Genomic DNA, 57671 nt, shown 5'->3' on the forward strand with positions numbered 1-57671 from the left:
GCTCGGACGAACCGGACGAACCGGGCGAACCGGGCGAGCGACCGCGCGCGGCCGGCGTGCGCTTGGGCGCCGGCGCGGTGCCAGCGGGCGCCGCTGCGTCGTCCGGCGTGCCCGGCTCGAGCGCCAGGCGAACGCCGAGCACGTTCAGCACCTTGAAAAGACGTTCGATACTGACCGCGGACGGATTGGCTTCGAGCTGCGCGTACGACTGTTGCGTCACGCCGAGGCGGGCAGCGAGCTGCGCCTGCGTGAACCCCGCCGACTTCCGGAAGCCGACGAGGATCGGGCGCAACTGGCTCAAGGTCTGGACAGGGAATGCCATGGGCTCTCCGCGCAATGACAGGCGATCGTTTGTAATCGGAAAATACAGTCTATGGTATGTATCGTCAAAATACAAACCCGAGACTGTATTTCATAAAAACAAACGATAGCCTGTCAAGCGGCAACCCGTGGGGCGGTGCCAGGACGCGCGGCACGCGCCTGTCAGCCCGGCATCATCACGCCGCCCGCAGCGGGCTCGCATCGGCGGAGCGCGCGCTTTCCGGATCGTCGTCGCCGAGCGGGATGAACGCCATGATTTCCAGGTCGTGCCCCGACAGCGCCGGCAGCCGGAACGGACTCGACAGCACATTCAGCCGCCGCACGCCGAGCTCACGCAGGATCTGCGAGCCGATTCCCGTCACGCGGCCGTCGCGGCGTGCGTGGCCGGCCGGCGTTCGCATCGCGTCGCCGCGCATGTCGCAGTCGAGCAGCACCGCGACGCCGCAACCGGCCGCGTCGATCCGTTGCAGCGCCGCGTGCAGCGGCCACGAATGCGCGGACGGTTCCGCGTCGAGCAGGTCGAGCAGCGAATGGCATTCATGCACGCGCGTCAGCACGGGTGTCGACGGATCGGGCTCGCCGCGCACCAGCGCAAGATGCGGCGCACCGTGCACGGAGTCGCGATACTCGATCGCGCGGAACCGGCCCCACGGCGTATGCAGCGGCCGTTCGCCGACACGCTCGACGAGCGACTCGTGCTCGCGGCGGTAATGGATCAGGTCCGCGATCGTGCCGATCTTCAGCCCGTGATGCGCGGCGAACGTCCGCAGCTCGGGCAGCCGCGCCATCGTGCCGTCGTCGTTCATCACCTCGCAGATCACCGACGCGGGCGTGAGCCCGGCGAGCGCCGCGAGATCGCAGCCGGCCTCCGTGTGTCCCGCGCGCACCAGCACGCCGCCCGGGCGCGCGGCGATCGGAAACACGTGGCCGGGCTGCACGAGATCGTCGGGACGCGCGCCCGCGCGCACCGCCGCGCGGATCGTCCGCGCGCGATCGGCTGCCGAAATGCCGGTCGTCACGCCTTCGGCCGCCTCGATGCTCACGGTGAACGCGGTGCCGAACGGCGTGCCGTTGCGATCGGCCATCGGCGGCAGACGCAGTTGCTCGCAGCGCTCCGCGGTCAGCGTCAGGCAGATCAGCCCGCGCCCGAAGCGCGCCATGAAGTTGATCGCGTCGGGCGTCACGCGATCGGCCGCGATCACGAGGTCGCCTTCGTTTTCGCGGTCCTCCTCGTCGACGAGCAGGACCATCCGTCCCGCACGCAGCTCGTCGACGATTTCCGGCGTACTGGCGAGCGTCATTGCGCCTCCGTCGCGTCGAAGGCGCGGCGCAGCGCGTCGGCGCCGAAGGTCAGCACGCGATCGGCCGCGTCGACCGCGCCGAGCATGCTCGCGAAGCCGTGCAGCTGGCCCGGCCAGCGCACGAGCGAGACCGGCGTGCCGGCCTGCGCGAGACGCAGTGCGTACGCTTCGGCCTCGTCGCGCAACGGATCGAATTCCGCGCTGACGATGGTGGCCGGCGCCGCGCCCGACAGGTCCGCCACGGCGAGCGGGCTCGCGAGCGGCGATGCGCGGTCGGCGCCGTCGCCGAAATACTGGCGCTTGAACCAGCGCATCGCGTCCGCCGTCAGGAAATAGCCTTCGCCGAGCGATTCGTACGACGGATGCTCTGTCGCGCAATCGACGACCGGATACAGCAGCAACTGGTGCGCGATCGCGATGCCCGAGCCGCGCAACTGCAGCGCGGCGATCGCGGCCAGGTTGCCGCCCGCGCTGTCGCCGGCCACGGCGATCGCACCGGCGCGCGCGCCGAGATCGCGCGCACTGGCGGCGGCCCAGCGCACCGCGTCGCAAGCGTCCTGCGCGGCTGCCGGGAAGCGCGCTTCGGGCGCGAGCCGGTAATCGACCGACAGCACGAGCGTGCGCGCCCGCCTGGCAAGACTGCGGCACAGGTTCGCGTGCGAATCGATCCCGCACGCGACGAAGCCGCCACCGTGGAAAAACACCGTCAGCGGCAACGGCCCGTCGGCATCGGGCCGATACAGTCGTGCGGATAACTGACGACCCGGCGCCGGGATCTGCCAGTCCTCTTCGGCGGCAATCGCGTCGCCGGGCGCGAACGCGCTGCCTCCGGCGAGGCTCGCACGGTACGCGGGCACGGTCAGTCGATCGAAATCGATCGCGGGCACTTGGGCGAGCGCGGCGAGCAGCGCCTGCGCCTGAGGGTCGAGCGGCATTGGAACTCCTGTCTGAATCGGATGCGGTCTGAATCAGGTAAACCCGCATCGCGGTTTTCCCTGAGCCCGCGCCGGATGCTTGCCGGCACGGCCTGACGGGCATTCCAGCGCAGCGGGCAGGGCGCCACATCATCCGATTGGACGATGGTTCGCGCGTCCGGATGGCCAAAGCTCACCATTCAGTGAATGTCCCGATGACGCCGGAATTAAGACACGTCTTAATCATGGCGGCGCGGATGAATCGCACCGAACACAAGTTGCATGGAGGATGGAGCGTGCTGATGGAGACGAGATGGGCCCCGCAAGAGAGCCAGTCAACGAGCGAGGAGGCCGACATCGGCGTCGCTGATTTCAGCGAGCTGATGGCGCGCATCTACCAGGGGCCGATGGAAACGCCGCCGTGGGCCGGCGCGCTCGAGATGGTTCGCCGGCTGCTGCAGGCCAGCTACGTGACGCTGATCCTGCGCGCGGCCGCGAGCGACCGTCGCGCGCCGCTGTCCGTGCATGCATCGGAGTTCGGCCCGGTCGTGCCGGGGGACGGCGAGGCGTCGTACAACAACTACTACTATTCGCTCGACCCGTTCGTCGGCCTGCCGGCCGATCGCGTGGTCACGGTCGACGACGTGTTCGGCGATACGGGCTGGCTGTCGAGCGAACTGTACAAGCAGTTCCTGAAGCCGCAGGACGTGCGCTACATCCTCGGCGCGGACCTGCGCACGCCGTCGGGCGTCGAGTGCCGATTCCGCGTGTGCCGCAATCATGCGTCGAAGCAGTTCTCCGCGCGCGACAAGGCGATCTGCGCGCTGCTGCTGCCGCACCTGAAGCGGGCGGTCGAACTGCATTCGCGGCTCGACACGGCCGAGGTCGAGCGGTCGATCTATGCCAACGCGATCAACCGGATGCAGATCGGCACGATCACGCTCGACGAGAACGGCACGATCATCGACATGAACGGCGTCGCCGACGAGATCCTGAAGCAGAACAACGGTCTGACGATTGCGCGCGGCACGATCGAGGCGACCGATGCGCAGGAGAATCGCACGCTCAAGCGGCTGATCCGCCACGCGGTGATGGGGCACCACGGCACGGCCGCGGCGATCGTCGAGGCGATGCCGATCACGCGCGGCTTCGACAAGCCGCGCCTCGGGCTGCTGGTGCGCACTGTGCTGCTGTCCGACTGGTCGGAGGACAACAAGCGCCGGCCGGCCGTTACGCTGTTCCTGCGCGACCCGGACCGCAAGCCGCAGGGCGCGCAGGAAATCATCCGCAAGCTGTTCGACCTGACACCCGCCGAGACGTCGCTCGCGCTGCTGCTGACGAACGGGCTGACGCTCGAGGAGGCCGCGGAGGAATCGGGGATCAGCAAGAACACGGCGCGCACGCACCTGCGCGCGATCTTCTCGAAGACGGGCGTGACGCGCCAGGCGACGCTCGTGCGGATCCTGCTCGGGAGCGTGGTGCCGCTGGGTTGATCGGGGCGGCATGTCGTGCCGTAAGCCGCTGCGTCGATATTGAGCGGATTCGTCTGCCGACATGTCGACTGCGGTCGACGTCTGTGTGTCGACGATCACGGCATCGTCAACAAGAGGCTCGCGCGGTGCGAGCCTCTTTCGTTTCTGCCATCCGCAGCGATGAAAGGACGCAATACGCCTATGGCAACAGCGAGGCGGGGAGCCATGTTCAGAAATGACAACGCTCGCCAATAAAAACTCAACATTATAGAAATAATGTCAAATAACATGGGCGTGACAATTGGATATTTAACGGTTTACGTTATATTATTAACGAAACCACCGACTCAAACCGTCATGTCCGACCTCGTTGCCGACGAATCCCGCCTGATCGCCGAAATCGACCGCCTGAGGGCCGATTTCCCGAAGACCCGCGAGCTCTATCGCGAGGTCTGCGCGTTGATGTTCTTCCGTTTCGGCGTCACGCCCACCGCGAACCGCCTTTACCAGCTCGTGCGCAAGGGCAGCATGAGCACGCCGACGGCGGTGCTCGGCGAGTTCTGGGCCGAGTTGCGGGAAAAGAGCCGGGTGCGCATCGAGCATCCGGATCTGCCGGCCGATCTGCAGGCGGCAGCGGGCGAGCTCGTCGCCGCGTTGTGGCGCCGCTCGAGTACCGATGCCGCCGCAGCGCTCGATGCACTGCGCGCCGAAGTCGAAGCCGAGCGGGCCGCGGCGAAAGCGGAGGTCGCGGCATTGCAAGCCGACCTGTCCCGCACCGAAACCGCGCTGGAGCACCGCACGAGCGCGTTGCTGGCGGCCCAGGTGCGCATCCATGAACTCGAGCAGGCGAGGGCGGCCGACGAAGCATCGCGCCGCGCGCTGCAAGCGGAAATCGAGCGGCTGAAGTCCGACAACGCGGACGCCGATCGCGCGCTGGCGCAGGCGCGCGCCGATTTCACGTCGCAACTCGACCGGCTGCGCGACGACGCGGGCCGGGCCGAGGAACGCTTGCGTGCAGCGGAGAGGCGAGCGCTTCAGGAGATCGACCGCGAACGGCTCGCGGCCGCACGCGTTCAGAAGGAATTCGACGCGGCCACGGCTCGTGCCGAACATCGCGATACGCAGCACCGCAAGGATCTCGCGGCACTGCAGGCGCAACTGGCCGACACGCAACACCGCTGCGGCATGCTCGAAGGCCAGCTCGACGGGGCCCGCGCGGCCAATGCCGCGTACGTCGGCGAACTCGACGCATTGCGTGCCGAACGCGCGTCACGTCCCCCCGCGCGCCGGGCGCCGGGTCGACCGGCGGGCGGCACCCTGCGTGCGGCGAAACCTGTCGCGAGGAAGCGCGTCCCGAAACCCGCGTGACGTGGGCGCCACGGTGCGGCGACGACGTGTCCGCGACGCGGTGCGATTCGGGTAAAGTGCCGCTCAACTTGCCGGCTCGACGTTACTAGACGACCGGTCTAATCGTTGCTAAGATACGCCATCATGAATGCATCTTCAGGCGCGGAAGTCCGCCAGCACATCCTGAATATCGCGAAGCCGATCATGCTCCACAAGGGGTTTTCGGCGGTCGGTCTGAACGAGATTCTCGCCGCGGCGGGTATCCCGAAGGGCTCGTTCTACCATTACTTCGGCTCGAAGGAGGCGTTCGGCGAGGCGCTGCTCGAATCGTATTTCGAAGGCTATCTCGAGCACCTCGACAACCTGCTCAAGCACCCGGCCGGCACGGGCGCGCAGCGCCTGATGACGTACTGGGGCAACTGGCTGCGCACGCAGTGCGCGGACGATCCGGAAGGCAAGTGCCTCGCGGTGAAGCTCGGCGCGGAAGTGTCCGATTTGTCGGAGGCGATGCGCGCGGTCCTGCGGCGCGGCACCGGCCAGATCATCGAGCGGCTCGCGGGCGGGATCGAGGCCGGGTTGGCCGACGGTTCGCTGGGCGGCGTCGACGATCCGGCGCATACGGCAGCGATCCTTTACGAGCTGTGGCTGGGTGCGACGCTGCTGGAGAAGATTCACCGCGACCGCAAACCGCTCGAACGCGCGATGCTCGAAACACGGCGGATGCTGAACCTGCCGTCCTTCGAGCCCGACGGAGTGCAGTCGTAATGTGGGCGCGCGCAGGCGCGCCTTGTTTTTTGCGTGAGCGCTAGACGACTGGTCTACTTACGCTGAAGTCACATTGTTTTACCCGCGAGGCGGCGGCCCGGCCGCCGGCTGATTCGCCGGCAAGGCCGCAGCCTCGCGCATCACGGTTGTCCAACGTTGATCCGATCGTGCCCGTGCACGTCCCTTCCTGTTGACGGAGGTTCCCATGCCGCAAGGCAAGGCAGCAAACCGCAGAATCATCCTGAACGCGCGCCCGGTCGGCGCGCCCACCCCGAACGACTTTCGTCTCGAAACCGGCGACGTACCGGTGCCCGGCGCCGGCCAGGTGCTGCTGCGCACGATCTGGCTGTCGCTCGACCCGTACATGCGCGGCCGGATGAGCGACGCGCCGTCGTATGCGCCGCCGGTCGAACTCGGCGACGTGATGGTCGGCGGCACGGTCAGCCGTGTCGTGGCGTCGAACCTGCCCGCGTATCGTGAAGGCGACCTGGTCGTCGCGCGTGGTGGCTGGCAGGACTATTCGCTGTCGGACGGCAGCGGTCTCATTCCGCTCGGCCGCGACTTCGCGCATCCGTCGCATGCGCTCGGCGTGCTCGGCATGCCGGGGTTCACCGCGTACACCGGGCTGTTGAAGATCGGCGAGCCGAAGGCCGGCGAAACCGTGGTCGTCGCCGCCGCGAGCGGGGCGGTCGGTGCGGTGGTCGGCCAGATCGCGAAGCTGAAGGGCTGCCGCGTGATCGGCGTCGCGGGCGGCGCCGACAAGGTCGCGTACGTGAAGGGCACGCTTGGCTTCGACGATTGCGTCGACCACCGCGATCCGCAATTCGCCGCCCGGCTGAAGGAAGCCTGTCCGAAGGGCATCGACGTCTATTTCGAGAACGTCGGCGGCGCCGTGTTCGATGCGGTGTGGCCGCTGCTCAACGAGCATGCGCGCGTGCCGGTGTGCGGGCTGATCGCCCATTACAACGACACCGCGTTGCCGGCCGGCCCCGATCGCCTGCCGCTGCTGATGGGGACGATCCTGCGCAAGCGCATCCGGATGCAGGGCTTCATCATTTTCGATCATTACGCGACGGGCTACGCGCAGTTCCTGACGGAGATGAGCGAGTGGCTCGCGCAGGGCAAGGTGAAGGCGCTCGAGGATGTCATCCCCGATCTCGCCGATGCGCCGAATGCGTTGATCGGCTTGCTCGCCGGCAAGAATTTCGGCAAGGTCGTCGTGCGCGTGGGTCCGGACGAACTGGCCTGACACCGGCGCAAGACGACACACGACGATTGCACGCTGGCGTCGCGAGACGCCGGCTTGTGGCATGCTCGATTCCGTTTCGAAAGGAGTGACAAAGATGGCGCTTCACGTGATTGCTTCCCTGTTCCTGAAACCCGAACACGCGCAGGCCGCCGAGGCCGAATTGCGCAGCATGGTCGCCAAGACGCGCGTCGAGCCGGGCAACCGGCGCTACGACCTGTTCCGCGAGCAGGACGGTTCGCCGAACCTGCACCTGTACGAGATCTACGATGACCAGGCCGCGTTCGACGCGCACCTCGCCAGCCCGCACTTCACGGAATTTCGCGTGAAGTCGGCCGACTGGTTCGCGGCGCCGCCCGTCATCAAGGTGCTGTCGGGCATCGACGTGGCCGAGTAACGACGCGGTACCCCCCGTCACGGCCCGTTCTCGCCCGGGACCGTACGGCAGCCGTCACGCATGACGCAACGGCGACGACAACGACAACGCGGCGCTGCGCATCGTTCGCGCCGCTTCCCCAATACACCGCCCCCGGAGGCCGAATGGTCACCCTCAACATCAACGGCGAGAACCGCACGGTCGACGCCCCCGACGACATGCCCCTGCTGTGGGTCCTGCGCGACGTCGTCGGCCTGACCGGCACGAAATTCGGCTGCGGGATCGCGCAATGCGGTGCGTGCACCGTGCATCTCGACGGCGTCGCCGCTCGCGCGTGCGTGCTGCCGGTCGCGGCCGTCGCGGGCCGCAAGATCACGACGATCGAAGCCGTCGGCGCGACGCCGGCCGGGCAGAAGGTCCAGCAGGCATGGCGCGAGCTCGACGTCGTCCAGTGCGGCTACTGCCAGTCCGGGCAGGTGATGGCGGCCACCGCGCTGATCGCATCGAACCCGAACCCGAGCGACGCCGACATCGACGCGGCGATGGCCGGCAACATCTGCCGCTGTGGTACCTACAACCGGATTCGCGCGGCGGTCAAACACGCCGCGAAGGGGGCATGACATGTCGCGAGGACTGATCGAAGCAGGTCGGGCCGGCGCGGGCGTGTCGCGCCGTACGTTTCTCAAGGCGGGCATGTCGCTCGGCGCGGCGGCGGGCGGTGGCCTGCTGCTCGGCTTCAGCATGCCGGCGGCGGGCGATGATGCACGGCGCTCGGTGATCGGCGGCGATGCGGACGAAAGCGCGCGCGCCGGTGTATTCGCGCCGAACGCGTTCGTGCAGATCGACCGCGCCGGCAAGGTCACGCTGGTGATGCCGAAGGTCGAAATGGGCCAGGGCGTCTACACGGCGCTGCCGATGCTGATCGCCGAGGAACTCGAGGTGCCGCTGTCGAACGTCACGCTCGACCATGCGCCCCCGAACGAGAAGCTGTTCCTCGATCCGCTGCTCGGCGGCCAGCTGACCGGCGGCTCGACGTCGGTGCGGTACGCTTGGGAACCGCTGCGCCGCGCCGGCGCGACCGCGCGCACGCTGCTGGTTTCGGCGGCGGCGAAGCAATGGAACGTCGATCCGGCCACCTGCCGGGCGGCGAACGGCGAAGTGCAGCACACGCCGAGCGGCCGGCGCGCATCGTACGGCCAGCTCGCGGACGCCGCGTCGAAGCTGCCGGTGCCGAAGGACGTCGCACTGAAGCAGCCGGCCGATTTCAAGCTGATCGGCAAGCCGGTGAAGCGGCTCGATTCGCCGGAGAAGGTCGACGGCACCGCGCAGTTCGGGCTCGACGTGCGCGTGCCCGGCATGCTGTATGCGGTGATCGTGAACAGCCCGGTGTTCGGCGGCACGGTCGCGAGCGTCGACGACACGGCCGCGAAGAAGATCCCCGGCGTGCGCCAGGTGGTGCGCGCGGACAACGCGGTCGCGGTGGTCGGTGATCACACGTGGGCCGCGAAGCGCGGCGCGTCGGCGCTCGTCGTGAAGTGGAACGAAGGCGCGGGCGCGAAGGTGTCGACGAAGGACATCGTCGCCGATCTCGCGCAGGCCGCAGCGAATGGCAAGGGTGCGGTCGCGCGCAAGGACGGCGACGTCGGCCGCGCGTTCGCGAACGCGAAGACGCGCATCGATGCCGTCTACGAACAGCCGCTCCTTGCGCACGCAACGATGGAGCCGGTGAACTGCACGGTGCACGTGCGCGGCGACGGCTGCGAGATCTGGGTCGGCACGCAGGTGCCGACGCGGGCGGTCGACACCGTGCAGAAGCTCACGGGTCTCGCGCCCGACCGGATCGTCGTGCACAACCACCTGCTCGGCGGCGGTTTCGGCCGACGGCTCGAAACGGACATGATCGGCCAGGCCGTGAAGATCGCGAAGCAGGTCAACGCGCCGGTGAAGGTCGTGTGGACGCGCGAGGAAGACATCCAGCACGACATGTATCGCCCGTATTACTACGACCGGATCTCGGCCGGCCTCGACGCGAACGGCAAGCCGGTCGCATGGCAGCACCGGATCGTCGGTTCGTCGATCCTCGCGCGCTTTGCACCGCCGGCCTTCAAGGACGGCGTCGATCCCGACGCGGTCGAGGTTGCCAACGACCTGCCGTACGAACTGCCGAACCAGTTGATCGATTACGTGCGCCAGGAACCGCGCCACGTGCCGACCGCGTTCTGGCGCGGCGTCGGGCCGACCCGCAGCACGTTCGTCGTCGAGAGCTTCATCGACGAACTCGCGGCGCAGGCCAAGACCGATCCCGTCCAGTACCGCCGCGCGCTGCTCGACAAGACGCCGCGTGCGCGCAACGTGCTCGACGTCGCGACGAAGGCGGCCGGCTGGGGCACGCCGCTGCCGAAGGGGCAAGGGCGCGGCGTATCGGTGATGCACGCGTTCGGCAGCTTCTTCTCGATCGTCATCGACGTCGCGGTGGAAGGCGGCGAAGTGCAGGTCAAGCGTGCCGTGTGCGCGGTCGACTGCGGGATGGCCGTGAATCCGAGCACGATCGAGGCACAGGTGCAGGGCGGCATCATCTTCGGGATCACGGGCGCGCTGTATGGCGAGATCACGATCGAGGACGGCCGCGTCGTGCAGAGCAACTTCACCGACTACCGGGTGATGCGCATCAACGAGACGCCGCCGATCGAGGTTCATCTCGTCAAAAGCGCCGAGGCGCCGGGCGGAATCGGCGAACCGGGCACCGCGGCGACCGCGGCTGCCGTGTCGAACGCGATCTTCGCGGCGACCGGCACGCGGCTGCGCAAGCTGCCGGTCGGCAACCAGCTGAAGACGGCTTGAGGGGAGGACACGAACCATGCGAAACCTCACCTCGAATCGTCCGAACCGCCTGAGTCGCGCCGCTCGCACGTTCGGCACGTCGTTGATCGCGCTGTCCGCACTGATGGCCGGCACGGCGGCGCACGCCGCGCAAGCGGCCGCCGCCGACAGCGCGCTGGTCGCACGCGGCGCGTATCTCGCGAAGGCCGGCGATTGCGTCGCGTGCCACACCGCGCCGCGCGGCACGCCGTTCGCCGGCGGCCTGAAGATGGTCACGCCGATGGGCGCGATCTACACGACCAACATCACGCCCGACCCGGACACGGGCATCGGCGGCTATACGGAAGCCGATTTTGCGAACGCGTTGCGCAAGGGCGTCGCGAAGGACGGCCACAACCTGTATCCGGCGATGCCGTATCCGTCGTACGCGAAGCTGAAGGACGACGACGTGAAGGCGCTGTACGCGTACTTCATGCACGGCGTCGAGCCGGTGAAGCAGGCAAACCGGGCGTCCGACATCCCGTGGCCGCTCAACATGCGCTGGCCGCTCGCGTTGTGGAACATGGTGTTCCTCGATACGACGCCTTATGCCGACAAGCCGGCCAAGGACGCGATGTGGAACCGCGGCGCGTATCTCGTGCAGGGGCTCGGGCACTGCGGATCGTGCCATACGCCGCGCGGTGTCGGCTTCCAGGAGAAGGCGCTGGACGAGGGCGGTTCGGCGTTCCTGTCGGGCGCGCCGATCGACAACTGGTTCGCGTCGAACCTGACCGGCGAACACAATACCGGGCTGGGCCGCTGGAGCGATGCGGATATCGCGCAATTCCTGAAGACCGGCGCGAACCGGCATGCGACCGCGTTCGGCTCGATGGTCAGCGTGATCAACCACAGCACGCAGGAACTGACCGACGACGATCTGGCGGCGATGTCCCGCTACCTGAAATCGCTGCCGGCAGCGGGCGGCACGGGCGCGCCGCCTTACCGTTATGAGCCGAAGGCGACGCAGGTCGTGTTGGGCCGGCCGGCGAACGATCCGGGCGCAAAGGTGTATAACGCTTACTGCCTGCATTGTCATGGCGCGGACGGCCGCGGCTACGCGCCGCTGCTCGCGCCGCTCGCCGGCAACCCGAACGTGCTCGAGGCCGATGCCGCGTCGCTGATCAACGTGACGTTGAACGGCAGCGAGTCGCTCGTGATCGGTGGCGTGCCGTCCGCGTACCCGATGCCGGCGTTCGCGAACCAGCTGAACGACCAGCAGATCGCCGACGTGCTGACGTTCATGCGCGCCGGCTGGAACAACGGCGCGCCGGCCGTGCAGGCGGCGGAGGTCGCGAAACTCCGCAAGGCGACGGCGGCCGCGCGCTGAGCGCGGAGCGCCGAGCGCGGCCGACCGCGGCGGACGACGACGGGCATGCGTGCCGCACGCCGGTCGTCGCACATTGCCGGGTGCAGGGCGCCCGGTGGCGCAGCTCTTTCTGTCAACCGGCGTGCGGCCGTTCGCGGCCGCGCGCGTTTTATCGACGTAAAACTGGGGTGTCTGGATGGCTAACGTGACTTATACGGATACGCAACTGCTGATCGACGGCGAGTGGGTCGACGCCGCGAGCGGCAAGACGATCGACGTCGTGAACCCGGCGACGGGCAAGGCGATCGGCAAGGTGGCTCACGCGGGCATCGCCGATCTCGATCGCGCGCTGGCCGCGGCGCAGCGCGGTTTCGAAGCATGGCGCAAGGTGCCCGCGCACGAGCGCGCGGCGACGATGCGCAAGGCGGCCGCGCTGGTGCGCGAGCGCGCCGACACGATCGCGCAGCTGATGACGCAGGAGCAGGGCAAGCCGCTCACGGAAGCGCGTGTGGAAGTGCTGTCGGCCGCCGACATCATCGAATGGTTCGCGGACGAAGGCCGCCGCGTGTATGGCCGGATCGTGCCGCCGCGCAATCTCGGCGCGCAGCAGACCGTCGTGAAGGAGCCGGTTGGACCGGTCGCGGCGTTCACGCCGTGGAATTTCCCGGTCAACCAGGTCGTGCGCAAGCTGAGCGCCGCGCTGGCGACCGGCTGTTCGTTCCTCGTGAAGGCGCCGGAAGAAACCCCGGCATCGCCGGCCGCGCTGCTGCGCGCGTTCGTCGACGCGGGCGTGCCGGCCGGTGTGGTCGGTCTCGTGTACGGCGATCCGGCAGAAATCTCGTCGTACCTGATTCCGCATCCGGTGATCCGCAAGGTGACGTTCACGGGCTCGACGCCGGTCGGCAAGCAACTCGCGGCGCTCGCGGGCCAGCACATGAAGCGCGCGACGATGGAGCTGGGCGGCCACGCGCCGGTGATCGTCGCCGAGGACGCGGACGTCGCGCTGGCGGTGAAGGCCGCCGGTGGCGCGAAGTTCCGCAACGCGGGCCAGGTGTGCATCTCGCCGACGCGTTTCCTCGTGCACAACAGCATCCGCGACGAATTCACGCGTGCGCTGGTCGCGCATGCGCAGGGGCTGAAGGTCGGCAACGGCCTCGAGGAAGGCACGACGCTCGGCGCGCTGGCGAACCCGCGCCGGCTGACTGCGATGGCGTCGGTCGTCGAGAACGCGCGCAAGGTCGGCGCGAGCATCGAGACGGGCGGCGAACGGATCGGCTCGGAAGGCAACTTCTTCGCGCCGACCGTGATCGCGAACGTGCCGCTCGAAGCGGACGTGTTCAACAACGAGCCGTTCGGCCCGGTCGCGGCGATCCGCGGTTTCGACAAGCTCGAGGATGCGATCGCCGAAGCCAATCGCCTGCCGTTCGGGCTGGCCGGCTATGCGTTCACGCGTTCGTTCGCGAACGTGCATCTGCTGACGCAGCGTCTCGAAGTCGGGATGCTGTGGATCAACCAGCCGGCGACGCCGTGGCCGGAAATGCCGTTCGGCGGCGTGAAGGATTCGGGCTACGGGTCGGAAGGCGGGCCGGAAGCGCTGGAGCCGTATCTCGTCACGAAGTCGGTGACGGTGATGGCGGTCTGACGACCGCGTGGTCGCGTGCGTGCCGCCGTTTGGGCGGTGCGCACGCGGCATGGCGTTGCCGAGGGCCGGGTGTTTCGCCCGGCCTTGTTTTTTCTGATTCGTTCACCGTCGGTCACCGCAGCGTCCAGTCTCGCCCGGATCACGAGCACTCCATCGCCACGGCGTTTGTCGATTGACTGAGCCTGATCTCGCCCAGGTAGGCGCTGTCGCCCAATTTGCACTCGCGCCAGGCATTGCCGCGGGCATGCCGGATTTGGACTCTGTAGAGGCCGCTGCCCCTGGCCAGGCCGTCGAACCGGAAATCGCCGAAGCCGTCCGAGACGGTTTCGGCTACCTGCCGATTACCTGCATATAAGACGACGACCGCATCCGTGACACACTCGACCACGTCTCCTGCCTCGGCACTGACACTTCCGCCGACGAAGCACGTTTCCCAACGCTCGAGGCCGCTATACCACACGCGGGGCTTCGTGCTCAGGTTGGGTCGCAATACCTTGAGTCCCTCACGCCTGGCCTTCTCGGCCATCGCCGTGTCATCGAGCTTGACCGTCTCGAACACATCGGTGGGGCACGACTGCTGACAACGCGGGCGGGACCAGCCCTGGTCGAGCAAATGCGCATCGAAGATCCAGATCTGCGGCAGTTGCAGTTCTTCGTTCCACACGATCGCCTTGTAAGGGCACGCCTTGACGATGTCCTTTCGGCCTCGCGCCTTGTCCGGATCGATGATGACGATGCCGTCGGCGCGCTTGCGAATGGCGCTGCCGCCCACACGCATGCAGGGCGCGTCGTCGCAGTGGTTGCACATGACCGGCAGATAAGTGGTCTCGATCATGTGCGAAGCACCCTGTACACGACGCAGGATGCGGATGGGGCTCTCCGCACTGGCCGAAGCGGGTGCCGCGTAGCCGGGAAAGTCATTGCCGACGTGCTCGTCCCGCGCGGCGATCACACAGTTCTGGCAGTTCTCGCAACGGCCGACGTTGATGATCAGGTTCCACTTGCTCATTTGAAATTCCTCACGCTGCGCGACCGAGCATGAATGCCTCGGCACCGCGCCATTTCTCGACCTGCACCAGGCAGGAATTCGGGCTCATGCTGCTGGTGCCGGCGGTCTGAGGCCGGTCGGGGGTCAGCATGTTCATGCAGCCGCCGATCTCGACTTGCTCGCCATCGATTTCGATCAGCTGAAATTCAGCGCTCGCCTCGTAGGATTTCACCACTCCGGCGTTCACCAGGGGCGAGACATCGGCCGCACAGATCACGGCGCCGCGGTCGTTGTGTACTTTGACGAGATCGCGATGGGCGATGCATCGAACAGCGGCGTCTGCCGGATTGAGCCTCAGCAGCCAGAACCGGTGCCCCGCGATCAGCGCGCGATGATCGTCGATGCCGTTCACGGCAGAATTCTTTCCGTCACCGTGGGTATGAAAACTGTAGCGGCTGTGGGTGGCGATCAGTTGCAGCGGGTAGCGCCGGGCCAGGTCCGAGCGCAACCCCTCCCAGGAGGGGATATATCGGTTGAGCGGGGGGCGCTCCGGATTGTCCGCGGTGTGCCGCTTCAGCAACTCGGGCACGAACTCCAGCTTGCCGCTCGGCGTCTGCAGGCCCTTGCCGAACCGCTCCGAGAACTGTGACGGCAGCGGATGAGGTTCCGGCAGGTCCTTCTTCCTGTCTTCCGCATACCAGCGCATGTCCACGGGATGGCGCAGTTCGGGCTTTTCGGGCGGCACGACGAAATAGCCCTTGCGGCAAAATTCGCGCCACGAAATGTGATCGGGCAGATCCGACGAGTCGAAGACGCGCTTGACCCAGTCGAGATCCCCGCAGCCCTCGGTGAAAATGCCACCCAGGCCCAACCGGGTCAGGATGGCAGTGAAAATGTCGTAGTCGGAGCGGGACTCGCCCAGGGGTTCGATGCACTTGTGCTGCAGCGTCAGCATGCGATGGTTGACCGTTCCATACCCGTGGTGGGCGTAGCCGCCCGAATTCGCCCATTCTCCGATGTCCCAACGCTCCACCGAAGTGCACGCGGGCAGGATGATGTCGGCGAACTGGGCTTCGCCTTCCATCCAGATCGACTGATTGACGACGAATTCGATGCTCGAGTGCCGGTAGGCCTGCGTCCAGCGTCCGGAATTCGTCACGGTACTGAACGCGGATCCGCCGTAGCGATAGATCATGTGGATCGGCGAATAGCCGGGCATCGGGTACGTGAACGGCGCAAACTGGGCTTCCTGGGACATGCCGTCCCAGAGATAACCGGTGGCGTGACCGTTGAGAATCGCATCGGGCATCTGCTGTCGCGGCACCATTTGCTTGACGGGATTCATGGTCAGGATATGCGGCATGCGCTGGTAGTTGTCCACCGCATTGGCGGTCCACGCCAGGTCGCCTGAAATGCCGCCGTCCGCGTAGCCCGGGAAGTAGAACTGGAGATCGTGCGGGACGCCGATTTCGAGGCAGCCGAAATTCACCCCCGGCTTGCCCCAGCCCTGCATGGACATCATCATGATCATGCAGCGCGCCCATTGCGCGCCGGTCGCCCCGCGGCCCGCGCCGCCGAATCCCGCGCCGGTCATCCCGACGGCGAGATGCACCTTCTTCTTCCCCCACAGGCGCGCAAGCGCACGGGCGTCCTTGGCCGGCACGCCGGTCTCGCTCTCCTGCCACTCGGGCGTCTTGGGGGTACCGTCGGTTTCGCCCAGCAGGTAGGCTTTCCAATCGTCGAAACCGGTCGTGCGGGTCGCGACGTAATCCTTGTCGTACAGGCCCTCCACGGTCCAGACGTACATGATGGCGGTCGCCAGCGCGGCATCGGTTTGCGGCCGGATCGGGATCCAGCGGCCGCCCAGCAGCTGTGCGGTGGGATTGCAGTGCGGGTCGATGTGAACGAACTCGATGCCGAGCTCCTTGGCCCACAGGCGGCGCGGGGTTCCCTCGAATCCTGCGTAGGCTCCGTTGGTACTTTCGGGGTCGCAGGACCAGAAGACGATCATTTCGGCCTCCTTGAGACCGTCCTCGAGGCCGCCGTAGCCGGCGGGCACGCCGACGCGCATCGAGTTGCCGAAATGATGCATGGCCCCCCAGTACCAGCCTTCCCAGCTGTCCGGATTCGCGGCGACCCGGGTGAAGCCGATCAGGTTGGCGAAGCGCGTCAGCGCGCTGAGGTAGTAGCCGACGTTGCCCCACTGGTGGTGGGACGACATCGGGAACGTGATGGAACCGGGGCCGTGAACACGCTTCTGCCGGTTGATCTCCTTGGCGACGATGTCCAGGGCCTCGTCCCAGCTGATACGCACATAGCCGGACTTGCCCCGGTTCTGCGGATTGCGCTCGCCGTCCGGGTCGAAGTCGACCCGTTTCATCGGGTGAAGGATGCGCTTGTCGGAGTAGACCAGCGACTTGAGGGTCAACGCGTGGGGCGCGACCAGTCCGCGCCGTGGCGGGCTGAAGCGGCGTCCGCGTGCCTCGATCACCCAGCTTGACGCATCCGTATCGTCCAGCTCGATGGGCGTCACGCGGACGATGCGGCCATCCTTGACGTAGACGAACAGGGGGCCGCCATTGGTACAGGTGGTGTAGCGTCGGGTGCCGTCGCGCATGGGCGTGCCCATCGTCAGGCCGACCGTGCGCATCATGCTCAGGGTTTGCATGAGCCAAACCAGCAGTTCGTCCTCGCCCTCGGTGACCACCTTGAAGTTCTTGGCGGCGTGGACGATCTCGCCCTGGTCCGGGTTCGGGGAAAGGAACTTCAGGGCGGTGGCGACGTCCTTGAAGGCCATGCGCACATCGGGCCGCGCATGCTTGCCGGCGCGCGACCGAATGCGGCCATTCCTGAACTCGATGGCGCGACCGATGCTTTGATCCATGAGCCCGATCCACGCGACGAGATTGCGCTCCTTGAGGCGATCGCGATAGGCGGGGAAGCGGCGCGCCGTCAGGTCCAGAACCTTGGGCAATGCAAAAAGAATGGTCTTGAGAGCCTGTCGTTTCATCGTTCGATCCAAAGTGTTGCTTCCATGCGGGGGGCTGGCATCGGGTCGCACCCGCTAGAACGTGTAAGCGACGTTCAGGAAAACGTTGACGGGATTGAGTCGGAGCGTCGATGTGGAAACGATCTGCGTGCCGGTCGCGGTCTGTCCGTATAACGTGAGGTGGGTCTTCACCGGCATGTAGCCGACGGAAGCACCGACCGACCAATGTTTGGTCATCGCGTAACTCGCTCCGAGCTCGAACACCGGGTTCCACGATGAACTGAGTGTCGCGCGCGCCGAGCCGCCCGGCCCGAAGCTGTCGGTGACGAACTGGCGATTGGTCGCCCGAACCTGGGTGAACCACGTGTAGTTGACGCCAAGTCCTACGTACGGACGGAATTTCGATTCAGCTGAAAACAGGTGATATCGAAGTTCGATGGCGGGCGGCATCGGCCTTGTCGTGCCGAGGGTTCCGTACTTCTGCAACGTCCCGTCACCGACCAGATTGACTGTCAGTGGCAGTCCGAACAGCATGGCGACACCAATGTTGTCGGTGACGTAGTACTCGGTGGTGATGCCCATCGTATCCGTCGAGCTGGCATGCGCCCCGGTACCACCCATTTGCTGATTCACCGTTACGCCGCCGACACTTTGCACGGTCAGGGGCGTCGCGTCGCCCTGGGGCGCGACGTGCAGCCATCCAACCGAAGTAGTGATGCTTCCGGCCGTCTGCGCATCTGCGTTGTCGGCAAGTGCAGCCGTGCAGATGCAGACCATCGCACCTGCGAAACTCGTCGTTCGCCTCAATTTCATTTTGCGTCTCCTCTGTCTCGGTCCGATTAAAGAACTACAGTTGCTTTGGATACCTTATTGATAGTGACAAGCCGCTCTCGGAATTTGTGTTGTCGCGGCTAGTCACGTGCCTCCGTCACCGCAGATCTGTTGCTGCCGGTCCGGACGACCGAATGGGTTCCGCTGCGAACGAGATCGAAAACGCAAACGGAAAACGCCCCAGCACGAAGCGCGCGGCAGTCTCGAGCCCGGGATTGCTCAGCTCGACCGAGACCGACATTCCGCCGGAATCACTGGTCGAGACGTCGACTGATGCGCCGGGCGCTCCGCCCTGGTCCAATGCCGCGCGGAGTGCGTCACTCGTCTCGCGGCGCTTGAGTTCGGGTTTGAAGATCTTGCCGACGCCGGTGAGCGGGATCGTCTCGACGATTCGGACGTGCTTGGGCAGGGCGGCGCGTTCCGCGATCTCCTGCTGCATGAACACTTCCAGATCGTGTTCGCTAGCCGTCATGCCCGGCTTGAGCTGAACATACGCGACCGGCAACTCGCCGGCATAGGCATCGGGGCGCCCGATCGCCGCTGCGATCTGGACTGCCGGGTGTCGATGCAGCGGTTCCTCGATCGTCGCCGGGTCGATATTGTGTCCGCCGCGGATGATCAACTCCTTCTTGCGGCCGGTCAGCCAGAAGTAACCGTCGATGTCGCAGCGGCCGAGGTCGCCCGTGTTGAGCCAGCGCTTGCCGTCGCCGAGATCGAGCCACAGGGCCTCGTTCTGGTCGGCACGCGTGTAGCCGGTGAACACGTTCGGCCCGGAGATGACGAGCAACCCCTCTTCGTTGGCTGCGCAGTCGTGCAGATACCGTCCCGCATCGTCCACGACGACCGCCTTCATCGCCTGGAAGGGGATGCGAAGCCCGATTGATCCCAGCCGACGCTCGCCGTTCGGCGGGTTGACGCTGCTCACGCACGTTCCTTCGGTCAGGCCGTAACCTTCGAGAATCCGGATGCCCGTTTTTTCCTGGAAGGACCTGAAGACGCCGACCGGCATCGGCGCGGCACCGCACAGGCCGTATTCGAGCGAGTCGATGACATGATCCTCGGAGGGAATGTCGAGCAGCGAAGCATAAAGCGTCGGGACGCCACTGAAGAAATTGATGTGGTGATGTTCGACGATTTCCCAGAAGCGTTTGACGACGCCGTCGCCCCGGTAACCCTGCGGTGTGCCGAGCACGACATGGGCACCGCGCGAGAACGGCAGGAGGCCGGTCACCATCGCGGCGTTGACGTGAAAGAGCGGCAAGCCGCAAAAAGTCGTTTTGCCGGGGCCGATACTGTCGCCGAAGAATCGGCCGGCGCTCCAGGCATTCGCCACTTCGTTGCCATGACTGCGCATCGCGATTTTCGGCAAGCCGGTGGTTCCACCGGTACAGAAGTAAGAGGACATGTCGCCGGGTCGAATGCGGCGCGCATTGTCGAGCGCCGTACCGGATTCCCGCGCGATTGCCGTACCGAAGTCGTGGATCTGGATGTGCGCAGGCACGGCGCTGCGCAAACCGCCAGCGCCGTACAACTGCGCACACGCGTCGTGCTGGAGCGTGCGTGCCGCCGATTGCGCGATGCCCCGCACGCGATCGGCCAGGTTGACCAGCACGAGATGCCGCAGCGGCTCGACCTCCCGAAGGATGTCCGCGACTTTTTGCCAGAGATCGGTCCCGGGAAATGGCGCGAGCGTCACGAGCACGCTGGCGCCGGCGGCTTTGAGCAGCTGACCGATCGCTTCGCCTTCAAGCAGCGGATTGATCGCGCATACGATGCCGGTTGCCTGTCCGCCCCAGATCACGAAATGCGTTTCGGGCAGATTGGGCAGCACATAAGCGATCACCGACTGCGAATTCACACCGAGGCGCGCGAACATGTTGGCCGTGCGCGTGATGTCGCGAACCAGCTCGCGATAGGTCCAGCACTCGGCGTCGCGGTGCGCGTCGGCGGTCATGAAAAAGGAGAGGGCGGGGGCGGACGGATCGATGGCCGCACCGGCGCAGATCATCTCGTACGTGCTGGCCGGAAGGTCCGGCGGAAGGCCCGGCGCTTCGATCGCCAGCACGTCGTCTTGGGTCGCGATGCCGTTCATGCTGCTTCGTCCACGATCTCGTTACGTTGCACGCCCAGGTCGATCGATCCGTCGCGGCTCGCGATCCGGGCTTCGACGATGTCTCCGGCCTTCAGATACTGCGCGCGCCCCGTCTGCAGCTTCATGAACATCTTCCATTTGACGGATTCGGGGAAAAGCGCGACGGCCCGCTGCTTGAACGGCGACGGGATGCTGAGTGCGCAACCGGCCGGCGTGCCGGTCGCGAGCAGGTCGCCGGCGCGAAGGTCGTGCACGCCCGACAACTCGGTCAACGTTTCCGCCGGACCGTAGACGAGGTTCGATGTCGAGTCCTGCTGGCGCACCGCGCCGTTGACGGTCAACGTCAGGTCGAGCGCCTTCAGCTTCGGGAAGTCATGCCGCTCGAGCAGGCACAGATAGGGGCCGACCGGGCCGAACGTCCGGAAGCTCTTGCCCTTGTAGAACTGCATCTGCGGGATCTGGACATCGCGCGCGGAATAGTCGTTGACGATCACGGTGCCGGCGACATAGTCGTGCAGGTTCGCGTCCGTGATCTGCTGATGAGACGTGATGTCGCGTTTGAGGATGAGGCCGAGCTCGATTTCGTAGTCGAGAAACCGGACGTGCCGGGGTTTCACGACTCGTGAGTCGGCGGCGACGATGCAACTCGTCGCCTTCGTGAAGATCATGTTGAACTTTTTCGCGTCCGGATCCATGCCGGATTCGATCATGTGCCGACGGTAATTCGCCCCCTGGCAAACGAACTGCTGGTTGGCGGTCACCGGTGGCAGCCACTCCACGTCCGACTCCGGAATCGTCGGTCCGTCGAGCGAGACGAGTCGTTCAACCGGATTCGCCGCGAGAAAGCTCGCGGTTGTCTCGAAGTCGCCGGGAATCGGCGTGACGGCGCCGTTGGCGACCACGCCCCATTGGGCGCGGCCATGATGCCGGAAGTGCAGGACATGCAGTGACATGAATGATCTCTCGTGAGTCGAATGGGCGGTTGGGGATCAGGCGAACAGCTTCGCCAGGGTCAGCAGCTTGCTGACCGTCAGATCGGGACTGCGGCGCAGGTTGCGGAACAGCGCCGCAAGGCTCGACGGCGTGAGCCGGGGCTTCGTGAAGCTGCGCGGCATCGTCGGGCCCCACTGCGCCATCGCTTCGCGGCTGACCGCGTGCACGCCCGTCGGCTCGTCGGCCGTGAACAGGTCGCCGTCGCAATAGTGTTCGTGCTTGTCGCCCCACGGGTCCTGCCAATAGTCGAAGATCTGGCTGCCGAGAATGTGTCGGCCGATGCCCCACGCGTGCGCCCACCCGTTGTCGTGCAGCATGCGCTGGCCCATGCCGACGGCATCGGCGTCGACCAGTTCGTACGCGCTGTGGCTATAAGTCGGCACGAACCCCTGGGCGAGCGCGAGCGTATGGTGGTCGGCCGGCCGGTCGCCGAGATCGAGCCGCATGAAGGCAACCGCGGGTGAGCCGTCCGGCAGCACCTGGACATCGCTGGGGATGAACCCGAAATGTCGCGTGTACCACGCGCAGGTTTCCTGGTAGTCGGCGAGTTCGAGCACGACGTGTCCGAGCCGAATGACTTCAGGCGCGCTCGCCGGCGGCCGCTGCGTTTCGTTGATCCGCAACGGCGTGTCGACCGAGTTGAATGAAAGCGCGGCACGATGCGGCAACGTGTCGGCCCGGGTCTGGCCGGCAATCGCGTCGACTCGAAAGCCCGACGGATCGGCGAGCCGCACCCGGAGGCCGCCGCCTGGCCAATCCGATGCCTCGATCTCCGACGCGCCAGGGATTTTGGCGAGCGCCTCCAGATCGGCACGACTGTCGACCTGCAATCCGAAGCCTACGAAGCGGGCCTTCGGCGCGTGGCGAACGACATAACAGAAGTGTGCGGTACCGGTTCCGCGCAGCAGCAATTGCGTGTCATCCCGCAGCACCGTTCGGAGTCCGAAGTCGTTGAGAAAGTGCTCTGCCTCGTCGAGATCGGGGCGATCGAAGATCAGATAGGCGAGCGCCGATGCCTTCGTCGTGGGGTGCGGGTGGCGAGCCGGTTGTGGGGTGGTCAGTTTCATGGCGGATGACAATCAGGCAGGTCGAATGACAATTGCGAAGGCGGGCGCCGTCGCATCGAGGGGCTTGCCGCGCAACGGCGGGCATGCAATCTCACCGTCGCAGGACATCACTGGCCGGACCACGAATGTCGCGAGGTCGCTCGTCGATTTCGCATGGGAGCGGCGCGCCTCGCCGCCGGCGCCGTGACTGGCCGAAAAATGGCCCGATGCGGCGCCGACCGGCGTGAATCCTGCGATCAATACGCCGAGCATCGAAGGCAGCCCGCACTTCGGCGACGCGTGCGAGCTGTTGTGAATGGACGCGCTGGCGCCCGTGTGCATGTGTGTCTCCACCGTATCTCCATTCGTCGTTCGATCGGTTCTCGAGGCCGTGTTCTGCCGTCCTTGATGACATTAAAATCATAGATGATGACTTTGTCAATGTAGACGTTTGAATCTATACTTGGGCACGAACAAGGATCGAAAACGTCATGACGAATACACCGAGCCGCCGCACACCAAAGCGCTCCGCTCCGGAAGCATCCAGTCCCGCGGTCGCCGAAGAGCGCGAGCCGCGTGGCGCGCGCCGCAAGCGGGAGACCCGTGCCCGCCTGCTGGATGCCGCGCTCAGACTGATGGCCGAGAAGGGCATGGAAGGCGTTGCCATCAACGAAATCACCGAGGCCGCCGACGTCGGCTTCGGCTCGTTCTACAACCACTTCGAATCGAAGGAGGCGATCTACGCGACCCTCGTGGAATCGGTATTCGAGGAGTTCGCGGATTCGCTCGATCGCCTGGCCAGCGGCTTGTCCGACCCGGCGGAGATCATTTCCGTCTCGGTGCGACATACGCTGATGCGCGCGCGGCGCGAGCCGGTGTGGGGACACTTCCTGATACGCGAGGGCTTTTCGGCGCGCGTCCTGACGCTCGGCCTGGGTCAACGCCTGCTGCGGGACATGGAGCGCGGTATCGCCGAGAAACGCTTCGTGGTCGCCGACCCGTTCGTCGGCTTCCTTTCGGTTGGCGGTACGGTGCTGACCGCGATTGCCGCCGAACTCAACTTCGTCGCTCCGGGCGCACCGGCTGCCGGTGTCCTGAAGGAACTCGGATTCAACGGAGAGCATTTTCCGGAACGCACGGCGGCGACGCTGCTGCATACGCTGGGGCTCAAGCGTGCGGAAGCCGAGAAGATCGCAAGCCGGCCGCTGCCCGTTGTGGATGCGGCCGAGACGGCGCAGTGACGTAATGGGGTGACGCAGGCGGCGGCCAAGCCACCCCGAGCGCTCGTGCGGTACCCGGCCGCTAACTCGGGCGCCGGGCCTGGCGTGCACCGTTCAGCCCGCGCACGCATCGCGGTGTCCTGGGTCAGCTCTTCGTGCCGTGCGTACTACGCACCGGCACGCATCAGCGCAACGCCGAGCACTGCCGCGCATTCGGCCGACGATGGCATGCGCTCCGATGCGTCTGCCGTATCGCTCGCCGCAGCCGGCGGCGCCGGCTCGGCGTGCAGCCGGTCGACGATCTGCCGGATCCCGGCATCGCGTAGCGCGTACAGGTGAACCTCGACCCACAGCGGGAAACATTCCCAGCCGGCGGCGATGTCTGCGGAGCCGGCGGTGTGGGAGCCTCGGTGCTCATGCGCTGCCGGCCGCATTTTCGCCAGTAACTTCGGGCGGTCGCGACGCAGGATCTCGATCAACAGCTCGCGCTTGTGCCCGAAGTTCGCATAAAACGCGCCGCGCGTATAGCCAGCGCGTTCGACGATGTGCTCGACGGTCGTATCGGCGAAGCCGTTCGCGATGAAGCATTCGCGAGCGGCGGCGATGAGCCGTTCGCGGGTGTCGAGCCGGCGCTGCATACGGGTGAGGCGGGCGGGTTTCATCCTGGGCTGTCCGTGCAGTGGAAAGGGCTGAAGCGGCGCGATATCGCGCCGCGGGAAATGTCGCGTCGTCACGGCGCCGATTCAATCGTCGAGCGCGTCCGGCGCGCCGCGATCGACAGCGGGGCGTGCGATCGGGCGCCCGAGTGCGCCCGCGCGGCAATCGGCCGGCGGCGCGGCATGCGCGGCCGCCGCGCGAATGCCCGCGGCGATCCCGAGCGCGAGCGCATCGAGCGCGCGACGCTGCGCGTCGACGAGTGCTTCGTAGCCCGTCGACGCACCGGACCGAACGATGCTGCGGCACGTCAGTGCCGGCTGTCCGGACCCGGAACTCACACTCCACGTCGCATCGAGCAGCACGTGCGATGCCGGCCAGGATTCGATTCGCTGGACGTCCACCGCGACCCGGTAGACGGGCGCGCCGTCCGGGTGGGCGACGCGATGAACATCGATCGTGCCGAGCCGGGACGCGACGCGCGTCGACAGTCCGCCGCGCATCTCGTCGCCGAGCGGCGCGGCCCAGCGCTCCTGCTCCAGGATGTCGGCCCGATCGGGGCTGCGTTGCACGACGAGCCGGTTGCCGTCCGCAGGCGCCGCGACGTGCACGGCCTGGATGTCGATCAGCCAGGCGGGATGCGTGGCAGTGGCCTCGGCACCCGCATCGTCCGCCACCGCGAGGGTATGGAAATGCACCGGCGGCGACGCGCACGCGCTCAGCACCGCGAGTGCGACGCACGTCGCGATGCGCGCCGGCATACGGAGACGACCAAACGAACGCGCTTTCATTGGCGGTCTCCCTTCTTGCCGAACAGCAGCGATTCGGGATGACGTTCCAGATAGTCCGCAAGCGCATTCAACGACTGCAGCGTTTGCGTGAGCGACTGCATCGCCTCATGAACGTCCGACTGCATCGGCGAATTCTGCCCCAACGTCGACTCTGCCGCGCTGAACGTGCGTTGCGCGGCGGCCAGCGTGTCGCGCGCCTGCGGCACGACCTGCTCATCGAGGTGACCGAACAACTGGTTCGCATGCGCGAGCGCGCCGTTCAGATTGTTGCCGATCCGGTCGAACGGCACCTGATCGAGCTTGCGCGCAATGTCGGCGATCTGCACCTGCAGTTCGTCAAGCGTGTTGGGCACGGTCGGCAGTTCCACCGGCGTGCGGCGCGCGTCGACGCTCGCGTGCGGCGCCTTCGGGAACATGTCGAGCGCCACATAGAGCTGACCGGTCAGCAGGCTGCCGGTACGCAACTGCCCGCGCAGCCCCTGGAGCACCAGGTGCTGGAGCAGTTCGTGGCCGCCGGCCGTATCGGGCGCGGGCAGCGCCGTATCGCTGTGTCGGCTCAGTCGCGACGGATACAGCGCCATCGCGACCTTCATGCTGAAGTTGCGCGTGTGTTCGTTGTACTCGATCCCGATGTTCGTGACCTGACCGAGCACGATGCCCCGCAGATCGACCGGCGCGCCGACCGACAGCCCGCGCAGCGACTGGTCGAAGCGCATGACGACCATCAGCGGTGTGCCGTCGGGGTCGCGCATCGCGTCGGCTTCGTCGGGGGCGAGCCGGAACGGCGTGTTGTCGGCTGCCTGCGGCGCGTCCGCTTGTCCGGGCGGCGACTGAAACGCGAGACCGCCGACGATCACGGTCGCCAGCGACTGCGTGTTGAGTTTCAGGCCGCTCGAATCGAGCCGAAGATCCACGCCGCTCGCGTGCCACCAGCGCGTATTGACGCTGACGTACTTGTCGTAGGGCGCTTTCACGAACGCCTGAACGTCGACGCCGGTACCGTCCTTGTCGAGCGAGAATCCCACGACCTGACCGACCTGCACATGCCGGTAGAACACCGGCGAGCCGATGTCGACCGAGCCCAGCGAGTCGCCGTGCAGCAGAAAGCGTCGGCCCTGCTGGTCCGCGGTGACGGCGGGCGGCGTCTCGAGACCGGTGAAATCGGTCTGCTTCTGCGACGAGCGGCCGAGATCCGCGCCGATGAATGCGCCGGAGAGCAGCGTGCCGAGGCCGGAAATGCCGGTGGCACCGACGCGCGGTCGAACGACCCAGAAGCGCGTGTCGCGGTTCGCGAAGCGCGCGGCGTCGTGCGTCAGCTGAATGCCGACGACCACGCGCTTGAAATCAGGGGTGAGCGTGATGGTCTGGACGGAGCCGATATCGACGTCCTTGTAGCGGACCTTGGTCTTGCCGGCTTCGAGGCCCTCGGCGTTGGCGAACGTGACCGTGATCGTCGGACCGTTGGCGGTGACGGTCCGGATCACGAGCGACAGCCCGATCAGCGCGCAAACGAGCGGCACGATCCAGACGAGAGACGGGATCCAGCGGCTGCGCAGCCGGATCTCGGGTGGCGAAAAATCGAAAGAAGACATCGTTTTGGGATTCGAAATAAATCGGGCGCTTGCGCCGGTTCAAGGTTGGTGATGGGCGGCGCGGCGGGGCGCGCCGTCCCAGATGAGCCGCGGATCGAACTGCATCGACGCGCACATGGTCAGCACGACCACGGCGCCGAACGCGAGCGCGCCGGGGCCGGGCGTGATGTCGGCGAACGAGCCGAAATGCACGAGCGCGATCGTGAGCGCCACGACGAATACGTCGAGCATCGACCAGCGGCCCACGCGCTCGACCAGCCGATGCAGCCGGGCTCGTTCGAGCGGCCGCCATTGCACGCCGCGATGGGCGGCGATCGCCTGGAATGCGAGGGCCGCAAGTTTGAGCATCGGCACGAGCACACTCGCGATGAACACGATGACGGCGAGCGCCCAGTCGCCGGACGTCCAGAAGTACGCGACACCGCCGAGGATCGTGTCGTCCTCGGCCCGGCCGAGCGAGGTCGCGTGCATGACGGGCAACAGGTTCGCCGGGATATAGAGCAACGCAGCGGCAGCGACGAGCGCGCCCGTGCGCGCGATGCTGTGCGGACGGCGCGCGTGCAGCGGCGATCCGCAGCGCGTGCAGCGCTCGCCGCATGTGTGTGCCGGCTGCACGCGCGCGCAGAGGTGACAGGCGATCCATCCCGCGGCGCGGGCCGTCATGCCCGCCGATCCGCTGCTTTCCGCGGCCCGGGGCGCAGCATGTCGCGTCGTGTCGGGGCGGGGCGGTTTCGCACGCTCGGCATCGCCTGGCCGCAGTGCGACGAGTTCGTCGTGCGCTTCCCACAGTCGGGCCGGTTCGATCGTCGACAGCACGCAGAGCATCACGGTAAGCCCGGCGAACGCGAATAGCGCGGGCCCGGCAAGCACGTGTGCGAGGCTCGTCAGTTTGACGATCGTGATGAGCACGCCGAGCATCAGCACCTCGACCATGCTCCACGGCCGCAATCGGTGAATGCCGCGCAGCACTTGCGCGAAGTGGCGCGGTACGCGGCCCGCGCGCAACGGCACGAGCAGGTACATCCATGCGGCCAGCTCCAGTATCGGAAACAGCATCGTCGTGCAGAACACGAGCGCGGCCACCAGCGGCTGACCGTTCGACCATAGCGCGCGAACCGCGTCACCGAGCGTCGCATGCGACGCGATGCCGGCCGCATCGAGCGCGACGATCGGAAAGGCCTGCGCAACGCAACACGTCACCAGCGCGGCGACCGTCAATGCGCACAGCCGGTCGAGCGAGCGGCGGCCGTGCGCCGCACCGCTCACGCGAGCGTGGCATCTTGGGCAGTTCGCCGTCAGCGCGCGCAGGCGCGGCGGACGCTGAATCAGCAGGTCGCATTCGTGGCAGGCGACCAGGTTGTCGGATTTCATCGGGAATCAACCATGCGGGTAATGAAGGCGCGGCGCCGCGCGATGCACGGTGCGCCGGGCATCGGGCTTCGAGATTGCGGACCGGTGCGGCCCGAAGGCGCGCAGCCGGTCCATCGACGCAAGCAGCGGCTATTGCCGGGCCGCGACCGTCGTGCCGGTGGCGGGCGGCAGTTCGCCCATTGCCTGCAGCAGCGCCGCCGTATCGGTCATCCGGCGGCTCGCGGCACGCACCGCATCGAGTTCCGCGTTCAGATAGAGCTGTTCGCTCGACCGTTGCGCGGACATCGGAACCGCACCCAATGTGCGGCGTTGCGCCGTTTCGTGGAAAGCCTCGCCTGCCGCGCGCGCCGCGAGTTCGTTCGCGGCCAGTCCTTGCGCGTCGTTGTCCAGCGCGGCGAGCGAATCGGCGACATCGCCGAATGCGGACAGCACCGCCGCCTTGTACTGCAGCACCGCGGCGTCGTACGCATCGCGCGACGCCCGCCGGTGAGCCAGCAGCGCACCGCCGTGGAAGATCGGCTGCGACAGCCCGGCGCCGACGGCCCACAGGCCGCCCGCGCCCGACAACAGCGCTGGCCAGCTGAAGCCGCCGCGCCCCATCGTCGCGGTGAGCGACAGGCTCGGGAACAACTGGGCGGTCGCCTCGCCGACGTCCGCCGATGCCGCTTTCACGGTTGCCGCGGCCGCGCGGATGTCCGGCCGTGCCTTCAGCAGGTCGGACGGCACGACCACGGGCACGTGTTCCGGCAGCGACAGTCCGGTGAAGGAGGGGACCGGCGGTGGCGCGTCGGGCGTGCGGCCCAGCAGGATCGCGAGCGCGTGAACCGCGCTCGCACGCTGCTGGCGCAGCGGCGGCAGCGTCGCGGCGAGCGACGCCGCGCTCTGCGTCGACGCCAGCGCCTGCACGTGGGACACCGCGCCGAGCGCGTAACGCTGCTGGTCTTCGAGTTCGGATGCCTCGGCAACGGCGACCAGGCGCTCCGTCAGCAGGATCTGGCGGTCGAGCGTCGCGGCGCGGATGGCGGTGCCGACGATGTTGGCCGCCAGCGCACGCCTTGCCGCTTCGAGCTCGCAACCGCGCACGTCGACGCGCGCGGCGCTCGCCTCGTTCGCATATCGCGTGGCACCGAACAGGTCGAAGGTGTAATGCGCCTGCAGTTGTCCGACGAAGACGTTGTAGCGCAGGCTTTGCGCGCCCGCGCCGGAGATGTCCGGTGTGCGCGTGCGGGCCACCTGCGCGTTCGCGTCGATCGACGGCAGCGTCGACGCGCCGATCTGCGCGCGCAGCTCCTCCTGCGCGGCGGCGAGCGTCTTTTCCGCCGCGGCCAGCGTCGGGTTCGCGCGCAGGCCTTCGTCGACCAGCGCGTCGAGCGCGCTGGACCGATACAGGCGCCACCATTGCGGGACGGGCGCGGCGCCGACGTCGAATTGCTGCGCGACGCCTGCCGCTTCGGCGGTGCGCGGCGCCTGAGGCGTCGCGCCGTAGCGCGCCGGCGACGGCATCGCGGGCGGCGTGCTGCTCGGGGCCATTGCACAGCCGCTCAGGCAGAGCGCCGCGCTCGCGGCGAGCACCGATGTGGTAAGGGGAAATTTCATCAGCATGTCTCCGAGGACGCGACGTCCATCGCGCGCGACTCGCGTTCGTCGCTGCGCACCTTGAAGCAGGTCGCGTAGAGGGCCGGCAGGAAGAAGATGGTCAGCACCGTCGCGATCGTGATGCCGCCCATCAGCGCGGTGGCCATCGGGCCGAAGAAGCCGGAACGCAACAGCGGAATCAGCGCGAGCACGGCGGCCGCGGCGGTCAGCATGATCGGCCGGAAGCGGCGCACGGTCGCGCCCACGATCGCGGTGAAGCGTGGCTGCCCGGCCGCGATGTCCTGGTCGATCTGGTCGACCAGGATCACCGAGTTGCGCATGATGATCCCGAACATCGCGATCACGCCGAGCAGCGCGACGAAGCCGAACGGCTTGCCGAACAGCAGCAGCGCCGCGACCACGCCGATCAGGCCGAGCGGGGCCGTCAGCACGACGATGAAGGTGCGCGAGAAGCGCTTGAGCTGGATCATCAGCAGCGTCAGCACCGCGATGATCATGAGCGGCATCTGCGCGTTGATCGACGTCTGGCCCTTCATGCTCTCCTCGGCTGCACCGCCGACCTCGATCCGGTAACCGGTCGGCAGCGTGGCGCGCAGCGTCGCCAGGGTGCCGTCGATGGCGCGCGTCACGCCGATGCTCGGCGCTTCGCCACGAACGTCGGCTTGCACCGTGACGGTCGGCTGGCGGTCGCGTTCCCAGATCACGCCGTATTCGAGCGTGTCGCGCACGTGGCCGATCGTGCCGAGCGGCACCGGGCCGTGCGGCGTCGGGATCGCCAGGCCGGCGAGCTGCGACGGGTCGATCCGTTCGCGCTTCGGCGCGCGCAGGTCGACGTCGATCAGCTTGTCGCGTTCGCGATACTGCGTGACCGTATAGCCGGACAGCGTCATCGCGAGGAAACTCGACACGTCTTCCGACGTCACGCCGAGCTGGCGTGCCTTCAGTTGATCGATTTCGAACGACACCGATCGCTCCGCCGGCTCGTCCCAGTCGAACTGCACGTTGCGCGTGCGGGCATCGGCGCGCATCTTGTCCGCCACTTTTTCGGCAATGCCGCGAACGGTCGCGATGTCGTCGCCGCTCACGCGGAACTTGATCGGAAAGCCGACGGGCGGCCCGTTCTCGAGGCGCGCGACGCGCGTGCGCACGGTCGGGAAGCGGCTTGCCAGCGTCGACTCGAGCCAATGCGACAAGCGGTCGCGCGATTCGACGTCCTTGGCCGTGATCACGAACTGCGCGAAGTTCGGCTGCTGGAGCTGCTGGTCGAGCGGCAGGTAGAAGCGCGGCGCACCGGTGCCGACGAAATCGACGACGTGATCGATTTCAGGCCGACCGTCGAGCACCTTCTCGAGCCGCGTGGCCTCACGCAGTGTCGCGTCGAACGAAGCGCCTTCCGGCAGGCGCAGGTCGACCAGCAGTTCGGGGCGCTCAGAGTTCGGGAAAAATTGCTGTGGCACGCGCGTGAATGCCGCCATCGCGATCGCGAACAGCACGGCCGTTACGCCCAGCACCACCCAGCGGCGCTCGATGCACGCCGAGATCCATCCGGACAGCCGCCGGTAAAAGCCCGTTTCATAAACGTCCTGCCCATGTGCATGAGCGTCGTGATGCTGCTGCTCGGGAAGCATGTGGTAGCCGAGCAGCGGTACCAGCACGACGGCCGCGAACCACGACACGATCAGCGAGATCGCGGACACCTCGAAGATCGACCGCGTGTATTCGCCGGTGCTCGATTTCGCGAGCGCGATCGGCAGGAAGCCGGATACCGTGACGAGCGTGCCGGTCAGCATCGGGAACGCCGTGCTCGTGTAGGCGAAGGCCGCCGCGCGCGCGCGGCTCCAACCCTGCTCGAGCTTCACCGCCATCATTTCGACGGCGATGATCGCATCGTCCACCAGCAGCCCCAGCGCGAGCACCAGCGTGCCGAGCGACACCTTGTCGAGGCCGATGCCGAACACGTGCATGCACAGTGCCGTCACGGCGAGCACGATCGGAATCGTGATGACGACGACCATGCCGGTGCGCAGGCCCAGCGACACGAGGCTGACGACGAGCACGATCGCGACGGCTTCGCCGACCGCTTCGACGAAATCGTCCACCGAGTGCTTGACGGCATGCGGCATGCTCGACACCGCGGCCAGCTTCAGTCCGGCCGGCAAACCAGCCCGGAGCTCGGCTGCCTTCGCGTCGAGCGCCTTGCCGAGGTCGATCACGTCTCCGCCTTTTTGCATCGTGACGCCGATGCCGAGCACCGCGTGACCGTTCGTACGCATCTGCGTGACGGGCGGATCGTCGTAGCCGCGCGTGACCTTCGCGACGTCGCCGAGCCGGAACGTCCGGCCGTTCACCGTGATCAGCATGTCGGCGAGCGCCTGCGTGTCCTTGAACGCGCCGCTCGGCCGCACGAACACGCGATCGTCCGATGTCGTGATCGTGCCGACCGGTGCGACGGCGTTTTGCGCGTCGATGGCCTGCGCGAGCTGCTGCGGCGTGATCGCGAGCCGCGTCAGTTGCGCGTTCGAGATCTCGACGAATACGTGCTGGGCGGGATCGCCGAAGTAGTCGACCTTCGCGACACCCGGCACGCGCAACAGCACGGTGCGCAGCTTGTCCGCGTAATCGTGCAGTTGCGCGGGCGAGTAGCCGTCGCCTTCGAGCGCATAGATGTTGGTATAGACGTCGCCGAATTCGTCGTTGAAGAACGGGCCGACAGTGCCCTTCGGCAGCGTCGCCCGGATGTCGCCGACCTTCTTGCGCACCTGATACCAGGTTTCCGGCACCTGGTCGACCGGCGCCGAATCCTTCATCGCAAAGAAGATCATCGACTCGCCGGGGCGCGAATAGCTCTTGATGTTGTCGACGTAAGGCGCGGCCTGGAGCTGGCGGCCGATCCGGTCCGTGACCTGTTCCTGCACTTCGCGCGCCGTGGCGCCCGGCCAATAGGTCTGGATCACCATGGTGCGGAACGTGAACGGCGGATCCTCCGATTGCGCGAGGCGCGTATAGCCGATCATGCCGAAGATCGTCGCGAGGCCGATCAGGAAGATCACCAGTTGCTGATGCTTCAGCGCCCATGCCGACAGATTGAAACCGCCGTCGTCGCGCGACGCGGCACCGCTTTGTGCGCCGAGCGCACCGTCCGTCGAGGACCGGTGTTCTGGAGCGTTCATGATGCGAAGTCCTCCGCATGCAGCGGCGGCACGACGCGCACGTGCTGGCCGGTACTCACCGTATGGACGCCTTGCATCACGACGCGCTCGTTTTCCGCGAGGCCGGACGTGACCGTGACCGTACGCTCGTCGTAGCGTCCGACCGTCACCGGGCGCAGTTCCAGCGTGTCGCTGCCTTTGCGAATGACCCAGACCGCCGGCGCTTCGCCGCGATGGAAGAGTGCGGTGGCCGGCAGCGTGATCGCGTGGTCCGCGGCGGTGTCGGCGGCGCCGTCGAACGAGATGCTGGCGGTCATCCCGGAGCGGACGTCCGGCCCCGGCGCGACCAGCGTCAGCTTCACGCGCCAGGTGCGGCTTTGCGGATCAGCGGCCGCCGCGACTTCGCGCACGCGTGCGTCGAGCACCTTGCCCGGCAGTGCCGTCAGGCTGACGTGCGCGGTGCGGCCGACCGCGAGATCGCGCAGATCGCGCTCCGCGACGTCGCAGACGATGTCGAGGTCGCCGCTCCAGTCCAGATGAAACACCGCCTGGCCGGGCTCGACGTTCTGCCCGGTATCGGCATCCTCCGACGTGATGACGCCGTCGTGATCCGCGACCAGCGTCGCGTAGCGCAGGTGATCGCCCGCGAGCGCCATTTGCGCGAGCGCGGAATCGCGTTGCGCGACCGCCGATGCATACGCGTCCTGCGTTGTCTCGAGCTGCGCGGGCGCGATCAGGTTGGCCTGAGCCTGGGCGCGGTCGCGATCCAGTTGCTGCTTCGCATAGGCGACGCGATGCTCGGCGGCATCGAGCTGCGCGCGCGCGTTCAGCAACGTGTTGTGCAGATCGGCCGGATCGAGCATCGCGAGGGTCTGGCCGGCCTTGACGGTGTCGCCGATTCGCACGCGCCGCTCGACGATCTTGCCGCCGACCCGGAACGACAGCGGCGTCGAATATCGCGCCTGAACCTGCGCGGGCAGCACGCGCTGCACGGCGCCATTGTCCGCATGAACCGGCAGCGCGACCACCGGTTGCAGTTCGGGCGCCGGGGCCTCGTGCGAGTGGCAAGCCGCGAGAAGAATCGCACAGCAGGCAAATGCGATCGGGGCGCGCCGAAGCGGTGGCGCGATGCGTGTCAGAAACGGGCGCGTTGAAGTCCGCGCGTCAAGTCCGGGTGATTTCACGATGTTTCCAAGACAAGTGAGGGTCAAACTGAAAATGGTTCGGCGACCACGGCGGGTCACCCCGGTTTATGCAGGCGCGCGAGGGCGTCTCCGCCGACGGTGCGCATGACGATCAATCAGTACTCCGATGTTCGAGGTGCAGATCGTTCCGATTGCCGACATGACACGGCTTGCGCACGACGATGGCCGCCGAGTGTGCCGAGGGGGCCGCCTGCGCGTCACCGACGCTCGCTGGCGTGGGTCCGGAACAGTGTCTGGACAGGAACCGGTTCTGCTGTTTTCGAGATTAGACTCATAACTGATAATGTTGTCAAGTATGAGTAAGTAATCTAGAATTGCACCATGCAGAAAATTCTTATGGAAAGGGAAGGTGCGCTCGTGGACGACAAACCGGTCCGGCCGCGTCGCCCGAATGCGTCAGTGGCCGAAGCGGGACAGCGTCAACCGCGCGGCGCCCGGCGCAAGGAGGCGACACGTATGCGCTTGCTGCGGGCGGCGTTCGGCCTGATGGCGGAAAAGGGCAGGGACAACGTCGCGATCAGCGAGATCACCGAGGCGGCGGATGTGGGGTTCGGCTCGTTTTACTACCACTTCGAATCGAAGGACGGCATCTTCGCCGCGCTGACCGAGTGGGTGTTCGACGATTTCGCGGACGGGCTCGAGCGTCTCGCGAGCGGTTTGTCGGATCCGGCCGAGGTCGTGTCGGTTTGCGTGCGTCACACGCTGATGCGCGCGCGCCGCGAGCGGCTCTGGGGGCGGTTCCTGATGCGGGAGGGCTTTTCCGCGCGTGCGCTCGACCACGGGCTGGGCCGGCACTTGCGGCGGGACAGCGAGCGCGGAATCGCGGCACGCCGCTTCGTCGTCGGCGATCCGTTCATGAGCGTGCTCGCGATGACGGGGACGATCCTGGCGGCGATCGCGGCGGAGTGCTACGCGGCCGACACGGCTGAGGGCGAAGCGAGGAAGCCGGCGGGAGACGAAGGCCGGCTCCCCGAGCGGGCTGCGGCGATGGTATTGCAGACGCTCGGCCTGACGCGCGCCGAAGCAAAGGACGTGGCGAACCGACCATTGCCGCCCGGCGACTTCACCGCTGCGGAGAGTAGTTGACGGTTGGTGGGTGCCGACGCGGGGGCCGGCCGATCCAGTTGGGCGACGAGGCCGTAGCTATGGTGTCCCCTATGGGTTACAATCCATTCATGTTCAAAGTCCTGACCACCCCCCAATTTGATAGCTGGCTCGATGGGCTTCGCGATCCGGTCGGCAGCGCGGCAATCAGTCTGCGCATCGAGCGGGCGAAGCTCGGCAACCTTGGCCAGTGGCGCGCAGTCGGTGACGGTGTCAACGAAATGAAGATCGACGTCGGGCCGGGATACCGGGCCTACTTCGTGCGGCGCGGAAAAATCATCGTCGTGGTGTTGTGTGGCGGGGACAAGTCGACGCAAAAAAAGGACATCAAGACGGCGAAGCAAATCGCCGGTGAACTGGAGGATTGAAGATGAAAATCAGCGAACTGGCCGAATTCGACGGCTCGAAGTACCTGAAGGACGAGGAAACGATTCGTCACTACCTGGCGCAAGCGTTCGAAGATGGCGATCCGCGCCTGATCCAGGCCGCGCTCGGGAACGTCGCGAAAGCGCGCGGCATGACCGCGCTGGCGCGCGAGTCCGGCGTAAAGCGCGAAGCACTCTATCGTGCGCTGTCGGAAGGTGGGAACGCGGAGTTTGCAACGATCATGAAGGTTGTCGGCGCGTTGGGATTGCATCTGACCGTTGCGCCGGCACAGTCGGCGGCCGAAGCGACGCCGGAGCCAGCTCCGACACGAACGCGCGCCCGCCCGCGCGCCCGCACTGCGGCGCATGCGTAGCGTCACCGGGGCCGACCGCGAATGTCGCGCCGGTCCACCGTGGTCTATGCAGCCGGCTGGGCCGGCGGAATGGCGTATGGATCGAAGCTCACGACTTCTTCGTCGAGCCAGTCGTTCAATCACCGCGCGAGGGCGGCGGCGAATGGGCCGTCGTGCTTCGCGCGCGAATCGCGTCGACGACGTTCCTGCCACGCACGTAGTGCACGAGGTTGCGCTGGCTCGAAAGGTAATGCGACGCGTGCACGCCGAGCCAAGCGAGCATTTTGTCGGGCGTCAGTTTTTGCCGATTCGGGGCATCGGTTTGGTCAGCCCTCGTAGTTGACATAACGTGAATTATCGATATGACTGGTGCATTTGGCGGTGTAGCGTCCCGCGCCGAAGATCAGCCGCTTCAGCGCAACACTAAGGTTCTATCGGCATACTGCGGTCTCGTTCGAGTCATGAAGTCCAGCAGCTCGTCTTCATGCCGTCCAGAGTCTTGACGCAGTTTGAGTTACCGATTGCCCCAACGGTTGGAAGCCATGCGCAAAAGCGCTGCATTGGCAGCGCGCAAATCGAACAATTCCGCGTCGAAGCCGGACCCGATCCAGTTTCGGTAACGCTCTGCCTTTTCACTGTCCGGATCGTTGGATAGCGTATTCAGGAACGCCTCATAGCCGGATGGACCGCCAACGTCCTCCGGCGGACAAGCACGGGCGCCGCCAATGACTTGGGCTTCTCCCCAAGGTTGGCCCTCGATCGTTTCCATCTTCTCGACGACGACGCTGTGATTCCAGCCGTCCCCGAAGTCGTATCGGTAAACGAAGCGCGAACCTGGCTTCAGGACCGCCTGCAGACGAACCTTTCGGTCATCTGCAGTCGTGCCCGTGTCAGCAAAGTCCACCACGTCATCGATCTCGAACATGGCGTAGGTCATGCCATCGATCAGGAAGTCGTGGAGATGCGTGTCTTCCCATCCGAAAGCTGCTTGCAGAATGTGATGCAGCTTGCGCAGCGATTCAGTTCCTTCGACTTCGATCTGACGCCAGATGGGCGGATCGATGTGCTGAAGCGCCACTTTGAGGGTGAAGCGCGGGAACGATTTCGGCATTCGATCTCCTCAGAACGCGAACCTGCACTATTATTGCCTCGCAATGGTCACCTGAAGCAAGCACTGTAGGATCGCCGACGCTGGAAGGGACGCGAAGCATCCGCGCATAGCAACCTCACTGCAGCCCGCCTCACCTCGATCAAATCGCCACTTCCGGCGGTGCCTGACGAAACAGCCGCGTAATCCAGCACAGATATCCCAGCCCGAGCACGAACCACGCGATGCCGAGGATCAGTGCCGCCTTCTCGAGACTCACGAGCAGCCAGATATCGGACACCGCGCCGATCACCGGGAACACGAGCCCGCCGAACACCCCGATCCGGCGCTCGCCGTGATTACCCGACAGATACAGGCGAATCACGCACAGATTGACGGCCGTAAAGGCAAGGAACGCGCCGAAGTTGATGAACGACGTCGACGTGGCGACGTCCAGCTTCAGCGCGATCAGGCCGACCACGCCCGCCAGCGCGATGTTGATCGCCGGTGTCTTGAAGCGCGGATGAATGAAACCGAAGACGCGTTTCGGCAGGATTTCGTCGCGCCCCATCGCATAGAGGAGCCGGCCGACGCTCGCTTGCGCGGAGATACCCGACGCGAATTGAGCGAGGATCAGACCCGCGAGGAATACGGTGACGAACACATCGCCGCCGATCATCTTCGCGACCTCGAACGCGGCTGAATCCGTGTCCTTGAATTCGACGCCCGGGTGCGCGAGCTGCATCGTGTACGCTGCGATCACGAAGATCGCTCCACCGATCAGCGCAATCAGCAAGATCGCACGCGGCATGTTCTTTTTCGGCTCGATCGTTTCCTCGGTCAGCGTCGACACCGCGTCGAAGCCGAGGTACGAATACGCAGCGATCGCGGCGCCCGCCATCGTCGCGCCGAACGGCACGTGCGGCTTGAAGAACGGCTCCGCCATCGCGATGCCGCCCGGCCCGGCCGCGGCCGACGCATAGTGCCAGCACAGCGCCACGAACATCACGACGATCGCGAGCTGCACGATCATCAGCACGATATTGAAGCGCGCAGCCAGTTCGATGCCGACGATGTTCAGGCCGCTCGTCAACACGATGAACGCGACGATCCAGATCCAGGTCGGCACATGTGGAAACGCGGCGTTCAGATATGCAGCGCCGATCAACCAGATCACCATCGGCAGGAAGAAATAGTCGAGCAGCGTCGCCCAGCCGATCATGAAGCCGAGGTGCGGGTTGAACGTCTTGCGCGTGTACGTATAAGCCGAACCTGCAGTCGGATAGAGCCGCGCGAGCTTGCCGTAGCTGAGCGCGGTGAACGCGATGGCAATCAGCGCAAGCAGATAGGCGAGCGCGGCCGTGTCGTCGCTGGCCTTGGCGAGCACGCCGTAGGTACCGTAGACGATCAGCGGCGCCATATAGGCGAGGCCGAACAGCAGCACGGACGGCAGGCCGAGCGTGCGCTTCAGGCTCGGCGATTCATGGGATGACGACGCTTGCATGTTATCTCCTGGACCTTCGGGGCCGATGCGAATGCCTGTGTGCCTTCGGCCGACATTTCGATTGAACGGGCACGCCCGGGCGACGCATGACGCCCGCGCGATGCCGTGAATGGACTGCGAAACCGGATTATTCGCCGCGCTGACAACGCGCTTCGATCATGAACGCGCGATGTCCGTCCGACTGTTCGAGCGGCGCGAGATCAAGCGCCACGCGCGTGTCGTGCAGGTAGCTGTAGTGTTCGCGGCTCGCTTCGAGACGCGTGAGATCGAGGTTCGCCCGCACGACCGCCTCGTCCCTGCCCAGTTCGATCGCGGTCTCGCCGAACGGATCGACGAGCGCGGAAAGGCCCGCGAACGTCAGATTGTCGTCGCCGGCCCCGCAGCGGTTCACCATCACCGCGAACATCTGGTTTTCCATCGCGCGTGCCGCGATCGCGCGGCGATGCACCGGGCCGAACGGGTCCATGTTGCCGTTCGTGACGATCAGCAGATCGGCATCGAGCGCGCCGACGGCTCGCGCCGTTTCGGGAAATTCGATGTCGTAGCAGATCAGCAGGCCGACCGTCAGGCCGTTCCAGATGCACGTCGCGAAGCGGTCACCCGGCGTGAAGACGCCGACATCCGATGCCCACAGATGCGTCTTGCGATAGCGCAGCACGATGTCGCCCTGCTCGTCGACAAGTACCGTGGTGTTGTAAAACCGGTTGCCGTCGCGCTCGGCGAGGCCCACGGCGACAGCGACGCCCTTTTGTCGTGCCGCGTCGCGTACCGCGGATAATCCGGGGCCATCGAGCGTCTGTGCGACTTCGGCGACATTGTCCCGGGTCGGAAAGCCCGACAACGTCGTCTCGGGGAACACGATCAGTTTCGTGCCGCCTGCCACGTCGACGCGCCCGATCGTGTCGATCACCTTGCGCGTGTTGTGCGCGACGTCGCCGTCGATCAGCGAGAGTTGCGCGAGTTCTACCTGCATGAAACCGTCTCCTTCCAATAGCCTTTCATCGGCGCGTCGTCTGCCCTGCCCTTCTGATACGACGCGCGGTCGAGCGAAACAGGCCGTGTTACCCCTGCCTGTCGAAGTGAGGCCGATTATCGGGTTATTATTTTTGACCTGAAATTCCCCGCCAGGGTTACCCTCACCGGAGCACACGATGGACTTCGAATGGCGAGATCTCGCTTTTCATCGGGAGATTGGCTCGGCCATCGACGCCCTCGATGGCCCGCATTTCTGGGCACGCCTCACGCGTGTGCTCGAGCGGCATCTCGAGTTCGACAACTGGGTCGCGCTGCGTTTCGCGCGCGCCGCGCCGCCTCTCGTGCTTGCCGAGCAGGCGATGCCCGACGGCAAGATCGACCTGATGTTTCAGGACTATCTGGCCGCCCTCTATCAACTCGATCCGTTCTATCTCGCCGCGTTCGAAACGCAGGCGTCGGGCTTCTACACGCTCGCCGACGTCGCGCCGGACAATTTCCGGATGACCGAGTACTACCAGCGGTACTTCAAGAAAAACATCGTCGGCGACGAAGTGCATTTCAACGTCATGATCGATCGCGATCACACATTGGGCTTTTCGCTCGGCAAGACGAGCAAGTACGACGATCGCGAGATTGCGTTGCTCACGCTGTACACGCCCTGGGTCCTGTCGTTGATGCAGCAGCGCTTGCGCTTCGAGACGTTCGCGATCAAGGGTGCGCCGCGCGTGACCGAAGGCGAAGCGCCCGACCCGCAGGCGCGCTTCGGGATGCTGACCGGAAAGAGCGGGCGCGGCGCGTTGACCACGCGCGAAATCGAAGTCGCGATGCTGTCATTGAGCGGATTTTCGTCACGCGCGATCGGGGAAAAGCTGTCGATTTCGTTCGAGACCGTGCGTGCGCACAAGAAGCACATTTACGCGAAGCTGGGTGTCGGATCGCAATCCGAATTGTTCGCGATGTTCTACGATCGGGGCAGATCCGGCGAATCTGCGTGATGCGCGTCTCGGTGTCACGGCACGAATACCGGCAGGCGCGCTGCCGCTTCAGGTTTAGCCGGTGAGCATGGAATCACGTGCATCCAGATTGAGCCGGAGATTCGTGACGGACGCGAATTCCGGCTTCCGGGATAAGTGGCATTGCCTTGCGATGCGTTTTTGAACCGGGCAATCCTGTCACGACGCGGCGACGCTCGATCGACTACGCCGACGGTGTCTGCCGTCTTGAAACCGTTCGAATCCGCGCCTTGCCCCGTTGCTGCCGGTGCCATTACACCGCCCCATCCCCGGCTCCTTTATGCCGCCCATCGACACGCCGAGTCGGCAATGCGGCGAGCCCGCGCACCGCCGCCGCGTTCTCGGCGCCATCGTCGCTGCGGCCGGTGATCTCATCCAGCGCCCGGTTGTTGGTGTACGGCCCGAACACACCGATCGACACCATCACGATCAGCATGCTGCCGCCGATCAGCACGAACACTGCGGACACCCCGGCGCGCTCGAGCAGCAGCGCGACGATGAAGCTGCTCGCGATTCCGGTCAGGCGGCCGATCGAATGCACGAAGCCGAGTGCGCGCCCGCGGATCTCGGTCGGAAACACTTCCGACTGGTACGCGGTGCCGTTGCTCGCGAGCACCGTGTTGGACAGCGTGACGAGCAGGCCGAACGCGATCACGAACGGCGCCTGCGCCGACATCGCGAACGCGGTGCCGAACAGCGCGACGCCGAACGCCGACGCGACGATCAGCCACTTGCGCTCGATGCGGTCGGCGAGCACGCCGGCAACGAACGGCGACACCGGATACGCGAACGCGATCACGAACGCATACCAGAGGCTCTTCGTGACGCTCGCGCCCTGCGCGGCCAGCAGCGTCGGCAGCCACTGGCTGAAGCCGAAGAAGCCGATGCTCAGGAATGCGTTGAATACGATCAGCATCGCCGTGCGGCCGCGATGCCGCGCATCCCACATCGACGGCGCGCGCCGCGCGGCCGGCGTTGCGACGGCCGGCATCCGGACCGCGGGCAGCGGCCGGCCGGATTCCCGCTCGACCGCCTGCTCGAGCCGCTGGAGCACGGCTTCGGCGTCGGCCTCGCGGCCGGTGCTGGCAAGCCAGCGCGGCGACTCCGGCAGCCGCGACTGCAGCCACCAGACGACGACCGCGCCGCTGCCGCCGAGCAGCACGACCCAGCGCCACCCGGACATCCCGAGTGGATCGCGCGGCACCCATAACCACGACACCAGCGCGAGCACCGGCATCGCGAGATAGCCGATCGCGAAGCACAGCGCGAACGCACGCCCGCGCACTGCTTTCGGCACCAGCTCGGTCAGGAACGCGCCGATCGTGATCAGCTCAGCACCGATGCCGCAGCCCGCGACGAAGCGGCACACCAGAATGCCGAGCGCATGCGTCTGCACGCACATCGCAAGGCTTGCCGCCGTGTAGAGCAGCAGCGCACCGGTGAACAGCGCGCGCCGTCCGATGCGGTCCGCGAGGCGCGACACGAACATCTCGCCGACAAACAGCCCGGCGAACGTCGCCGCACCGAGTGCGCCCTGGTCCGACATGCCGAGCACGCCGTGCGAGCCCGCGTGAAAGATGCCGTCGCGGATCAGCCCGGGCGGCAGGTAGGTCATCTGGAACAGGTCGTAGATCTCGAAAAAACCGCCGACGCTCAGGAACATCACGAGCGTCCAGATGCTGGCCGTCGCGGGCAGGCGGTCGATGCGCGCGGCGATCGACGCCGCATGGGAATGGGACATGGCGATTCCTCGTTGATCCGCCCGCGCGGTCTGCGCGAAGCGGCGGACAGGGCGCCGGCGCGGGTGCGCGCGGCGCCGGCGTTCATACGGTGGCGACCGGATTGACCGGCGACCCGACGAGCCCGCGCAGGTGCAGCGGCGGCGCGGTCAGCAGGAAGCGGTTGCGCCGATGCGCGCGCAGCCAGTCGGCGAGCGGCGTCAGATGCCACAGCTCGCCGAGATGAATGCCGAGCTTGAACAGGCACAGCTCGTGCAGCGGCATCAGCGCGCCGGGCCGCTCGCGCGCCGACGCATGGCGCGGGCGCTCCTCGACCGCATGGTTGTCCGCCGCGAGCGCGGCAAGCCCCGATGCGTCGATCCAATCGAGCAGGCGCGGATCGTTGCCGTCGAGCACGCAGCACACGTCCGGCGCGGCGGGCTCGCCGAGCGCGTCGGCTTCGATCAGGCGATCGGCGAAGCCCGTATGCACGCATACGATGTCGCCGCGCTCGACGACCACATCGTCCGCGCGGAGTACCGACATCCATTCCGCGTAGCCGATCTTGCGCCGCTCGTCGCCGAAGTGGCGGCGCAGGTCGACCATCACGCCGCGCCCCTGCACGCCGGTTTGCGCCATCACCTCGATGCCGAGCGCGCGCGCACCGCCGCGCGGCGCACCCGCTTCGGGCACCCGGATGTGCTCGTCCATCCGGTAGCCGTTGTAGAACACGCGGGCGCGCTCGCCGTTGCCCGCCGGATCGAACAGCGAGCCGACGTGCGACAGTGCATCCCACTGCGTCGAGAACTGCGAGTGCATGCAGAACGAATCGTCGCAAACCACATCGGTTGCGTTGGCAACCTGTTCGTCCGCCCGATAGCCGAAGTACGGCCTGTCGCCGAGCAGCGCCGGCATGATCGCCGGCGGCCGGCGCCGCGCGTTCAGGCCGCCGCCGCGCGGCACGTCGAGCGGCAGGCTCAGCGAGAACACGCGGCCTTCGCGCACCTCCGCGACGCCGCGCAGCACCGCGTTGGGTGTCAGCCAGTTCAAGCGCCCTTTCTGATCGTCAGGGCCGAAATCCCCCCAGTTCGAGCCGGGCGGCCGATGGGTCCAGCGTGGCTTCATGGTGTCTCCTCCATGCAATGTCCAGTGTGCGGCGGCCGTCGTTCGCGGCCGCCTCGCACGGCGCGCCTAGCGCGTGCGGATCACGCCCAGCCCGGCGAGCCGCTCGTATTCGCGTTCGCCGAGCAGCGGCAGCAGGATCTCGCGATTGTTCTCGCCGAGCGCGGGCGCAGGCCGGCGGAACGCGCCGGGCGTGGCCGACAGGCGCGGCGTGATGTTGTGCATCGGCAGGCTGCCGACGTCGTCGTCCGGCAGCTCGACGAGCGCCTCGCGCTCGATTACGTAGTGATCCTGAACGATCTGCGCGATGTCCTGGATCGGCCCGACCGTCACGCCTGCTTCCTCGAAGAACGCGAGATTGGCGTCGAGATCGCGCACGGCGATGAATTCGCCGACGATCGCATCGAGCGCCTCCGCGTGCTGCACGCGCTGCACGTTGGTCGCGTAGCGCGGATCGTCGATCAGGTCCGCTCGGCCGATCGCGCGGAACAGCCGCTCGGCCATCGCCTGCGTCGAGCTCGACAGGCACAGCCACTTGCCGTCGCGCGTGCGATACGCGTTGCGCGGCGCGGTGTTCGACGAGCGGCTGCCGGTGCGCGCCTTGATCTCGCCGGTCATCACGTAGTTCGCTGCAGCCGGCCCGAGGATCGACAGCAGCGGCTCGAACAGAGACACGTCGATCACCTGCCCCGCCGCGCCGTGCGCGTCACGCGCATGCAGCGCGACCAGCACGGCGATCGCGCCGGACAGCCCGGCCGTCATGTCGCCAAGGAACATCGGCGGCAACACCGGCTCGCGATCGGCGAAGCCGTTGATCGCCGCGAACCCCGCATACCCTTCCGCGAGCGTGCCGAAGCCCGGCTTGTGGCGGTACGGCCCTGTCTGCCCCCAGCCGGAGATCCGCGCGATCACCAGCTCGGGACGGATCGCGAGCAGGTCGTCCGGGCCGAGCCCCATCTTCTCGGCGACGCCGGGCTTGAAGCTCTCGACGAACACGTCCGCGTCGCGCACCAGCCGGCGGACGATGTCGATCCCCTCGGGCGCGCGCAGGTCGACGCACACGCTGCGCTTGTTGCGTCCGTACACCTTCCAGTTCGTGCTGATCCCGCCCGCGCCGACCGCGCGCAGCGTATCGCCGCGCTCGCTCTCGACCTTGACGACATCCGCCCCGAAATCGGCGAGCTGCACGCTCAGCATGTTGCCCGCCATCAGGCGCGACAGATCGACGACGCGCACGCCCGCGAGCGGCCCCCGCGCGCCGGCGTCGAACGGTTTCGGATGGATCGGGCCGGTGGACGCGCGACGGCGCGCGCCGGCCGCGTGAGCGGCCTGCGGGTCGGGAACGAACATGCTTGTCTCCTGGTTGGTGGTTGAGTCGTTCGATGCGGACTTCGAAGTGCGCGCGCTCGGCCGCGCGCTGGCGCTACTCGAGCAGCTCGCCGAGTTGGTCGGCCGCGCGAAACGCCGCGCCCGCGGCGGGCAGATCGCCGCCCAGCGCACGCGTCAGCTCGGCGGCGGCTGCCTGCACGCGCGGCAGGTAGTCGGCCAGCACCTTCTTGTTGAAGCGATAGCGCGGCACGCCGAGCGAGATCGCGCCGCTCAGCACGCGTCCGACGCCGAACGCCGGGCACGCGATCGCCGCGCTTTCCGGGTCGCGCTCGGCAATCGACACCGCGTAGCCCTGCTCGGCCGTCTTCTCGTAGTCGCCGCCGCGCGTGCCGCTGAACGCGAGCAGCACGCGCCCGGCCGCGCCGACGTCGAGCGGAAAGCGGTCGCCTTCGCGCAGGTGCGTGCGCACCGAGCGCTGCGCCTGGATGCGGAACAGGCACACGCGCTGATCCCCTTCGCGCACGTAGAACGCGGCCGTCTCGCCGGTTTCCGCCGACAGCGTCGACAGGATCGGCATCACGTACTCGCGCAGCTGAAACGACTCGCGATACATCATCCCGAGCTGGAACACGGCGGGCCCCAGCACGTAGCGCCCATCCGGCAGGCGCTTGATGAAGCGGAACTGCTCGAGCGACTCGAACATCCGCAACAGCGTGCTCATGTTGAGCCCCGTTTCCTCGCTGACCTGCGCGAGCATCAGCCCGCCGGGCGCGTTGCCGAACGCCAGCAGCGCGGTCAGCGCGCGGTTGACTGCGGCCACGCCGCCCTCTGCGGGATTGCTTGTCTCCATCTTGCTCATGTCCACCTCGTGCGATGCCGGCAGAGTCGTACCGCGGCGCGGCTGCCGGCATCTAAAAATGAAAGTTGCTTTCATTATACGCAGATCATCGACGACAGCAACATGAATCAACACAGATTCACTCGCTCGTCATTTCTGAAAATCCCCTTTAAAACTAGGCGTTAACGATAATCTTGACGAATGCCATCATCCGCCTCAAAAATGAAAGCGACTTTCATTTTTATGGATCATCGATGGAATTCTCGTCTCAACCGGTCTGGCGCTCGCTGCTGTACGTCCCCGCCCACGTCCCCCGTTTCGTCGCTTCGGCCGCCGCGAGCGACGCCGATGCCCTGATCCTCGATCTCGAGGACAGCGTCCCGCCAGCATGCAAGGAGACCGCTCGCGACGGGCTGGCCGATGCCGTGCCGGCGCTGCGCGCGCCGGGCCGCGACGTGCTGGTGCGCGCCAACGGCCCGCTCGACCTGCTGGTGCCCGACCTGCGCGCGGCCGTCCGGGCCGGCGTGGACGGCGTCGTGCTGCCGAAGGTGCGCGGCGGCTCGCACGTCGAGGCGATCGACGAACTGCTGGCCGCGCTCGAAGAGGAAAGCGGCGCGCCGCCGGGCCGCACGCGGATCGTCGCGATCGTCGAAACGCCGCGCGCGTTCCAGGCGATGGACCGGATCGCGCAGGCGTCGCCGCGCGTCGTCGCGATGATGCTGGGCGGCGGCGACTTCGCGCTGAACTGCGAAAGCGCCGCGAGCGCCGACGTGCTGCGCGTGCCGAAGCAACTGCTGATCATCGCCGCGCGCGCCGCCGGCGTCCTGCCGCTCGGCCTCATCGGCGGCCTCGACGAGCTGCGCGATCTCGACGCGTTCGAGCGCATCGCGCGCGCGTCCGCGGAGCTCGGCTATGCGGGCGCGACCTGCATCCATCCGCTGCAGGTCGGCGCGCTCAACCGCGCGTTCCGTCCCGACGAAGACGCGGTGCGCGACGCGAATGCGGTGCTGGCCGCCTATGACGACGCGCGCGCGAACGGGCGCGGCGCGCTGCGCGTCGACGGCAGGATGGTCGACGCGCCTGGCGTCGCCCGCGCGAAGCGCGTGCTCGCGCGTCACGCGGCCGTGCAGGCGCGTGCCGACGGCGCGCCCCGGTGATGCACGCGCCGTCCTGCATCTCCGTGCTTCACCCCGGCACATGCGTACGTCGCGCGTGCGTCCCGCCGCGACGCGGCCGGTTCGCCGCCCGGCCCGGATAGCGCCGCCCGCAGCAGCACCGCGCCGCTCGACCAGCGCGGCGCCGCAATCAAACAAACAACAAACCCTCGAAGGAGACAAGCCATGGGCAAGCGAATGTCCGCATTGTGCGGACTGGGCCTCGTATCGGCCGGCGCCTGCGCGCAAAGCACGATCACGCTGTACGGCGTGGCCGACATCTATACGGAATTCCTCACCCACCAGGCCGCGCCCGGCGACAAGTCGTCGGCATCGCTCGTGCGGATGGCGTCGGGCGGCAAGAGCGGCTCGCGCTGGGGCCTGAAGGGCGTCGAGGATCTCGGCGGCGGCTGGCAGGCCGCATTCCGGCTCGAAAGCGGCATCAACCTGAACAACGGTTCCGGCACCGGCGCGGGCGGCTTCGACCGCTCCGCGTGGATCGGGCTGCAGCACGAGCGCTGGGGCACGCTGCGGCTCGGCCACCAGTATTCGACGCTGTTCGACGTCATGGAGCGCTATTCGCCGACGGGCGCGTACTCGACGCTGTACGAGCCGGCCGGCGCGATCGTCGGCGTCAACTTCCGCGAGAACAACGTCGCCAAGTACCTGGCGAAGCTCGGCTCGCTGACGCTCGAAACGCACTATTCGTTCGGCGGCACGCCCGGCGCGTTCCAGTCGAATGCCGCCTACGGCGCCGGCTTCGATTATGCCGGCGCCGCGTTCTCGTTCGCCGCCGCATTCGACAACGTCAACACGCCGCAGCCTGGCGGCTTCGCGCATTTCCGCCGCTACGCCGCCGCCGCGATCGTGTCGGTCGACCGCGCGCAGCTGCTGGCCGGCGTCACGCACGGACAGAGCGGCGTGGCCACGCGGTCGGTCGTGACGAACTACACGTTCTGGTGGGCCGGCGTGCGCTACATGATCACCCCTTACCTGCAGGCGCTCGGCGCGTTCTATTACGAGGACATCCGTGCGCAGAATCCGCCGGACGCGCAGGCGAGCGCGCCGCACCCGGCCAACCCGCAGCAGGTCACGCTGCAGCTGAACTACTTGCTGTCGAAATCCGTCACGCTGTACCTCGCGGCCGGCTACGCGCGCCGCGCCGCGCTCGATTTCGACAACTACAACTACAACTTCCTCCACTACACGCTGGCCGCCGACCGCGCCGGCAGCGCGGGCGTGGCGCTCGGCCTGCGCAAGCTGTTCTGAGCCCGCCTCTCTCGCCCTTTCAGGAACCTTCGGAGTCTTCAAACCATGAACCGCCGCCACTTCCTTTCCACGCTGACCGGCGCCGCGCTCGCGCTACCACTTGGCCGTGCCCGCGCCGGCTCGCTGCCGACGGCCGCCGGCCGCCCCGATCTCGCGCAACAGCTCGCCGACTACGCGGCCGGCCTGCAGTATCGCGACCTCGACGCCGCGACGATCGAGACGATCAAGGCGCATCTGATCGACGCGCTCGGCTGCGCGATCGCCGCGCACGACGAACGCCCGGTGCAGATCGCGCGCGACGCGGCGCTCGCGTCGCCGGGCGGCGTGTCGACGATCGTCGGCACGAACCGACGCACGAGCCCCGATCTCGCCGCGTTCGCGACCGGCACCGCGCTGCGCTACTACGATTTCAACGACGCGTACGCCGGCAAGGAAACCGGCCATCCGAGCGACAACATGTCCGCGTGCCTCGCCGTCGCCGAAGCGCAGCATGCGAGCGGCCGCGACCTGATCCTGTCGATCGCGATCGCGTACGAGATCGCGTGCCGGCTGATGGACGCCGCCGCGATCAGCCCGCGCGGCTGGGACCACACGTGCTACAGCCTGCCCGCCGTCGCGCTCGCCGCCGGCAAGCTGATGCGCATGCCCGCGCCGCAACTGGTGCAGGCGGTCAACCTGTCGATCAACAGCCATCTCGCGCTGAACCAGACGCGCGTCCAGCAGCTGTCGAACTGGAAGGCGCTCGCCGATGCGGACGCGGCGCGCAACGCGGTGTTCTCGACGCAGCTCGCGCGCGCCGGGCTGACCGGCCCCGCGCCGATCTTCGAAGGCATGGCGGGGTTCTTTCCGCAGGTGTCCGGGCCGTTCGCCGTCGACACGCGCGAATTCGGCGGGCGCGACGGCGCGTTCCGGATCGGCAAGTGCTTCGTGAAGTTCTATCCCGCGCAAGGACTCACCCAAACCGCGATTCCGGCCGCGCTCGACGTCGCCGCGCAGGTCGGCGACCTGCGCCGCATCCGACGCATCGAGATCCACACCACCGCGGTCGGCTACGTGACCGCCGGCCGCGACCGCGAAAAATGGGCGCCGTCGACCCACGAGACTGCCGATCACAGCCTGCCGTACATCGTCGCGCGCGCGATGCTCGACGGTGACATCACGACCGAGAGCTACCGGCACGACGCGCTGCACGATCCGGCGCTGCGCGCGCTGATCGAGCGGGTCACGGTGCAGGAGGACCCGGCGCTGACCGCCCGCTATCCGGCGCAGGCGCCGAACCGGGTGACGGCCGTGTGCGAAGACGGCACGACCTGCGCGAAGCAGGTGGACGACCTGCCCGGATCGCCGACGCGGCCGATGCGGCGCGACGACTACGAGGCGAAGTTCGCGAAGAACTGCCGGCGGCACTGGAGCCCGACGCAGATCCGCGCGGCGCTCGATTACCTGTGGCGGCTCGACGAGCAGCCCGACGTCGCGACGCTGCCGCCGCTGCTCGTCGTCGACTGAGCCGCGTGCCCCGCCCAGGCCTCCGCCGCGACGCCATGCCGCTCGAGCGCTTCCGCGACCTCGACGAAGCGGCCGCGCAGCCACGCGTGCGCGTCCTGCCGAGCCTTTACCTGCAGCAGACGCGCGGCGCGAGCGCGCTGCGTGCCGGCTTCGAGCTGTTTTCGCTGAGATGGAAGCCGACGGAAACCTTCGAGACGGGCATCCTGAAGACACTCGGCCGGTACCTGTAGACGTTCGGACAGCATTCGGCGTCGGCCGCGGGCAGGGTCAGGCGCGGCCGCGCGGCGACGTCGCGTGCCGGCGTCGCCGCAATGCAGAAACTTAATACGGATTCCGATCGACCCATCAAGGCAACGACAAACCATCAATTGCTATTGTCGTTCGCTTCGAAATGTAGCTGCGATCGAGTTCCCCGACCGAGCGGCAACCGATGAGGGCGAGCGTCCGGTCTGTTTCCCGTTTGATCATCTCGATGACGTCGCTCACGCCGATTTCCCCTCTGGCTGCCAACCCGTATAACGTGGCGCGCCCGAGCATCACGGCATGTGCCCCCAAGGCGATCGCCTTGACGACGTCAGCTCCTGTCCGTATCCCACTGTCGAGAATGACAGTCGTTCCCGAGGTGCGCTCGACAATATCCGGCAGCACATCGGCTGTCGCGGGCAGGTCGGCGAGCTGCCGGCCGCCGTGGTTCGAAACGATCACGCCGTCCGCGCCGAGCTCGACGCACCGCGCGGCATCGTCGGCCGTCACGATGCCCTTGACCAGGAGTTTGCCAGGCCATTCGTCCCGCAAACGGCGCAGGTCGTCCCAACTGAAGCTCGCATCCATCTGTCTGCGAAGAATCGCTGCCTGGGAAGCTGTGTCCGATGCATCGTCCGTAGCGAAATTTCTCAACTCCGGCATGCCGTGCGTCAGATAGGACCAAAGCCAACGCGGGTGCGACAGTCCGTCGACGGCCGCGCGCGCACTTGCCTTGAACGGCATGGCAAAGCCGTTGCGAAGATCGCGTTGGCGAAAACCGTTGACCGCCACATCGGTGGTGAGGATCAAAGTCGAATAGCGAGCCGCGCGGGCACGATTGACGAGGCTCTTCGCGAGGTTGCGATGAACCACATACAGTTGAAACCACAGTTCTCCGTCGGCTCTTTTTGCCACCTCTTCGATGGACATGTTGGAAGCCGTCGATAGCGCAAAGGGAATACCGGCCTTGGCCGCCGCACGCGCAAGTGCGAGGTCGCCCTTGGGCCAGAATGCGCTATTCAGGCCCGTGGGTGCGATCACCAGCGGTGATGGAATCCGCCGGCCTAGAAGTTCCACCGACTGCTCTCGCATGCTGACATCCGACAGCCGGCGCGGCAACAACTGCAATTTATCGAACGCCGAACGGTTGTGCCTCAGTCCCGATTCATCGTCCGCCGCGCCTTCCAGATAGTCGAACACCATTCGTGGCAGCCGCCGTCTGGCTTCGTCACGATAGTCGCTGACGGAGAAAATGCCGGGAAATCCTGTTGTCATGATTTACGTACTGTCGGAGTAGATCGTGATGCGAAGAACACGAGGCGCGCTGGAGTCCGGATTCGCGCGCCTCTGTCAAGCTGGAGCCTGAGGTCAGCCGCGATTGACGGGCGGAACATGACGACGCACGATCATCAGGCAAATAAAGACCATCGACATCGCCCCACCAAGCATGCCCAGGTACGCGGACGCTCCCCCCCTGCGTGATCACGAATGCCCCGGCGAACGCGCTGAGAATCGCTCCGAGCCGCCCGAATGCGAGCGCGGATGCGGTCCCGGTCGCGCGTATCTCGGTCGGGTAGACGTAGGCGCAAAGGGCATACATCGTCGACTGAACCGCATTCACGAAGAGGCCGTGCAAACCAATTCCGAACACAAGCAACGTCGTGTGGGCAGAGACGTCGATACCGCGCAGGAAAAGCGCGCTCGCGGATGCCATCAGGCAGCACACGAGCAAAGGCCAGCGTGACCCGAACCGGCCGATTGCCACTGCGCAGCCCAGAGCGCCGATGACGCCACCCAGGTTGTAGGCGGTCAGGCCCGAACCTGCCACCGAAGGGCTGAGCCCCTCGCCTGCAAGCATCGTCGGCAGCCAGCTGAATGCGCTGTAGACCGCGATCAGGTTCATGAAGAAAGCGATCCAGATTGCAATCGTGTCACGGCCTTGATCGTCCGCGAACAGAGCACGAAAGCCCGGACGCTGTACCGCTTTCTGTTCCTTCTGATCGGCGAACACGGCGTCCGGCTGAATCGAGCGGGACATGCGGGTCAGCAGGTGACGCAGTTCGTTCCAGCGTGCGTCATGGCGGACAAGATAACGCGGCGATTCCGGCATGGCGAGATACAGCAGGAACGCCAGTGCCACGGGAAGCGTGCCGCCGATGAGAAAGAGCCCACGCCAGCCATGGTGAGGAAGCACGACGCTCGCGAACAGTCCGGCAAGCATGCCCCCCAGCGGTACGCACACGATGGTTGCGGTGACTGCGAGCGTCCGCCGGCGAGCCGGCGTAAATTCCGCCGTCATGGTCGTCGCGCTTGGCAGCGCACCACCGATACCCAGTCCCGCGAAGAAGCGCAGGATTGCAATGGTCATGACGTCCGGCGATAGCGCAATCGAACTCGTCGCCAGGCCAAATACCAGCACACTTCCAATAATGGCCCAGCGCCGACCGAACCTGTCCGCGAAAAGGCCGGCGAACGCGCTACCGATACCCATGCCTACGAGGCCGGCAGCAACGGCGGGCGCAAATGCGTTGCGCGTAATGCCCCATTCCTTGATCAAGCTGGGAATGGCGAACCCGATGAGTTGCCCATCGAAGCCATCCATCACGATCGCGAACGCGGCGAGAAAGACGACCATTCGCTGAAACGCCGAGAACGGTCCGTCATCAAGGGTGCGGCCTATGTCGACGATCGGCAGACCAGGATTACGATCGTTCATTCCGCACCCCCGACCAGAGCAGTGAAGCCTGAATCGCAGGCCTGGGTAATCCGTTCTCCGACGTGATGGCCCGACTCGAACCGGGTGCGATCGAGCGACCACTCAAAATTGACAATAGGCATTGCAGTCTCCTTAAGCCGATCGCTCGTTGTTCCACGAGCGAAGGCTACTCACCGGTACAGGGTTGTTGTTTTGTTCGCGCCCACGATCCAGCGGCCCGTCTCGTCCGTCGCGAACAAGACGCGCCCCGACCGTGGCAACCATCAGAACGGATAGTGACGAGGCGTCGTTTGCACGGTGATCCAGCGCAAATCGGTAAATTCCGCGATTCCCGCCTTGCCGCCGAAGTGCCCGAAACCACTGGACTTCATCCCGCCAAACGGCATTTGCGCCTCGTCGTGAACCGTCGGCCCATTGACGTGGCAAAGCCCGGACTCGATACGCTTCGCTACCGTCAACGCACGCGCGACGTCACGGCTGAAGACTGCCGCCGACAGACCATATTCGTTGTCGTTCGCGCATGCGATGGCCGCTTCGTCTCCCTCGACGCGGACGATCGCCTTGACCGGCCCGAACGACTCCTCCCGGTAGATATGCATGTCGGCCGTGACGTGATCGAGCAGCGTGGCCGGCATGAGCGTGGTCTCGGATTTTCCTCCGCAGACCAACGTCGCACCTTTCCCCAGCGCGTCGTCGATCAGGTCGTTGCACTTCCTCACGGTCGCCATGTCTACAACGGAGCCGAGTACGGCCGGGCCCTTTCTCGGATCGCCAAGCGGCAGGCTCTTCGCCTTTTCGGCCAGGCGCGCGACGAATTCGTCGGCGATGTTCGCGTCGACGACGATGCGTTCGGTGGACATGCAGATCTGACCGGAATTTGCGAACGCCCCGAATGCCGCGCCTTGAACCGCAGCGTCGATATCGGCATCGTGAAGAACAAGAAACGGAGCCTTTCCGCCGAGCTCAAGTACCGAGGGCTTCAGATACTTCGCGCACTGGGTGGCGATGATGCGGCCGACGCGGGTCGAGCCCGTGAAGTTCACCCGTCTGACCGCGGGCTCGGCAATGAGCGCTTCGACAATGGCGCCGGCATTCGCCGGCGCATTCGTGACGAAGTTCACGACGCCGCGCGGCAGCCCGGCGTCCTGCAACGCCTCGATGATGAGGCCGTGGGTCGCGGGGCAAATTTCCGAACCCTTGAGCACGACGGTATTGCCGCAAGCCAGCGGCAGCGCGATGGCACGCACGCCGAGGATGACGGGCGCGTTCCACGGTGCGATCCCGAGCACGACGCCGGCGGCCTGCCGAACCCCGAGCGCGAGATTGCCGGGCACGTCCGACGGAATCACTTCGCCCGAAATCTGCGTGATCATCGCAGCAGCTTCGCGCAATCCGTCGGCCGCAAGCTTGACGTTGAAATCGGCCCACAGGCGGGACGCGCCCGTTTCGGTCGCCATTGCCAGCGCGAAAGCGTCGCCCTTTTCTTCGAGCGCATCTGCGGCTCGATTCAGCAATGCGCGTCGCTCGCCGGGCCCCATCGCCGACCAAGCGGGAAACGCGGCGGCGGCAGCGTGCACCGCGGCCTGTGCATCGGCGACGGTCGCGGCGGGTGCGGTCGATGCAACCGTGCCATCGAGCGGATTGCGGCGCTCGAATGTCGCCCCATCGCGCGCCATCGTGCGCTCGCCGTTGATCAACATCGATACCTGATTCATTGCCGTCTCCTGGAATATGTTTGAAAAGCCAGCCTGTCGAACCACCGACTCGCGGTCAGGCCACGACAATTTCTACAAGGCGCGTTTTGCCCGAAGACAATGCGTCTTCCAGCGCGGACTTCAGCGACGGCGCGTCGCTCACTCGCACCCCTTCGCAACCCATGCTGTTGGCCAGAGAAACGAAATCCAGCCCCGCGAGGTCGGTGCCCTGGACCGGATCCGACGCGGAGAAGCCGAAGACGGGCGCAAATTCCTGCAAGGCGGCGTAGCGGGCGTTATTCAGGATGACAAAGGTGATCGGGAGATCGAGTTGGACCGCGCTATAGATCGCCTGCGGCGAATACATCGTCGAGCCGTCACCGATGAGGCCGATCACGCGGCTGCCGGGTTTGCCCAACGCCACGCCCACCGCGGCGGGCATGCCGTAGCCCAGACCGCCGCTTGCCATCGTGTAAAACGTCTGACTGCGCGTGAACGGCAGATAACGCTGCATGACGGGCCGCGAACTTGGCGCCTCCTCGACCACGATATCCGCTGCGTCGCGCACCTCGGAGAGCGTCTGCAACGCATACGCGACCGACATGACCGCCGTGGGCTCGGCTCGCTCGACGACCTCGCGAGGCGCCGGCAACGGCCGGCCACGCGGCGCCGGACGCGCGAGCAGGTCCGCCAGCCCCAGGCGAACGTTCGCCACCACCGACGTGCCGACCGGGGTCCACGCCGCGGTAGCCGGATCGTCGATCAATTGGTACAACGCCGCGCCATCAGGCACATGCGGCCCACTGCCTTCGACGTGATACGCAAAAGCCGGCGCCCCGACGACGAAGATCAGGTCATGCCCATCCAGAATCCGAACGATTTTTTCGCGCATCGCCGGAAGGAATCCGGCGAAAAGTCGGTGATCTTCAGGGAAGCTGCAGCGTGACGACATCGGCGCGACATAAACCCGCGCGTTGTGGCGCTCGGCGAGCTGGATGGCCTCGCTCCAGGCGTCGGCACGATCGAGTTCCGCGCCGACGACGATGGCCGGCCGTTTGCAGTTGTCCAGCGCGTCACCGATCTCCGCGATCGATGCCGGATCGGGGCGGAACCGGGTGCTGACCCGTGTCGCCTCGACGAGGTCGGCCGGCTGATCCCAGTCGTCGACCGGAATGGAAACGAACACCGGGCCACGCGGCTCCTGCATCGCCACGTGATAAGCACGGGCGAGCGCACGCGGAACATCCGCGGCACGAGCCGGTTCGATGCTCCACTTCACATAAGGCCGCGGCAACTCGGTTGCTTGCGATGCCGACAGAAACGGATCGAACGGCAGAATTGAGCGGGCCTGCTGGCCGGCAGTAATGATCAGCGGCGTCCGGTTCCTGAAAGCCGTGAATATGTTGCCCATCGCGTTGCCGACACCGGCCGCCGAATGCAGATTGACCAGAGCGGCATTGCCGGTGGCCTGGGCATATCCATCCGCCATACCGACGACGACGGCTTCCTGCAATCCCAGCACGTACCGGAAGTCCTCCGGGAAGTCGCGGAACATGGGCAGCTCGGTCGAGCCGGGATTGGCAAACACCGACGTCATTCCGAGGCGCCGCATCAAGTCCACGACGGCATCGCGAACGGTCGGCTGCCCACTTGTGTTTCGTTGCATCTCGAGTCCTCTGCGGTTCGCCACTCAGGCTGGCGGTGATTGGATGAGCCGCAGTATGGGATTCGATGCATTGTTTGAAAATTGCCAAAATTGCTCAAGGTCATTACGTTCAGGCATGGGTCCATCGGGCTGCCGGATGCGTCCATTCCGCCCGGAAGCCTTGCGGGTCAAGGCCGTACGCCGTCATCGCCGGCTCTGCGGCAGCCGCGGTGAGCGGCCATGGCGGTCTGGTTCAGGGAAGACACCTAGTACCGGACAACTCGGGATCTTGTGCGATTCCTTTAGCCCCTTTCAACCGCCGAGCGGCCGTCGCGGCTGAAACAAGCGGCAGCGTGACGCTGGTCGACGCGGCCATGACAACTGCGCCGGCGCACGCTCGCGTGTCCCGCGCCGGCTTCACCCGGGCGGCCCGCCTACGCGTCGGTCCAGGCGCCGGTGCCCTGCCGATACTGGATCACGCCGCTGTTGAACCGCACCTGCAGGTTGCCGTCCGGCAACTGCAGCCAGGTCGTCATGTCGAGGCCCTGCATCAGCCCTGCGAAGAAATCCCGCAACTGTTGCGACTGGCTGGCCTGCCAGACGTCGATGCGCCCGAGGCACGCACGCAGGTTGCCGCTCGGCTGCATGATCGTGCCGACCTGGCCGGCCACGTTCGACGCCGGATCGTAGACCGGCGTGCCGTCGACGCTGACGATCGACAGATGGATCCCGCGCACTGACGTCGGCTGGCCCGGCGTCTGTTCGACGAGCGCGATGCAGCTCGTCATCGCGCCGAAATCGATTTGCGTCGCATCTCCCCAGATGCGCTCGCCAACCGCCAGCGGCGCGGGACCTTGTACGTTTTGAATGAGGTAGGGCATGAGTTCCTCGCATGACTGATGGGACTGCCGGTGGCGAGGCCGCGACGTGCCCGACAAACGGCCGTGTGCCGGTCTCGCCTCTCACATCCCGCATCCGGCCTGACGGCCCGCCGGGTCGTGTCGATTGATTCTTTGTCGCGGCGCGCGCGGAAGTCAATCGACCTGCGTTCACGGGCACGATTGCCCGGGACGTTCGTCATCACACCAGGCACCGCGCCGCACGCGAATGATTGCGCACGCATCGATTCGATCCAGGTCGTCTCACTCGGCGCCGTCATCGACGCCACCGTCCCGGCCTGCGGCCGCGCGTGCGCAACAGGAAGGGCCTTCCCGCGGGCAATTGGGCCACGCCCAGCCCAAGGACTCGATCGTCTGATGGGAAAGTCGCCTGATCGACGATCCCGAATCAGCTACCACATATCGACGAAAATATAATTTAGTTAGCCGAATCATTTGCGTGACAGAAATACGACTGCCTATCACGCAATTAGCGAGATTCAATTGGCTCACCACACGTCGGAAAGATTAAATTTCGTCGGCATTTCCCCCCTCAGCCAAGGAATCTCATCGATATGTCACACACCGCGAATCGCTTTTTGCAAAGCATGATTGCCGCGGCCTGCGTCGCACTGGCCTCTTCGTCTCATGCCGCTGAACTGACGCGCGACAACGGCTCGCCCGTCGGCGACAACCAGAATTCGCAGACGGCCGGACCGAACGGGCCGACGCTTCTGCAAGACTCGCATCTCATCGAGAAACTCCAGCGCTTCGATCGCGAACGCATCCCCGAGCGTGTCGTGCATGCGCGCGGCACCGGCGCGTTCGGCGAATTCGTGCCGAGTGCCGACATCAGCGACCTGACGACGGCCAAGGTCTTCACGCCCGGCACGAAGACGCCCGTGTTCGTCCGCTTCTCGACCGTGATGGGTTATCGCGGCTCGCCCGAGCAGGCGCGCGATCCGCGCGGCTTCGCCGTGAAGTTCTATACGGAACAAGGCAACTGGGATCTGGTCGGGATCAACCTGCCGATCTTCTTCATCCGCGATGCAATCAAGTTCCCCGACTTCGTTCATGCGAACAAGCCGAGCG

At 66.3% G+C, this 57671-nt stretch carries 47 protein-coding genes and 1 pseudogene (2 of these 48 cut by a window edge); 19 read left to right on the forward strand and 29 right to left on the reverse strand.

What is annotated here, in order from left to right; all coding sequences use genetic code 11:
* From U4012_RS01465 to U4012_RS01475, 3 genes are all read right to left on the reverse strand, one after another.
* A protein-coding gene (locus tag U4012_RS01465) for a helix-turn-helix transcriptional regulator (RefSeq protein WP_321795543.1) crosses the window boundary here: on the reverse strand, positions 1 to 322 show its 5' portion. Its footprint begins 110 nt before the window's first position; only the first 322 of its 432 coding nucleotides appear in the window; its start codon is at positions 320 to 322; its stop codon lies beyond the left edge, outside the window.
* 175 nt (positions 323 to 497) lie between these two features.
* Complete coding sequence (ribBA, locus tag U4012_RS01470) at positions 498 to 1622, reverse strand: bifunctional 3,4-dihydroxy-2-butanone-4-phosphate synthase/GTP cyclohydrolase II (protein ID WP_321795545.1); 1125 nt, start codon at positions 1620 to 1622, stop codon at positions 498 to 500.
* Positions 1619 to 2557, reverse strand: a complete 939-nt coding sequence (locus U4012_RS01475; protein ID WP_321795547.1) for an alpha/beta hydrolase — start codon at positions 2555 to 2557, stop codon at positions 1619 to 1621. The genes ribBA and U4012_RS01475 overlap by 4 nt, the downstream gene beginning before the upstream one ends.
* A gap of 281 nt (positions 2558 to 2838) precedes the next feature.
* Between U4012_RS01475 and U4012_RS01480 the strand changes: the two genes are divergently transcribed.
* The 9 genes from U4012_RS01480 to U4012_RS01520 all read left to right on the forward strand — a co-directional run bounded on the left by U4012_RS01480 (position 2839) and on the right by U4012_RS01520 (position 13549).
* Positions 2839 to 4029, forward strand: a complete 1191-nt coding sequence (locus U4012_RS01480) for a helix-turn-helix transcriptional regulator (RefSeq protein WP_044843154.1) — start codon at positions 2839 to 2841, stop codon at positions 4027 to 4029.
* A gap of 336 nt (positions 4030 to 4365) precedes the next feature.
* Positions 4366 to 5376 carry a DNA-binding protein gene (locus U4012_RS01485; protein ID WP_321796004.1) on the forward strand — a complete coding sequence of 337 codons (1011 nt, stop codon included), beginning with the start codon at positions 4366 to 4368 and terminating at the stop codon, positions 5374 to 5376.
* Positions 5377 to 5499: 123 nt separating this feature from the next.
* The gene (locus U4012_RS01490) at positions 5500 to 6120 is read left to right on the forward strand and encodes a TetR/AcrR family transcriptional regulator (RefSeq protein WP_044843116.1); all 621 of its coding nucleotides are present in this window, start codon (positions 5500 to 5502) and stop codon (positions 6118 to 6120) included.
* 205 nt (positions 6121 to 6325) lie between these two features.
* Entirely contained in the window at positions 6326 to 7369 is a 1044-nt protein-coding gene (locus U4012_RS01495; protein ID WP_124519462.1) for an NADP-dependent oxidoreductase, read from the forward strand.
* Between the two features lie 94 nt (positions 7370 to 7463).
* Positions 7464 to 7763 (forward strand): putative quinol monooxygenase, encoded by a 300-nt coding sequence (locus U4012_RS01500; RefSeq protein ID WP_044843118.1) that lies wholly within the window; start codon positions 7464 to 7466, stop codon positions 7761 to 7763.
* A 143-nt stretch (positions 7764 to 7906) separates the two neighbouring features.
* Positions 7907 to 8362 (forward strand): (2Fe-2S)-binding protein, encoded by a 456-nt coding sequence (locus U4012_RS01505; RefSeq protein WP_321795553.1) that lies wholly within the window; start codon positions 7907 to 7909, stop codon positions 8360 to 8362.
* Between the two features lies 1 nt (position 8363).
* The gene (locus tag U4012_RS01510) at positions 8364 to 10583 is read left to right on the forward strand and encodes a xanthine dehydrogenase family protein molybdopterin-binding subunit (RefSeq protein ID WP_321795554.1); all 2220 of its coding nucleotides are present in this window, start codon (positions 8364 to 8366) and stop codon (positions 10581 to 10583) included.
* Positions 10584 to 10599: 16 nt separating this feature from the next.
* Positions 10600 to 11928 carry a c-type cytochrome gene (locus U4012_RS01515; protein ID WP_415750343.1) on the forward strand — a complete coding sequence of 443 codons (1329 nt, stop codon included), beginning with the start codon at positions 10600 to 10602 and terminating at the stop codon, positions 11926 to 11928.
* Between the two features lie 175 nt (positions 11929 to 12103).
* Entirely contained in the window at positions 12104 to 13549 is a 1446-nt protein-coding gene (locus U4012_RS01520) for an NAD-dependent succinate-semialdehyde dehydrogenase (RefSeq protein WP_044843122.1), read from the forward strand.
* Positions 13550 to 13688: 139 nt separating this feature from the next.
* Here the strand turns inward: U4012_RS01520 and U4012_RS01525 are convergent, their stop codons facing one another.
* The 7 genes from U4012_RS01525 to U4012_RS01555 all read right to left on the reverse strand — a co-directional run bounded on the left by U4012_RS01525 (position 13689) and on the right by U4012_RS01555 (position 22830).
* Positions 13689 to 14558, reverse strand: a complete 870-nt coding sequence (locus U4012_RS01525; RefSeq protein WP_321795557.1) for a 4Fe-4S dicluster domain-containing protein — start codon at positions 14556 to 14558, stop codon at positions 13689 to 13691.
* Positions 14559 to 14568: 10 nt separating this feature from the next.
* The gene (locus tag U4012_RS01530) at positions 14569 to 17547 is read right to left on the reverse strand and encodes a molybdopterin-dependent oxidoreductase (RefSeq protein ID WP_321795559.1); all 2979 of its coding nucleotides are present in this window, start codon (positions 17545 to 17547) and stop codon (positions 14569 to 14571) included.
* 54 nt (positions 17548 to 17601) lie between these two features.
* Positions 17602 to 18339 (reverse strand): OmpW/AlkL family protein, encoded by a 738-nt coding sequence (locus tag U4012_RS01535; RefSeq protein WP_044843125.1) that lies wholly within the window; start codon positions 18337 to 18339, stop codon positions 17602 to 17604.
* A 115-nt stretch (positions 18340 to 18454) separates the two neighbouring features.
* A complete protein-coding gene (locus U4012_RS01540; RefSeq protein ID WP_321795562.1) occupies positions 18455 to 20449 on the reverse strand; it encodes an acyl-CoA synthetase in 1995 nt (664 codons plus the stop codon).
* Positions 20446 to 21402, reverse strand: a complete 957-nt coding sequence (locus tag U4012_RS01545; RefSeq protein ID WP_321795564.1) for a fumarylacetoacetate hydrolase family protein — start codon at positions 21400 to 21402, stop codon at positions 20446 to 20448. Before U4012_RS01545 ends, U4012_RS01540 begins: the two co-directional genes overlap by 4 nt.
* A 36-nt stretch (positions 21403 to 21438) precedes the next feature.
* Positions 21439 to 22509: a 2,4,5-trihydroxytoluene oxygenase gene (locus tag U4012_RS01550; RefSeq protein ID WP_321795566.1), complete on the reverse strand. Its 1071-nt coding sequence runs from the start codon at positions 22507 to 22509 to the stop codon at positions 21439 to 21441.
* Positions 22510 to 22521: 12 nt separating this feature from the next.
* Entirely contained in the window at positions 22522 to 22830 is a 309-nt protein-coding gene (locus tag U4012_RS01555; protein WP_044843129.1) for a hypothetical protein, read from the reverse strand.
* 149 nt (positions 22831 to 22979) lie between these two features.
* Here U4012_RS01555 and U4012_RS01560 point away from each other — a divergent pair, with 149 nt between their 5' ends.
* Complete coding sequence (locus tag U4012_RS01560) at positions 22980 to 23729, forward strand: TetR/AcrR family transcriptional regulator (protein ID WP_124484818.1); 750 nt, start codon at positions 22980 to 22982, stop codon at positions 23727 to 23729.
* A gap of 146 nt (positions 23730 to 23875) precedes the next feature.
* Here U4012_RS01560 and U4012_RS01565 read toward each other — a convergent pair whose 3' ends face one another.
* The 7 genes from U4012_RS01565 to U4012_RS01595 form a co-directional block, all read right to left on the reverse strand.
* Positions 23876 to 24442 carry a helix-turn-helix domain-containing protein gene (locus U4012_RS01565; RefSeq protein ID WP_321795570.1) on the reverse strand — a complete coding sequence of 189 codons (567 nt, stop codon included), beginning with the start codon at positions 24440 to 24442 and terminating at the stop codon, positions 23876 to 23878.
* A 9-nt stretch (positions 24443 to 24451) separates the two neighbouring features.
* The gene (locus U4012_RS01570; RefSeq protein ID WP_321795572.1) at positions 24452 to 25153 is read right to left on the reverse strand and encodes a PqiC family protein; all 702 of its coding nucleotides are present in this window, start codon (positions 25151 to 25153) and stop codon (positions 24452 to 24454) included.
* A complete protein-coding gene (locus U4012_RS01575; protein ID WP_321795574.1) occupies positions 25150 to 26745 on the reverse strand; it encodes an intermembrane transport protein PqiB in 1596 nt (531 codons plus the stop codon). The genes U4012_RS01570 and U4012_RS01575 overlap by 4 nt, the downstream gene beginning before the upstream one ends.
* Positions 26746 to 26784: 39 nt before the next feature.
* Positions 26785 to 28116: a paraquat-inducible protein A gene (locus tag U4012_RS01580; RefSeq protein ID WP_321795576.1), complete on the reverse strand. Its 1332-nt coding sequence runs from the start codon at positions 28114 to 28116 to the stop codon at positions 26785 to 26787.
* Between the two features lie 129 nt (positions 28117 to 28245).
* On the reverse strand, positions 28246 to 29712 hold the full coding sequence (locus tag U4012_RS01585; RefSeq protein WP_321795578.1) for an efflux transporter outer membrane subunit: 1467 nt from the start codon (positions 29710 to 29712) through the stop codon (positions 28246 to 28248).
* Entirely contained in the window at positions 29712 to 32882 is a 3171-nt protein-coding gene (locus tag U4012_RS01590) for an efflux RND transporter permease subunit (RefSeq protein WP_044843135.1), read from the reverse strand. The genes U4012_RS01585 and U4012_RS01590 overlap by 1 nt, the downstream gene beginning before the upstream one ends.
* On the reverse strand, positions 32879 to 34045 hold the full coding sequence (locus U4012_RS01595; RefSeq protein WP_415750344.1) for an efflux RND transporter periplasmic adaptor subunit: 1167 nt from the start codon (positions 34043 to 34045) through the stop codon (positions 32879 to 32881). Before U4012_RS01595 ends, U4012_RS01590 begins: the two co-directional genes overlap by 4 nt.
* Positions 34046 to 34387: 342 nt before the next feature.
* Between U4012_RS01595 and U4012_RS01600 the strand changes: the two genes are divergently transcribed.
* The 3 genes from U4012_RS01600 to U4012_RS01610 all read left to right on the forward strand — a co-directional run bounded on the left by U4012_RS01600 (position 34388) and on the right by U4012_RS01610 (position 35909).
* On the forward strand, positions 34388 to 35152 hold the full coding sequence (locus U4012_RS01600; RefSeq protein WP_321795583.1) for a TetR/AcrR family transcriptional regulator: 765 nt from the start codon (positions 34388 to 34390) through the stop codon (positions 35150 to 35152).
* A gap of 89 nt (positions 35153 to 35241) precedes the next feature.
* Positions 35242 to 35538, forward strand: a complete 297-nt coding sequence (locus U4012_RS01605) for a type II toxin-antitoxin system RelE/ParE family toxin (RefSeq protein ID WP_059449128.1) — start codon at positions 35242 to 35244, stop codon at positions 35536 to 35538.
* Between the two features lie 2 nt (positions 35539 to 35540).
* A complete protein-coding gene (locus U4012_RS01610) occupies positions 35541 to 35909 on the forward strand; it encodes an addiction module antidote protein (RefSeq protein ID WP_124519438.1) in 369 nt (122 codons plus the stop codon).
* A 493-nt stretch (positions 35910 to 36402) separates the two neighbouring features.
* On the opposite strand, the gene U4012_RS01615 is transcribed toward U4012_RS01610, so the two are convergent.
* The 3 genes from U4012_RS01615 to U4012_RS01625 form a co-directional block, all read right to left on the reverse strand.
* Complete coding sequence (locus tag U4012_RS01615; RefSeq protein WP_257775898.1) at positions 36403 to 36999, reverse strand: plasmid pRiA4b ORF-3 family protein; 597 nt, start codon at positions 36997 to 36999, stop codon at positions 36403 to 36405.
* Between the two features lie 139 nt (positions 37000 to 37138).
* Positions 37139 to 38479, reverse strand: a complete 1341-nt coding sequence (locus tag U4012_RS01620) for an APC family permease (protein ID WP_044844550.1) — start codon at positions 38477 to 38479, stop codon at positions 37139 to 37141.
* A gap of 127 nt (positions 38480 to 38606) precedes the next feature.
* Positions 38607 to 39452 (reverse strand): carbon-nitrogen hydrolase family protein, encoded by an 846-nt coding sequence (locus tag U4012_RS01625; protein WP_044844551.1) that lies wholly within the window; start codon positions 39450 to 39452, stop codon positions 38607 to 38609.
* A gap of 178 nt (positions 39453 to 39630) precedes the next feature.
* Here U4012_RS01625 and U4012_RS01630 point away from each other — a divergent pair, with 178 nt between their 5' ends.
* Complete coding sequence (locus U4012_RS01630) at positions 39631 to 40449, forward strand: helix-turn-helix transcriptional regulator (protein ID WP_321795593.1); 819 nt, start codon at positions 39631 to 39633, stop codon at positions 40447 to 40449.
* A gap of 271 nt (positions 40450 to 40720) precedes the next feature.
* Here U4012_RS01630 and U4012_RS01635 read toward each other — a convergent pair whose 3' ends face one another.
* From U4012_RS01635 to U4012_RS01650, 4 genes are all read right to left on the reverse strand, one after another.
* Positions 40721 to 42208: an MFS transporter gene (locus U4012_RS01635; protein WP_321795595.1), complete on the reverse strand. Its 1488-nt coding sequence runs from the start codon at positions 42206 to 42208 to the stop codon at positions 40721 to 40723.
* 82 nt (positions 42209 to 42290) lie between these two features.
* The gene (locus U4012_RS01640; RefSeq protein WP_321795597.1) at positions 42291 to 43310 is read right to left on the reverse strand and encodes a cyclase family protein; all 1020 of its coding nucleotides are present in this window, start codon (positions 43308 to 43310) and stop codon (positions 42291 to 42293) included.
* Between the two features lie 66 nt (positions 43311 to 43376).
* Positions 43377 to 44657: a CaiB/BaiF CoA transferase family protein gene (locus tag U4012_RS01645; protein WP_044844554.1), complete on the reverse strand. Its 1281-nt coding sequence runs from the start codon at positions 44655 to 44657 to the stop codon at positions 43377 to 43379.
* Positions 44658 to 44730: 73 nt separating this feature from the next.
* Positions 44731 to 45495, reverse strand: coding sequence for an IclR family transcriptional regulator (locus tag U4012_RS01650; protein ID WP_044844555.1), 765 nt, complete (start codon positions 45493 to 45495; stop codon positions 44731 to 44733).
* 233 nt (positions 45496 to 45728) lie between these two features.
* Between U4012_RS01650 and U4012_RS01655 the strand changes: the two genes are divergently transcribed.
* The 4 genes from U4012_RS01655 to U4012_RS01670 all read left to right on the forward strand — a co-directional run bounded on the left by U4012_RS01655 (position 45729) and on the right by U4012_RS01670 (position 49633).
* Positions 45729 to 46631, forward strand: a complete 903-nt coding sequence (locus U4012_RS01655) for a CoA ester lyase (RefSeq protein ID WP_321795600.1) — start codon at positions 45729 to 45731, stop codon at positions 46629 to 46631.
* A 183-nt stretch (positions 46632 to 46814) separates the two neighbouring features.
* A complete protein-coding gene (locus U4012_RS01660; protein ID WP_044844557.1) occupies positions 46815 to 47897 on the forward strand; it encodes a porin in 1083 nt (360 codons plus the stop codon).
* Between the two features lie 45 nt (positions 47898 to 47942).
* Complete coding sequence (locus U4012_RS01665) at positions 47943 to 49403, forward strand: MmgE/PrpD family protein (protein ID WP_321795603.1); 1461 nt, start codon at positions 47943 to 47945, stop codon at positions 49401 to 49403.
* Positions 49404 to 49438: 35 nt separating this feature from the next.
* Positions 49439 to 49633 (forward strand): hypothetical protein, encoded by a 195-nt coding sequence (locus U4012_RS01670; protein ID WP_321795605.1) that lies wholly within the window; start codon positions 49439 to 49441, stop codon positions 49631 to 49633.
* Between the two features lie 115 nt (positions 49634 to 49748).
* On the opposite strand, the gene U4012_RS01675 is transcribed toward U4012_RS01670, so the two are convergent.
* From U4012_RS01675 to U4012_RS01695, 5 genes and pseudogenes are all read right to left on the reverse strand, one after another.
* Positions 49749 to 50921, reverse strand: coding sequence for an alpha-hydroxy-acid oxidizing protein (locus U4012_RS01675; protein ID WP_321795607.1), 1173 nt, complete (start codon positions 50919 to 50921; stop codon positions 49749 to 49751).
* A 93-nt stretch (positions 50922 to 51014) separates the two neighbouring features.
* Positions 51015 to 52362, reverse strand: a pseudogene (locus tag U4012_RS01680) (MFS transporter).
* A 263-nt stretch (positions 52363 to 52625) separates the two neighbouring features.
* Complete coding sequence (locus tag U4012_RS01685) at positions 52626 to 54077, reverse strand: aldehyde dehydrogenase (RefSeq protein WP_321795609.1); 1452 nt, start codon at positions 54075 to 54077, stop codon at positions 52626 to 52628.
* 55 nt (positions 54078 to 54132) lie between these two features.
* Entirely contained in the window at positions 54133 to 55722 is a 1590-nt protein-coding gene (gene mdlC / locus U4012_RS01690) for a benzoylformate decarboxylase (RefSeq protein WP_321795611.1), read from the reverse strand.
* A gap of 413 nt (positions 55723 to 56135) precedes the next feature.
* Positions 56136 to 56582, reverse strand: coding sequence for a hypothetical protein (locus U4012_RS01695; RefSeq protein ID WP_321795613.1), 447 nt, complete (start codon positions 56580 to 56582; stop codon positions 56136 to 56138).
* Between the two features lie 605 nt (positions 56583 to 57187).
* Between U4012_RS01695 and U4012_RS01700 the strand changes: the two genes are divergently transcribed.
* Positions 57188 to 57671, forward strand: partial view of a catalase gene (locus U4012_RS01700; RefSeq protein WP_415750349.1) — the beginning only. The gene runs 1019 nt beyond the window's last position; the window shows 484 of its 1503 coding nt (coding positions 1-484); its start codon is at positions 57188 to 57190; its stop codon lies off the right edge, out of view.

The organism is Burkholderia sp. BCC1988, assembly GCF_905339895.1.
GTDB lineage: Bacteria > Pseudomonadota > Gammaproteobacteria > Burkholderiales > Burkholderiaceae > Burkholderia.

Excerpts from the sequence above, each read along its gene's own strand:
- U4012_RS01545 (WP_321795564.1), bottom strand. The coding sequence starts at position 21,402 with ATGTCACTGCATGTCCTGCACTTCCGGCATCATGGCCGCGCCCAATGG.
- U4012_RS01510 (WP_321795554.1), top strand. The coding sequence starts at position 8,364 with ATGTCGCGAGGACTGATCGAAGCAGGTCGGGCCGGCGCGGGCGTGTCG.
- U4012_RS01650 (WP_044844555.1), bottom strand. The coding sequence starts at position 45,495 with ATGAGCAAGATGGAGACAAGCAATCCCGCAGAGGGCGGCGTGGCCGCA.
- U4012_RS01475 (WP_321795547.1), bottom strand. The coding sequence starts at position 2,557 with ATGCCGCTCGACCCTCAGGCGCAGGCGCTGCTCGCCGCGCTCGCCCAA.
- U4012_RS01505 (WP_321795553.1), top strand. The coding sequence starts at position 7,907 with ATGGTCACCCTCAACATCAACGGCGAGAACCGCACGGTCGACGCCCCC.
- U4012_RS01685 (WP_321795609.1), bottom strand. The coding sequence starts at position 54,077 with ATGAATCAGGTATCGATGTTGATCAACGGCGAGCGCACGATGGCGCGC.
- U4012_RS01670 (WP_321795605.1), top strand. The coding sequence starts at position 49,439 with ATGCCGCTCGAGCGCTTCCGCGACCTCGACGAAGCGGCCGCGCAGCCA.
- U4012_RS01555 (WP_044843129.1), bottom strand. The coding sequence starts at position 22,830 with ATGCACACGGGCGCCAGCGCGTCCATTCACAACAGCTCGCACGCGTCG.
- U4012_RS01665 (WP_321795603.1), top strand. The coding sequence starts at position 47,943 with ATGAACCGCCGCCACTTCCTTTCCACGCTGACCGGCGCCGCGCTCGCG.
- U4012_RS01500 (WP_044843118.1), top strand. The coding sequence starts at position 7,464 with ATGGCGCTTCACGTGATTGCTTCCCTGTTCCTGAAACCCGAACACGCG.
- mdlC (WP_321795611.1), bottom strand. The coding sequence starts at position 55,722 with ATGCAACGAAACACAAGTGGGCAGCCGACCGTTCGCGATGCCGTCGTG.
- U4012_RS01620 (WP_044844550.1), bottom strand. The coding sequence starts at position 38,479 with ATGCAAGCGTCGTCATCCCATGAATCGCCGAGCCTGAAGCGCACGCTC.
- U4012_RS01590 (WP_044843135.1), bottom strand. The coding sequence starts at position 32,882 with ATGAACGCTCCAGAACACCGGTCCTCGACGGACGGTGCGCTCGGCGCA.
- U4012_RS01530 (WP_321795559.1), bottom strand. The coding sequence starts at position 17,547 with ATGAAACGACAGGCTCTCAAGACCATTCTTTTTGCATTGCCCAAGGTT.
- U4012_RS01495 (WP_124519462.1), top strand. The coding sequence starts at position 6,326 with ATGCCGCAAGGCAAGGCAGCAAACCGCAGAATCATCCTGAACGCGCGC.
- U4012_RS01605 (WP_059449128.1), top strand. The coding sequence starts at position 35,242 with ATGTTCAAAGTCCTGACCACCCCCCAATTTGATAGCTGGCTCGATGGG.
- U4012_RS01575 (WP_321795574.1), bottom strand. The coding sequence starts at position 26,745 with ATGTCTTCTTTCGATTTTTCGCCACCCGAGATCCGGCTGCGCAGCCGC.
- U4012_RS01540 (WP_321795562.1), bottom strand. The coding sequence starts at position 20,449 with ATGAACGGCATCGCGACCCAAGACGACGTGCTGGCGATCGAAGCGCCG.
- U4012_RS01645 (WP_044844554.1), bottom strand. The coding sequence starts at position 44,657 with ATGTTCGTTCCCGACCCGCAGGCCGCTCACGCGGCCGGCGCGCGCCGT.
- U4012_RS01520 (WP_044843122.1), top strand. The coding sequence starts at position 12,104 with ATGGCTAACGTGACTTATACGGATACGCAACTGCTGATCGACGGCGAG.
- U4012_RS01660 (WP_044844557.1), top strand. The coding sequence starts at position 46,815 with ATGGGCAAGCGAATGTCCGCATTGTGCGGACTGGGCCTCGTATCGGCC.
- U4012_RS01580 (WP_321795576.1), bottom strand. The coding sequence starts at position 28,116 with ATGAAATCCGACAACCTGGTCGCCTGCCACGAATGCGACCTGCTGATT.
- U4012_RS01570 (WP_321795572.1), bottom strand. The coding sequence starts at position 25,153 with ATGAAAGCGCGTTCGTTTGGTCGTCTCCGTATGCCGGCGCGCATCGCG.
- U4012_RS01560 (WP_124484818.1), top strand. The coding sequence starts at position 22,980 with ATGACGAATACACCGAGCCGCCGCACACCAAAGCGCTCCGCTCCGGAA.
- U4012_RS01535 (WP_044843125.1), bottom strand. The coding sequence starts at position 18,339 with ATGAAATTGAGGCGAACGACGAGTTTCGCAGGTGCGATGGTCTGCATC.
- U4012_RS01610 (WP_124519438.1), top strand. The coding sequence starts at position 35,541 with ATGAAAATCAGCGAACTGGCCGAATTCGACGGCTCGAAGTACCTGAAG.
- U4012_RS01485 (WP_321796004.1), top strand. The coding sequence starts at position 4,366 with ATGTCCGACCTCGTTGCCGACGAATCCCGCCTGATCGCCGAAATCGAC.
- U4012_RS01655 (WP_321795600.1), top strand. The coding sequence starts at position 45,729 with ATGGAATTCTCGTCTCAACCGGTCTGGCGCTCGCTGCTGTACGTCCCC.
- U4012_RS01525 (WP_321795557.1), bottom strand. The coding sequence starts at position 14,558 with ATGAGCAAGTGGAACCTGATCATCAACGTCGGCCGTTGCGAGAACTGC.
- U4012_RS01480 (WP_044843154.1), top strand. The coding sequence starts at position 2,839 with ATGGAGACGAGATGGGCCCCGCAAGAGAGCCAGTCAACGAGCGAGGAG.
- U4012_RS01675 (WP_321795607.1), bottom strand. The coding sequence starts at position 50,921 with ATGACAACAGGATTTCCCGGCATTTTCTCCGTCAGCGACTATCGTGAC.
- U4012_RS01600 (WP_321795583.1), top strand. The coding sequence starts at position 34,388 with ATGCAGAAAATTCTTATGGAAAGGGAAGGTGCGCTCGTGGACGACAAA.
- U4012_RS01585 (WP_321795578.1), bottom strand. The coding sequence starts at position 29,712 with ATGAAATTTCCCCTTACCACATCGGTGCTCGCCGCGAGCGCGGCGCTC.
- U4012_RS01630 (WP_321795593.1), top strand. The coding sequence starts at position 39,631 with ATGGACTTCGAATGGCGAGATCTCGCTTTTCATCGGGAGATTGGCTCG.
- U4012_RS01515 (WP_415750343.1), top strand. The coding sequence starts at position 10,600 with ATGCGAAACCTCACCTCGAATCGTCCGAACCGCCTGAGTCGCGCCGCT.
- U4012_RS01635 (WP_321795595.1), bottom strand. The coding sequence starts at position 42,208 with ATGTCCCATTCCCATGCGGCGTCGATCGCCGCGCGCATCGACCGCCTG.
- U4012_RS01550 (WP_321795566.1), bottom strand. The coding sequence starts at position 22,509 with ATGAAACTGACCACCCCACAACCGGCTCGCCACCCGCACCCCACGACG.
- U4012_RS01615 (WP_257775898.1), bottom strand. The coding sequence starts at position 36,999 with ATGCCGAAATCGTTCCCGCGCTTCACCCTCAAAGTGGCGCTTCAGCAC.
- ribBA (WP_321795545.1), bottom strand. The coding sequence starts at position 1,622 with ATGACGCTCGCCAGTACGCCGGAAATCGTCGACGAGCTGCGTGCGGGA.
- U4012_RS01695 (WP_321795613.1), bottom strand. The coding sequence starts at position 56,582 with ATGCCCTACCTCATTCAAAACGTACAAGGTCCCGCGCCGCTGGCGGTT.
- U4012_RS01625 (WP_044844551.1), bottom strand. The coding sequence starts at position 39,452 with ATGCAGGTAGAACTCGCGCAACTCTCGCTGATCGACGGCGACGTCGCG.
- U4012_RS01490 (WP_044843116.1), top strand. The coding sequence starts at position 5,500 with ATGAATGCATCTTCAGGCGCGGAAGTCCGCCAGCACATCCTGAATATC.
- U4012_RS01640 (WP_321795597.1), bottom strand. The coding sequence starts at position 43,310 with ATGAAGCCACGCTGGACCCATCGGCCGCCCGGCTCGAACTGGGGGGAT.